52 protein-coding genes and 1 tRNA gene (2 of these 53 only partly in view) are annotated in these 57,428 nt (G+C 74.6%); 23 read left to right on the forward strand and 30 right to left on the reverse strand.

The window, feature by feature from the left end:
- On the reverse strand, window positions 1–495 hold the beginning of the coding sequence (locus tag HC251_RS14790; protein ID WP_219941370.1) for a hypothetical protein. 777 nt of this gene lie to the left of the window's left edge; 495 of the gene's 1,272 nt are visible here — the first part of the coding sequence; it begins with the start codon at window positions 493–495; its stop codon lies off the left edge, out of view.
- An 88-nt stretch (window positions 496–583) separates the two neighbouring features.
- Between HC251_RS14790 and HC251_RS14795 the strand changes: the two genes are divergently transcribed.
- Complete coding sequence (locus HC251_RS14795; protein ID WP_255566425.1) at window positions 584–1,495, forward strand: phytanoyl-CoA dioxygenase family protein; 912 nt, start codon at window positions 584–586, stop codon at window positions 1,493–1,495.
- A gap of 371 nt (window positions 1,496–1,866) precedes the next feature.
- Entirely contained in the window at window positions 1,867–2,772 is a 906-nt protein-coding gene (locus tag HC251_RS14800) for an SMP-30/gluconolactonase/LRE family protein (protein WP_219941372.1), read from the forward strand.
- Between the two features lie 21 nt (window positions 2,773–2,793).
- Here HC251_RS14800 and HC251_RS14805 read toward each other — a convergent pair whose 3' ends face one another.
- Genes HC251_RS14805 through HC251_RS14815 form a run of 3 tightly spaced genes read right to left on the reverse strand, consistent with a single transcriptional unit; the run spans window position 2,794 to window position 6,131 of the window.
- Complete coding sequence (locus HC251_RS14805; protein ID WP_219941373.1) at window positions 2,794–3,291, reverse strand: hypothetical protein; 498 nt, start codon at window positions 3,289–3,291, stop codon at window positions 2,794–2,796.
- 1 nt (window position 3,292) lies between these two features.
- The gene (locus HC251_RS14810; protein WP_219941374.1) at window positions 3,293–4,009 is read right to left on the reverse strand and encodes a zinc ribbon domain-containing protein; all 717 of its coding nucleotides are present in this window, start codon (window positions 4,007–4,009) and stop codon (window positions 3,293–3,295) included.
- A 28-nt stretch (window positions 4,010–4,037) separates the two neighbouring features.
- Window positions 4,038–6,131 carry a transglycosylase domain-containing protein gene (locus HC251_RS14815; protein ID WP_219941375.1) on the reverse strand — a complete coding sequence of 698 codons (2,094 nt, stop codon included), beginning with the start codon at window positions 6,129–6,131 and terminating at the stop codon, window positions 4,038–4,040.
- Window positions 6,132–6,217: 86 nt separating this feature from the next.
- Between HC251_RS14815 and HC251_RS14820 the strand changes: the two genes are divergently transcribed.
- The 3 genes from HC251_RS14820 (at window position 6,218) to HC251_RS14830 (ending at window position 8,817) form a co-directional block, all read left to right on the forward strand.
- Window positions 6,218–7,156: a TIGR03621 family F420-dependent LLM class oxidoreductase gene (locus tag HC251_RS14820; RefSeq protein WP_219941376.1), complete on the forward strand. Its 939-nt coding sequence runs from the start codon at window positions 6,218–6,220 to the stop codon at window positions 7,154–7,156.
- A gap of 96 nt (window positions 7,157–7,252) precedes the next feature.
- Window positions 7,253–8,389 (forward strand): serine hydrolase, encoded by a 1,137-nt coding sequence (locus tag HC251_RS14825; protein ID WP_219941377.1) that lies wholly within the window; start codon window positions 7,253–7,255, stop codon window positions 8,387–8,389.
- Window positions 8,386–8,817 carry a cyclopropane-fatty-acyl-phospholipid synthase family protein gene (locus tag HC251_RS14830; protein WP_219941378.1) on the forward strand — a complete coding sequence of 144 codons (432 nt, stop codon included), beginning with the start codon at window positions 8,386–8,388 and terminating at the stop codon, window positions 8,815–8,817. The genes HC251_RS14825 and HC251_RS14830 overlap by 4 nt, the downstream gene beginning before the upstream one ends.
- A 60-nt stretch (window positions 8,818–8,877) precedes the next feature.
- Here HC251_RS14830 and HC251_RS14835 read toward each other — a convergent pair whose 3' ends face one another.
- Window positions 8,878–10,347, reverse strand: coding sequence for a carotenoid oxygenase family protein (locus HC251_RS14835; protein ID WP_219941379.1), 1,470 nt, complete (start codon window positions 10,345–10,347; stop codon window positions 8,878–8,880).
- Between the two features lie 130 nt (window positions 10,348–10,477).
- Between HC251_RS14835 and HC251_RS14840 the strand changes: the two genes are divergently transcribed.
- Window positions 10,478–11,407 carry a DNA-3-methyladenine glycosylase gene (locus tag HC251_RS14840; RefSeq protein ID WP_219941380.1) on the forward strand — a complete coding sequence of 310 codons (930 nt, stop codon included), beginning with the start codon at window positions 10,478–10,480 and terminating at the stop codon, window positions 11,405–11,407.
- Between the two features lie 65 nt (window positions 11,408–11,472).
- Here the strand turns inward: HC251_RS14840 and HC251_RS14845 are convergent, their stop codons facing one another.
- The 8 genes from HC251_RS14845 to HC251_RS14880 all read right to left on the reverse strand — a co-directional run bounded on the left by HC251_RS14845 (window position 11,473) and on the right by HC251_RS14880 (window position 20,679).
- Window positions 11,473–11,625: a hypothetical protein gene (locus HC251_RS14845; protein WP_219941381.1), complete on the reverse strand. Its 153-nt coding sequence runs from the start codon at window positions 11,623–11,625 to the stop codon at window positions 11,473–11,475.
- Window positions 11,626–11,651: 26 nt separating this feature from the next.
- The gene (locus HC251_RS14850; RefSeq protein ID WP_219941382.1) at window positions 11,652–13,427 is read right to left on the reverse strand and encodes a class I adenylate-forming enzyme family protein; all 1,776 of its coding nucleotides are present in this window, start codon (window positions 13,425–13,427) and stop codon (window positions 11,652–11,654) included.
- A 53-nt stretch (window positions 13,428–13,480) separates the two neighbouring features.
- A complete protein-coding gene (locus tag HC251_RS14855; RefSeq protein ID WP_255566426.1) occupies window positions 13,481–15,094 on the reverse strand; it encodes an FAD-binding oxidoreductase in 1,614 nt (537 codons plus the stop codon).
- Between the two features lie 10 nt (window positions 15,095–15,104).
- Window positions 15,105–16,694, reverse strand: coding sequence for a PH domain-containing protein (locus tag HC251_RS14860; protein ID WP_219941383.1), 1,590 nt, complete (start codon window positions 16,692–16,694; stop codon window positions 15,105–15,107).
- The gene (locus tag HC251_RS14865; protein ID WP_219941384.1) at window positions 16,687–17,226 is read right to left on the reverse strand and encodes a PH domain-containing protein; all 540 of its coding nucleotides are present in this window, start codon (window positions 17,224–17,226) and stop codon (window positions 16,687–16,689) included. Before HC251_RS14865 ends, HC251_RS14860 begins: the two co-directional genes overlap by 8 nt.
- A gap of 2 nt (window positions 17,227–17,228) precedes the next feature.
- A complete protein-coding gene (locus tag HC251_RS14870; protein WP_219941385.1) occupies window positions 17,229–18,311 on the reverse strand; it encodes a low specificity L-threonine aldolase in 1,083 nt (360 codons plus the stop codon).
- A gap of 85 nt (window positions 18,312–18,396) precedes the next feature.
- Window positions 18,397–19,872: a diguanylate cyclase domain-containing protein gene (locus HC251_RS14875; RefSeq protein ID WP_219941386.1), complete on the reverse strand. Its 1,476-nt coding sequence runs from the start codon at window positions 19,870–19,872 to the stop codon at window positions 18,397–18,399.
- 192 nt (window positions 19,873–20,064) lie between these two features.
- Window positions 20,065–20,679, reverse strand: coding sequence for a TetR/AcrR family transcriptional regulator (locus HC251_RS14880; RefSeq protein ID WP_219941387.1), 615 nt, complete (start codon window positions 20,677–20,679; stop codon window positions 20,065–20,067).
- A gap of 110 nt (window positions 20,680–20,789) precedes the next feature.
- Between HC251_RS14880 and HC251_RS14885 the strand changes: the two genes are divergently transcribed.
- Both HC251_RS14885 and HC251_RS14890 read left to right on the forward strand, forming a co-directional pair.
- Window positions 20,790–21,188, forward strand: coding sequence for an SgcJ/EcaC family oxidoreductase (locus HC251_RS14885; protein WP_219941388.1), 399 nt, complete (start codon window positions 20,790–20,792; stop codon window positions 21,186–21,188).
- Window positions 21,189–21,196: 8 nt separating this feature from the next.
- Window positions 21,197–21,880 carry a hypothetical protein gene (locus tag HC251_RS14890; protein WP_219941389.1) on the forward strand — a complete coding sequence of 228 codons (684 nt, stop codon included), beginning with the start codon at window positions 21,197–21,199 and terminating at the stop codon, window positions 21,878–21,880.
- Window positions 21,881–21,945: 65 nt separating this feature from the next.
- On the opposite strand, the gene HC251_RS14895 is transcribed toward HC251_RS14890, so the two are convergent.
- Window positions 21,946–22,320 (reverse strand): ATP-binding protein, encoded by a 375-nt coding sequence (locus HC251_RS14895; RefSeq protein ID WP_219941390.1) that lies wholly within the window; start codon window positions 22,318–22,320, stop codon window positions 21,946–21,948.
- Window positions 22,321–22,957: 637 nt separating this feature from the next.
- Here HC251_RS14895 and HC251_RS14900 point away from each other — a divergent pair.
- The gene (locus HC251_RS14900; RefSeq protein WP_219941391.1) at window positions 22,958–23,119 is read left to right on the forward strand and encodes a hypothetical protein; all 162 of its coding nucleotides are present in this window, start codon (window positions 22,958–22,960) and stop codon (window positions 23,117–23,119) included.
- 246 nt (window positions 23,120–23,365) lie between these two features.
- Here the strand turns inward: HC251_RS14900 and HC251_RS14905 are convergent.
- The 6 genes from HC251_RS14905 to HC251_RS14930 all read right to left on the reverse strand — a co-directional run bounded on the left by HC251_RS14905 (window position 23,366) and on the right by HC251_RS14930 (window position 27,814).
- Window positions 23,366–23,442 (reverse strand) — tRNA-Val (locus HC251_RS14905).
- 47 nt (window positions 23,443–23,489) lie between these two features.
- Window positions 23,490–24,332: a thioesterase family protein gene (locus tag HC251_RS14910; protein ID WP_219941392.1), complete on the reverse strand. Its 843-nt coding sequence runs from the start codon at window positions 24,330–24,332 to the stop codon at window positions 23,490–23,492.
- Between the two features lie 66 nt (window positions 24,333–24,398).
- Window positions 24,399–25,067 carry a hypothetical protein gene (locus HC251_RS14915; RefSeq protein WP_219941393.1) on the reverse strand — a complete coding sequence of 223 codons (669 nt, stop codon included), beginning with the start codon at window positions 25,065–25,067 and terminating at the stop codon, window positions 24,399–24,401.
- A 31-nt stretch (window positions 25,068–25,098) separates the two neighbouring features.
- Entirely contained in the window at window positions 25,099–26,502 is a 1,404-nt protein-coding gene (locus tag HC251_RS14920) for an amidase (protein ID WP_219941394.1), read from the reverse strand.
- A gap of 216 nt (window positions 26,503–26,718) precedes the next feature.
- On the reverse strand, window positions 26,719–27,642 hold the full coding sequence (locus HC251_RS14925) for an NAD(P)-dependent oxidoreductase (protein ID WP_219941395.1): 924 nt from the start codon (window positions 27,640–27,642) through the stop codon (window positions 26,719–26,721).
- 4 nt (window positions 27,643–27,646) lie between these two features.
- Window positions 27,647–27,814, reverse strand: coding sequence for a hypothetical protein (locus HC251_RS14930; RefSeq protein ID WP_219941396.1), 168 nt, complete (start codon window positions 27,812–27,814; stop codon window positions 27,647–27,649).
- A gap of 87 nt (window positions 27,815–27,901) precedes the next feature.
- Here HC251_RS14930 and HC251_RS14935 point away from each other — a divergent pair, with 87 nt between their 5' ends.
- Complete coding sequence (locus HC251_RS14935) at window positions 27,902–29,224, forward strand: MFS transporter (protein WP_219941397.1); 1,323 nt, start codon at window positions 27,902–27,904, stop codon at window positions 29,222–29,224.
- 6 nt (window positions 29,225–29,230) lie between these two features.
- Here HC251_RS14935 and murF read toward each other — a convergent pair whose 3' ends face one another.
- On the reverse strand, window positions 29,231–30,565 hold the full coding sequence (gene murF / locus HC251_RS14940) for a UDP-N-acetylmuramoyl-tripeptide--D-alanyl-D-alanine ligase (RefSeq protein WP_219941398.1): 1,335 nt from the start codon (window positions 30,563–30,565) through the stop codon (window positions 29,231–29,233).
- A gap of 78 nt (window positions 30,566–30,643) precedes the next feature.
- Between murF and HC251_RS14945 the strand changes: the two genes are divergently transcribed.
- The 3 genes from HC251_RS14945 (at window position 30,644) to HC251_RS14955 (ending at window position 37,391) form a co-directional block, all read left to right on the forward strand.
- On the forward strand, window positions 30,644–31,726 hold the full coding sequence (locus tag HC251_RS14945) for a D-alanine--D-alanine ligase family protein (protein ID WP_219941399.1): 1,083 nt from the start codon (window positions 30,644–30,646) through the stop codon (window positions 31,724–31,726).
- 209 nt (window positions 31,727–31,935) lie between these two features.
- Window positions 31,936–35,823, forward strand: coding sequence for an amino acid adenylation domain-containing protein (locus tag HC251_RS14950; protein ID WP_219941400.1), 3,888 nt, complete (start codon window positions 31,936–31,938; stop codon window positions 35,821–35,823).
- The gene (locus HC251_RS14955) at window positions 35,814–37,391 is read left to right on the forward strand and encodes an oligosaccharide flippase family protein (RefSeq protein WP_255566427.1); all 1,578 of its coding nucleotides are present in this window, start codon (window positions 35,814–35,816) and stop codon (window positions 37,389–37,391) included. The genes HC251_RS14950 and HC251_RS14955 overlap by 10 nt, the downstream gene beginning before the upstream one ends.
- 67 nt (window positions 37,392–37,458) lie before the next feature.
- Here the strand turns inward: HC251_RS14955 and HC251_RS14960 are convergent, their stop codons facing one another.
- Complete coding sequence (locus tag HC251_RS14960) at window positions 37,459–37,917, reverse strand: VOC family protein (RefSeq protein WP_219941402.1); 459 nt, start codon at window positions 37,915–37,917, stop codon at window positions 37,459–37,461.
- A 61-nt stretch (window positions 37,918–37,978) separates the two neighbouring features.
- On the opposite strand from HC251_RS14960, the gene HC251_RS14965 reads away from it, so the two are divergent.
- Together HC251_RS14965 and HC251_RS14970 are read left to right on the forward strand one after the other, a co-directional pair.
- On the forward strand, window positions 37,979–38,635 hold the full coding sequence (locus HC251_RS14965; RefSeq protein WP_219941403.1) for a VOC family protein: 657 nt from the start codon (window positions 37,979–37,981) through the stop codon (window positions 38,633–38,635).
- Window positions 38,635–39,267 carry a carboxymuconolactone decarboxylase family protein gene (locus HC251_RS14970; protein ID WP_219941404.1) on the forward strand — a complete coding sequence of 211 codons (633 nt, stop codon included), beginning with the start codon at window positions 38,635–38,637 and terminating at the stop codon, window positions 39,265–39,267. Before HC251_RS14965 ends, HC251_RS14970 begins: the two co-directional genes overlap by 1 nt.
- 56 nt (window positions 39,268–39,323) lie before the next feature.
- On the opposite strand, the gene HC251_RS14975 is transcribed toward HC251_RS14970, so the two are convergent.
- A complete protein-coding gene (locus tag HC251_RS14975; protein ID WP_219941405.1) occupies window positions 39,324–39,887 on the reverse strand; it encodes a TetR/AcrR family transcriptional regulator in 564 nt (187 codons plus the stop codon).
- A 65-nt stretch (window positions 39,888–39,952) separates the two neighbouring features.
- Here HC251_RS14975 and HC251_RS14980 point away from each other — a divergent pair, with 65 nt between their 5' ends.
- The 4 genes from HC251_RS14980 (at window position 39,953) to HC251_RS14995 (ending at window position 46,179) form a co-directional block, all read left to right on the forward strand.
- Complete coding sequence (locus HC251_RS14980; protein WP_219941406.1) at window positions 39,953–42,352, forward strand: HAD-IB family hydrolase; 2,400 nt, start codon at window positions 39,953–39,955, stop codon at window positions 42,350–42,352.
- A complete protein-coding gene (locus HC251_RS14985) occupies window positions 42,349–43,545 on the forward strand; it encodes a zinc-binding dehydrogenase (RefSeq protein WP_219941407.1) in 1,197 nt (398 codons plus the stop codon). Before HC251_RS14980 ends, HC251_RS14985 begins: the two co-directional genes overlap by 4 nt.
- Entirely contained in the window at window positions 43,545–45,137 is a 1,593-nt protein-coding gene (locus tag HC251_RS14990) for a lactate racemase domain-containing protein (RefSeq protein ID WP_219941408.1), read from the forward strand. Before HC251_RS14985 ends, HC251_RS14990 begins: the two co-directional genes overlap by 1 nt.
- A 61-nt stretch (window positions 45,138–45,198) precedes the next feature.
- Window positions 45,199–46,179 (forward strand): lysophospholipid acyltransferase family protein, encoded by a 981-nt coding sequence (locus tag HC251_RS14995; RefSeq protein WP_219941409.1) that lies wholly within the window; start codon window positions 45,199–45,201, stop codon window positions 46,177–46,179.
- 4 nt (window positions 46,180–46,183) lie between these two features.
- On the opposite strand, the gene HC251_RS15000 is transcribed toward HC251_RS14995, so the two are convergent.
- From HC251_RS15000 to HC251_RS15015, 4 genes are all read right to left on the reverse strand, one after another.
- Window positions 46,184–46,906 (reverse strand): hypothetical protein, encoded by a 723-nt coding sequence (locus HC251_RS15000; RefSeq protein WP_219941410.1) that lies wholly within the window; start codon window positions 46,904–46,906, stop codon window positions 46,184–46,186.
- A complete protein-coding gene (locus tag HC251_RS15005; RefSeq protein WP_219941411.1) occupies window positions 46,903–47,205 on the reverse strand; it encodes a hypothetical protein in 303 nt (100 codons plus the stop codon). Before HC251_RS15005 ends, HC251_RS15000 begins: the two co-directional genes overlap by 4 nt.
- The gene (locus HC251_RS15010; protein ID WP_219941412.1) at window positions 47,187–47,516 is read right to left on the reverse strand and encodes a hypothetical protein; all 330 of its coding nucleotides are present in this window, start codon (window positions 47,514–47,516) and stop codon (window positions 47,187–47,189) included. Before HC251_RS15010 ends, HC251_RS15005 begins: the two co-directional genes overlap by 19 nt.
- Window positions 47,517–47,580: 64 nt before the next feature.
- Window positions 47,581–48,345: a GntR family transcriptional regulator gene (locus HC251_RS15015; protein ID WP_219941413.1), complete on the reverse strand. Its 765-nt coding sequence runs from the start codon at window positions 48,343–48,345 to the stop codon at window positions 47,581–47,583.
- Between the two features lie 132 nt (window positions 48,346–48,477).
- Here HC251_RS15015 and sigK point away from each other — a divergent pair, with 132 nt between their 5' ends.
- Together sigK and HC251_RS15025 are read left to right on the forward strand one after the other, a co-directional pair.
- The gene (sigK, locus tag HC251_RS15020; protein ID WP_219941414.1) at window positions 48,478–49,068 is read left to right on the forward strand and encodes an ECF RNA polymerase sigma factor SigK; all 591 of its coding nucleotides are present in this window, start codon (window positions 48,478–48,480) and stop codon (window positions 49,066–49,068) included.
- Window positions 49,065–49,766: an anti-sigma factor gene (locus tag HC251_RS15025; RefSeq protein ID WP_219941415.1), complete on the forward strand. Its 702-nt coding sequence runs from the start codon at window positions 49,065–49,067 to the stop codon at window positions 49,764–49,766. Before sigK ends, HC251_RS15025 begins: the two co-directional genes overlap by 4 nt.
- Window positions 49,767–49,846: 80 nt before the next feature.
- Here HC251_RS15025 and HC251_RS15030 read toward each other — a convergent pair whose 3' ends face one another.
- The 3 genes from HC251_RS15030 to HC251_RS15040 form a co-directional block, all read right to left on the reverse strand.
- A complete protein-coding gene (locus HC251_RS15030; protein ID WP_219941416.1) occupies window positions 49,847–51,850 on the reverse strand; it encodes an acetoacetate--CoA ligase in 2,004 nt (667 codons plus the stop codon).
- A 23-nt stretch (window positions 51,851–51,873) separates the two neighbouring features.
- Window positions 51,874–53,499 carry a hypothetical protein gene (locus HC251_RS15035; protein WP_219941417.1) on the reverse strand — a complete coding sequence of 542 codons (1,626 nt, stop codon included), beginning with the start codon at window positions 53,497–53,499 and terminating at the stop codon, window positions 51,874–51,876.
- A 164-nt stretch (window positions 53,500–53,663) separates the two neighbouring features.
- The gene (locus HC251_RS15040) at window positions 53,664–55,091 is read right to left on the reverse strand and encodes an HAD-IB family hydrolase (protein ID WP_219941418.1); all 1,428 of its coding nucleotides are present in this window, start codon (window positions 55,089–55,091) and stop codon (window positions 53,664–53,666) included.
- Window positions 55,092–55,188: 97 nt separating this feature from the next.
- On the opposite strand from HC251_RS15040, the gene HC251_RS15045 reads away from it, so the two are divergent.
- Window positions 55,189–56,127 (forward strand): LysR family transcriptional regulator, encoded by a 939-nt coding sequence (locus HC251_RS15045; RefSeq protein ID WP_219941419.1) that lies wholly within the window; start codon window positions 55,189–55,191, stop codon window positions 56,125–56,127.
- A 15-nt stretch (window positions 56,128–56,142) separates the two neighbouring features.
- On the forward strand, window positions 56,143–57,428 hold the 5' portion of the coding sequence (locus HC251_RS15050) for a citrate synthase (RefSeq protein WP_255566428.1). 40 nt of this gene lie beyond the right edge of the window; the window shows 1,286 of its 1,326 coding nt (coding positions 1–1,286); its start codon is at window positions 56,143–56,145; the stop codon falls past the right edge of the window.

Genomic DNA, 57,428 nt, shown 5'->3' on the forward strand with positions numbered 1-57,428 from the left:
CGGGGGCAGGTCGTCGGTCGCCACCGCGACCAACGCCGACGTCACGGTGGCCGCGACGCACTGGACGCCGTCCTCCAGGTCGGACAGGTCCTCGGACCGGAGGTGCACGACGTCGTCCTGCACCACGACGAAGACGGCGCTGGCCCGCGCGCACCCGACGTGGACGATCCCCCCGAGCAACGTGCGGCCGTCGAGGTCGGCCCCGGCCACGGCGGTGGCGACGTCGTCCCGCTCGTCCTCGGCGAACAGCGCGGCCGCCGCCTCGGGGTCACCCGGATCGAGCACGACGACCTCGCGCCGGTTGCGGGTGGACGGTTCACCGGGGGCCAGGGCGACCACCTCGGCGTCGAGCGGCTCCTCGGCCTCCGGCGGCCCGACGTCGGTGGCGCCGGGCCCGCCCGGGCCGGTGGTCGTCGGGTCGTCGGACCCGTCGCCGCAGGCGGCGAGGGCGAGGAGGAGGGCGACGGCGAGCGGGGCGGTGGTCCAGCGGCGCATGCGCTTTGGGACGGTAGACGGCGGCGCCCGGTTCCGGCCCGGGTCCACGAGGGGTGCCCCCACCCGGGCGGGGCCTAGCCTCGGACAGGTGGACGCCTCGCCCCCCGCCGCCCATCCCCGCACCGTCGCCGCCACCGGCCCGGCCCTCACCGACGACGACCGCGCCGCCTGGGAGCGCGACGGCTTCCTCGTGATCCACGACGCCGTGTCCGAGGCGGCCTGCCGCGAGCTCATGGCCCGGGCCGAGGAGATCGTCGCCGAGGCCGCCGAGGACCCGGTGTCGGTGTTCTCGACCCACGAGCAGACCCGGACCTCCGACGAGTGGTTCCTGTCGTCGGGGTCGGCGGTGCGGTGCTTCTTCGAGGAGGAGGCCTTCGACGCCGACGGCGAGCTGGCCGTCCCCCTGGAGCGGGCCATCAACAAGATCGGCCACGCCCAGCACGACCTCGACGACACCTACGACCGCTTCGCCCGGGCCGAGGTCTTCGCCCGCACCGTCGAGGCCCTGGGGCCGGAGCAGCCGCTGCTGCTCCAGTCGATGCACATCTTCAAGCAGCCCCGCATCGGCGGCGAGGTCACCTGCCACCAGGACGCCACCTTCCTGCCCACCGACCCGCACTCGGTCATGGGCCTGTGGGTGGCCCTGGAGGACGCGACCATCGGCAACGGCTGCCTGTGGGCCGAGCCCGGGGGTCACCGGGGTCCGCTGCGCCGGGTGTTCAGCCGGGCCGGGGCGACCGACGCCGACGGCACCCGCTTCACCGACCTCGACCCGACGCCGCTCCCCCCGCCCGGCCCCGACGGGCCGCTGGTCCCGCTGGAGGTGCCGGCCGGGACGCTCGTCGTGCTCCACGGCCTGCTCCCGCACTGGTCCGGCCCCAACCGCTCCGACCGGTCCCGCCAGGCCTACTCCCTCCACCTCATCGACGCCACCGCCCACTACCCCGAGGACGCCTGGCTCCAGCGCCCGCCGGAGCTCCCCCTCCGAGGGTTCACCTGACGCTCCACCGCGACCAGGCGTCCTCACAGCTGTCCAGGGAGCGAACCCGTCGGCACGTCCGCCGACATCGCCCTGGGGTGGCGGGGCGGGGTCGGCGGACGTGCCTGGCTCCAGCGCCCCCCGGAGCTCCCCCTCCGCGGCTTCACCTGACCGTCCGGCACGACCAGGCGTCCTCCCAGCAATCCGCCACCCACACGCCGGCACGTCCGCCGACATCGCCCTGGGGTGGCGGGGCGGGGTCGGCGGACGTGCCTGGCTCCAGCGCCCGCCGGAGCTCCCCCTCCGCCGCTTCACCTGACGACACGGATGGTGCCTGGCACCATCCGTGCGCACTCCGGCGCGGGTCCGGATGCGGGCCTATCGTCCGGCCCATGAGCGACCGGACCCTCACGACCCTCTCCGACGGCGGCTGCTTCTTCGAGGGGCCCCGCTGGCACGACGGACGCTGGTGGGTGTCCGACTTCTACCGCCACGCCATCTTCACCGTGACCACCGACGGCGTCGAGGAGCAGGTGGCCGAGGTGCCGAGCCAGCCGTCGGGCCTGGGCTGGCTCCCCGACGGGACCCTCATCGCCGTGGCCATGAAGGACCACCAGATCCTGCGCGTCGCCGCCGACGGCACCACGTCGGTCCACGCCGACCTCACCGACATCGGCGTCCAGGGGCCGCTCAACGACATGGTCGTGTCGGCCACCGGGCACGCCTACGTCGGCAGCTTCGGGTTCGACCTCATGAGCGGCCAGGACCCGCAGCCGTCGCCGATCTACCACGTGACCCCGGACGGGTCCGTCTCGGTCGGGGCCGAGGGCCTCCACTTCCCCAACGGGTCGGTGATCACCGACGACGGCACGACGCTGATCGTCGGCGAGACCATGGGCTGCCGCTACAGCGCCTTCACCATCGCCGGCGACGGCTCCCTCTCCGATCGGCGGGTCCACGCCCAGATCGCCCCCACCCCACCGATGGGCTCCTTCGCCGAGACGCTCGGTGCGGTCACGGTCGGCCCCGACGGCTGCGGCCTCGACGCCGAGGGCCACATCTGGGCCGCCGACGCCATCGGGGCCCGCGTGGTGCGGGTCGCCCCCGGCGGCGAGATCGTCGACGAGATCCCCGCCCCCGAGGGCCAGGGCGCCTTCGCCTGCATGCTCGGCGGCGACGACGGGCGCACCCTTCTCGTCTGCCTGGCCCCCGACTTCTTCGAGCACGCCCGCAGCGCCGCTCGCGAGGCCGTCCTCGCCACCACCACCGTCGACGTCCCGAGAGCTGGCCTCCCCTGAACGACGGAAGGCGTCAGACCCCTAGCGCCCGTCCGGGGGGAGGAGCTCGCGGTCGATCTGGCCGGTCCGCAGGAACGTGTCCCGGCGGGTGCGGTCCTGGAGGTCGAAGGCCTGGTAACACCACCAGCACGCCGCCGCGCCCAGCAGCTCGAGGACGACGATCACGCCCAGCGGGCGGTCGAGCTCGGGCAGGCCGCCGGTGCCGAGGTCGAACCCGAGGAACGGCCACCAGAACAGCTCGGCCCGGGTGAAGCTGGCGTCGAGGACGAGGTGCAGGAACAGCCCGATGGGGATGCCCAGCCAGCGGCGCCGGACGAGGCGCCGGCCCCGGGTGAGCCCCATCACCACGCCCAGGGCGACCACCGCTCCGAGCAGGGTGTGGAGAACACGGGGTCCGCCGGTCAACGCCTCGACCAGGGGGAGCAGGGCCCCGACGGCGACCATGCGGTGGTCGGCCATGGGGCTGCGGAAGACGAGCCAGACGATGGCGATCGACGGACCGACGAACCAGAGGACCACGTCAGCGGACGAGCAGGCGGCCGCAGTCCTCGCAGGTGATGCGGGCGTCGGGCGGCAGGGCCTTGATGCGATCCAGCTCGACGGCCGACAGCTTCATGTGGCAGCCCTGGCAGGTGCCGTGCTCGAGCCGGGCCACGCCGATCCCGGCCCGCTGGGAGCGGAGGGCCTCGTAGTCCGCCAGCAGGTCGTCGGGGACGGCGGCGGCCGCCTCGGTCCGGGCCGCGGCCTCGGACTCCAGCTCGGCGTCGATCTCGGCCTCGGCCACGGTGATCCTCTGGGCCAGCTCCTCGGCGCGCCGGTCCAGCTCGGCCGCCTCGGCGGCGAGGGCGGCGGCCTGGGCGTCGAGCGGGTCGCGCTCGACCATCAGCTCCAGCTCGGCGTCCTCCAGGTCGCTGATCCGGCGGGCCAGCGAGGCGATCTCCTCCTGGAGCGACTGGAGCTCGCGGGCGCCGGTGACGGCCCCGCCGTAGAGCGCCTTGTCGGCGTGGGCCGACTTGTCCCGCAGGCTGGCCACCTCGTCGTCGAGCTTGGCCTGCTCCCGCTCGAGGCGGTGGCGCTCGGCGTCGACCGCGGCCCGCCTCTCGGCCAGCGCCGCCTGGGCGGCGGCCACCTCGTCGGCTTCGGCCCGCTCGGGGAGGCCCTGGCGACGGGTGCGGAGCTGGGTGTCGCGCAGATCGTGGCCCTGGACGACAAGCAGCTGCTGCATGGGGTCGGTCATCGGAGGGGCAACCTAGGCGCGCTGGTCGTCACCGGCCGCCGTCGAAGTCGAAGTCGTCGTCGCCGCGGAACCCGCCGCCCACCCGTTCGCCGTCGCGGCCGACGATGCTCCCGTTCGGGCACCGCCGCTCCTCGGACAGGAGGCAGAGGAGGTCGCCGCCGGGCACCGGCTCGGGCGGGACGAACTGCTCCACGGGCACGTCCCGCATGGCCTCGCGCATGAAGTCGCCCCACGTCTGGGCCGGGATGCGCCCGCCGGTCACCGAGGTGCCGACCCCTTGGATGGGCAGGTTGTCGGACGTGCTCCCCATCCACACCGAGGTGGACAGCTGCGGGGTGTAGCCCACGAACCAGACGTCGCTGGGGCCGTTGGTCGTGCCCGTCTTGCCCGCCGCCGGCTGGGCCCCGAGGTCGGCCCGGGTGCCGGTGCCGCTCTCGACGTTCTGGCGCAGGACGTCGGTGACGAGACGGGCCACGTTGACCGGCAGGACCTCCTCGGGGGTCGGCTGGTGGGCGAACAGGACGGTGTCGTCGGCCTCGACGACCCGTTCGATGAAGTACGGGGGGTTCCGCACGCCGTCGTTGGCCAGGGTCGCGTAGGCGGCCGCCATGTCGAGGGGCGAGATCCCGTCGGGCCCGAGCGCCATGGAGGAGTTCTCCGGGCCGAGCGGGCTGGTCACACCCATCCGGGTCGCCAGCTCGGCCACCCGGTCGGGTCCGACGATCTGGTTGAGCCGGAGGTAGGCGCAGTTGGAGGACTTCAGGGTCTGGGAGGTGAGGGTGCCCACGCCGCCCTGGCCGTTGCCGAAGTTCTCGGGCGGGTCGTCCTCGGGGTAGCCGGGGATGTCCCGGCACGGCCCCGAGCCGTCGATCAGGTCGGCGGGCGAGAACCCGGCGAGGATGGCCTGGGCCAGCACGAACGTCTTGAACGTCGAGCCCACCGACCGCTGGTCCGACTGGGACAGGTCGAACTGGTAGCGGTCGAACCCCGGCCCCCCGACCAGGAAGCGCACCGCACCGGTGCGCGGTTCGACCCCGGCCATCGCCGCGGTCCCGATCCGGCGCGCCCCGGTGATCGGGTTCGGGGCCAGCGACCAGGTGCCGTCGTCGTTGCCGTTGGGCAGGTTCGCCATGGTGGTGTTGCGGGCCGCCTGGGCCAGCAGGTACAGCCGCTGGTCGAAGGTCGTGTAGATCTTCAGGCCGCCGCCGTAGAGCCGGTTGTAGCGGGCCGTCGGCGTGTCGCCGAGCCGGGGATCGTCGAGCAGCGCCTGCTTGACCGTCTCGAGGAAGTAGTCGTCGGGCTGCTGGGGCAGGTTGGGCTCGGTCGGCAGGGCGGTGAACTTGGCCACGTCCCGGTCGAGCTTGGTGATCCGGTCGGTGCTGTAGAGCGAGTCGAGCACGGTGGCCCGGCGCGCCGTCGCCTTCGAGGGCCGCTTGAACGGGTCGCACGAGACCGGGCAGCGGATGATGCCGGCCAGCATCGCCCCCTCGGCCCAGGTCAGGTCGGCCACGTCCTTGCTGAAGTAGACCTCGGCCGCGGCCTGCACCCCGTAGGCGCCCGACCCCAGGTAGATGGTGTTGAGGTAGCGCTCGAGGATCTCGTCCTTGGTGTAGCGGTCCTCGAGCTCGACGGCGAGGACCGCCTCGCGGATCTTGCGGGCGAAGTCCTGCTTGCCGCCGGTGATGGCGTTCTTGACCACCTGCTGGGTGATCGTCGACCCGCCCTGGGCCACGTCGCCGCTCTCGATGTTGGCCGTCAGGGCCCGGGCGATGGAGCGGGCGTTCACGCCGTCGTGGCTGTAGAACGACGAGTCCTCGGCGGCGAGGACGGAGTCGACCACGGTGCGGGGGACGTCCTCGATGTCGACCCGGACCCGGTTCTCGGCCGAGACGAAGGTGGCCATCTCGTTGCCGTCGCGGTCGTAGACGTAGGACCGCTCCGACAGCGGGTCGAGCGTGACCTCGGGGATGTCGAAGCTGTGGGCGGCGGTGATGTCGGCCACGCGGGGCGCGGCGGCGAAGATCGAGGCCGTCAGCGTCACCACGCCCAGCACGACGATGCCGCCGAGCCGGATGACCCGGCCCACGTTGGTCAGGACCGCGTCCCTCAGGTTCCTCAACACGCCCGGACGAGGCTACAGGCCGCACCCCGGCAGACCCTCGCGGACGAGGCCGACGAGGGCCGCGACACCGGCGGTAGGTTCCCGCCATGGCCCACCCCCGCCCGTTCCGCTTCGGCGTCCAGCTCAGCACCGCCCCCGACGCCGCCACCTGGGCCCGGATGGCCATCCAGGCCGAGGACCTGGGCTTCTCGACCCTGTTCATGCCGGACCACTTCGGCGACCAGCTCTCGCCCACCGTCGCCCTCCAGGCTGCGGCCGACGCCACCACCACCCTCCGGGTCGGGACGCTGGTGTTCGACAACGACTACCGCCACCCCGTCGTGCTGGCCAAGGACTGCGCCACCCTCGACGTGCTGAGCGGTGGGCGTCTCGAGCTGGGCCTCGGCGCCGGGTGGATGACCTCGGACTACACCCAGTCCGGCATCCCCATGGACCCGCCCAAGGTCCGGGTCGACCGCATGGTCGAGTCCGTCGCCGTGCTCAAGGGCGTCTTCGGGCCGGACGCCTTCTCCTACGAGGGCGAGCACTACACCCTCGCCGGCTACGACGGCTTCCCCAAGCCGGTGCAGCAGCCGCACCCTCCGCTGCTGATCGGTGGCGGGCTCAAGCGGGTCCTGTCGTTCGCCGCCCGCGAGGCCCAGATCGTCGGGGTCAACCCGACCATCCCCAACGGCCGGGTCGACGCCGAGGCGGCCCTCAACGGGACGGCCGAGGAGACCGACCAGAAGCTGGAGTGGATCCGGGCCGCCGCCGGTGACCGCTTCGACGACATCGAGCTCAACGCCCTCCACTTCGCGACGATCGTGACCGACGACCGGGCCGGGACGATCGAGATGATGGCGCCGCTGTTCGGCATCGAGCCCGCCGCGGTGGCCGAGTACCCCCACGCCCTCATCGGCACCGTCGACGAGATCTGCGCCGACCTGGAGGCCCGCCGGGAGCGCTGGGGCTTCTCCTACGTGGTCGTCCAGGGCGACAGCATGGAGCCCTTCGCCCCGGTCGTGGCCCGGCTCGCCGGCCAGTAGGCTTACGGAGCCGTGGGTGGGGCGACCGGCCTGGCCCGGAGGGTCAGGGCTCGTGACGACCGATGAGCGGCGGGGCCCGGTGACGTCGGCCCTCGCATGACCACGCTGCAGGACATCGTCGACGAGCAGGTCGCCACGGGCGCCGTGCCCGGCGCCGTGGCCCTCGTGGCCGACGCCGACGAGATCACCGTGGCCGCAGGCGGCGTCCGCGCCGTCGGCGGCGACCCCATGACCCGCGACTCGCTGTTCCGCATCGCGTCGATCACCAAGCCGATCACCGCGGCGGCGACCATGGCCCTGGTCGAGCGGGGCCGGTTCGGCCTCGACGACCCCGTGTCCCGGTGGCTGCCGGAGCTGGCCGAGCCCGTCGTGCTCCGCACGGTCTCGTCCGCGCTCGACGACGTCGTGCCCGCCGTGCGACCCATCACCGTCCGCCACCTGCTGACCTCCCAGGGGGGCCACGGGTTCCCGTCGGACTTCGCCGTCCCGGTCGTCGGCCGGCTCCTCGACGACCTGGCGCAGGGCCCGCCACGCCCCCAGGAGCGCCCGCCGACCGACGAGTGGATGGCCCGGCTGGCCCGGATCCCGCTCCTCCACCAGCCGGGCGAGGGCTGGACCTACAACACCAGCAGCGACATCCTCGGCGTCCTGCTGGCCCGGGCCGAGGGGACCTCGCTCGACGACGTCTTCGCCGACACCGTGTTGGAGCCACTGACCATGGCCGACACGGGCTTCTCCGTCGCCCCCGAGGACCTCGACCGGATGACGGCGTGCTACCGCCGCGACGATCACGGCGACCTGGAGCAGGTCGACCCGCCCGACGGGCACTGGGCCGCGCCGCCGCCCTTCGCCTCCGGCGCCGGCGGCCTGGTGTCCACCGTCGACGACTGGGCCGCCTTCGGTCGGATGCTCCTGGCCCGCGGCGAGCACCGGGGCCGACGGGTCCTCGCGCCCGAGTCGGTCGACCTGATGCTGACCAGCCACGTCGAGGCCGAGCCCGACAGTCCCTTCCTCGAGGGGCAGGGCTGGGGGTTCGGCGGCAGCGTGGACCTGACCCCGACCGACCCCTGGAACGTCCCGGGCCGCTACGGCTGGGTCGGCGGCACCGGCACCGCCGGCTACGTGATCCCCTCGCGGGGCGTGGTCACGGTCTGGCTGGGCCAGGTCGAGATGGAGGGCCCCGACGACTTCCGGGCCATCGCCGCCTTCCTCACCTGGGCGGCGCAGCGGTGAGCGCCCGCATCTCGCCCCGGCTGGCCGCCGTCGTCGACGCCCTGCCGCTGGAGCCGGGGCTCCGGGTGCTCGAGATCGGCTGCGGTCCTGGCGTGGCGGCGCGCGCCGTGGCCGCTCGCGTCGGACCCGGCGGCTTCGTGCTGGCCACCGACCGCTCGGCGCGGGCCGTCGCCCAGGCCGAGGCCGGGTCGGCGGCCGAGATCGCCGCCGGCGTCATGCGGGTGCGACAGGTGGCGGCCGAGGACCTGGCCCTCGAGCCGGGCGAGGCGCGCTACGACCTGGCCTTCGCCGTCCGCGTCGGCGCCCTCGACGGCCGCCACCCCGAGGCCGGCCGGCTCGCCCGCGCCCGGCTGGCCGACGTCCTCGTCCCCGGCGGCGTCCTCTGGGTCGACACGGGCGACCCCCTCCAGGCCGTGCCGGTCGGCTGACCCCCCGCTTCTGTCAACCCTCGTGGCGCGTGGGGGCCCCTGGGGATCGACAGGACGAGCTCACCAGCCGGGGACGGCCGACCCGGGGGCCCAGGTGGCGTGGGTCCCGCTGGAGATCCGCTGCGGCAGGCGGAGGCGGGCGACCGGACCGGCGGCGACGTCGGCGGCGTCGATCACCCAGCACTCGGAGGTGTCGTGCTCGACGTCGGTCGTGAGGGTGACGAGGTAGGCGTCGTCCTCGGCCGTGCCGCCGACCTTGGGGGCCACGCCGACCTCGGAGCAGTACACGCCCTCGGGCAGGCGGAGGCGCTCGTCGGCCCCGGTGTGCACGTCGTGGCGGACGAGGCCGTCGAAGAGGAACCAGCCCGGCTTGCCGGTGGCGGCGTGGACGTAGCGGTGCGGCTGGCCGGCGAGGAGCGGGTTGACGATCCCGAACTCGGTGTTCTCGTCGCGGAGGTGCTCCTCGTGGGTGGCACCCGTGCGCAGGTCGAAGCGCCAGCGGTGGAGGCGGGGCTTCATCCAGTCCAGCGCCAGGTAGCGGAACATCCACATCTCGTCGCTGACGTCGGGCCGGGGCATGGGCTCGTCCTGGTAGAAGCCCTCGAGGACGACCTCGTCCCCCTCCTCCCACGCGTTGGTGAAGTGCAGGACGTAGGTCGGGTCGGCGTCGAACCAGCGGATGTCGTCGACGCCGCCCCGGCGGGGCAGCACGGCGAAGCGGCTCGGCTCGTCGTGCATGGCCAGGGCGAAGTGGCCCTTGGCCAGCAGGCGCTGGTCCCAGTACATCGGGAAGGCGTTGAGGATCACGTGCCGGGCCGTGAAGGCCATGTCGTGCGGGAGGCGGGGACCCGGCAGGGGCACCGGCGTGTGGTGGACCAGCCGGTCCTCGGCGTCGACCACGCCGTAGTGGAGGTACGGCGCCTCCAGCCCGTAGGAGAAGAACATCATCTCGCCGGTGGCCTCGTCGACCTTGGTGTGGGCCGACACCCCCGCCGCCGGGAACCACCCGTCCCAGCTGGTGGCCCCGACGGTGTCGAGCGTGAGGGGGTCGAGGCGGTACAGGTCCCCGCACTGCCAGAAGCTGGTGATCGCCTGACCGGCGTGGACGACCACGTCGGTGCTCGACGCGTCCTTCATCCGGGTCCGGGCCCCCCACCCGCCGGGCGCCTCGGCCACCTTGGGGCTCTCGGAGATCCCGGCCCAGAGGCTGCGGCCCGCCTCCTGCTCGGCGTCGAACCCGGCGGTGCGGACGAACCGGTTGCGGTACCAGGCCCGGCCGTCCTGGAAGCCCACGGCGTGGACCATGCCGTCGCCGTCGAAGGGGTGGTAGCGCTCGATCGGGAGGTGGACGGGGTTCTCGGTGTTGCGCAGGTAGAGGCCGTCGAGGTCGTCGGGCAGCGTTCCCGCGACCAGGTCGAGGGCGTCGACGTGCCACTCCTCGTGCTGCGGGCGCCAGGGCCCCGAGCGGTAGGGGTGGTCGTCGTCGTCCGGCAACGTGCGCAGGGCCCGACCCACCAGCTCGACGTCCATGCCGTGGAGGCTGGCACGTCGGCCCCGCGCGCGCCACGGATGGTGCCTGGCACCATCCGTGCGCTGGCGCGGTGGACGCGGCGTGCCTGGCACGTCGCGCCCACCGCAGCTCTCACGTAGGGTCCGGGCGGTGGTGGCCGGCGAGGTGCAGCGGGAGTGGCGGCCGGGGTGGGCCGTCGACGTGCGGCGCACGCTGGGACCGCTCAGCCGGGGCCGGTACGACCCGACGTTCCGGGTCACCCCGGACGGCGCCGTCTGGCGCACGATGCGCACCCCCGTCGGGCCGGCCACGCAGCGGATCTCGGTGCGGCCGGTCGAGCGGGTCGTCGTGGGCGACTCGTGGGGGCCCGGCGCGACCTGGGCCGCCGAGCAGCTGCCGGCGACGCTCGGCGCCCTTGACGACGTCGACGGGTTCGACCCGGCGCTGCACCCGATGGTGCTCGACCAGTGGCGCCGCCACGGCGCGTCGCTGCGGACGCCCGCCGTCGGGCTCGTGTTCGAGATGCTGGTGCCCGCCGTCATCGAGCAGCGGGTGACGGGCGGCGAGGCCCGGCGGGCGTGGTCGTACCTGCTCCGCCGGCACGGTGCCCCGGCGCCCGGACCCGCGCCCGAGGGCATGCGGGTGACCCCGTCGGCCCGGGCCTGGGGGCGGGTGCCGTCGTGGGACTGGCACCGGGCCGGGGTCGAGGCAAGCCGGTGGACGACGGTCGCCCGGGCCGCGACCGTCGCCCCGGCCCTGGAGCGGTGCGTCGGGATGGAGGGCGAGGCCGCCCGGGCCCACCTGCGTCGGGTGCCGGGCGTCGGCGTGTGGACCGCCGCCGAGGTCGCCCAGCGGGCCCTCGGCGACCCCGACGCCGTGTCCTACGGCGACTTCCACGTGGCCAAGGACGTCGTCTACGCCCTCACCGGCGAGTGGGGCGGCACCGACGAGCGCCTGGCCGAGCTGCTCGAGCCGTGGGCCGGCCACCGGGGCCGGGTCGTCCGCCTGGTGGGCCTGACCGGCGTCCGCCGCCCCAGGCGCGGCCCCCGCTACGCCCCCCACGACTTCCGCGCCATGTAGCGGTCGACACGGATGGTGCCTGGCACCTTCCGTGGACCCGACCGGTGCCTGGCACCGGTCGGCGGTCAGTCCTCGGGGGAGGTGACCACGAGGCTGCAAGCCACGGCGGCGTCCTCGAGGGTGGCCTTCGCGACCTCGCCCACCAGGCCGTGGGGCCCGATCCCGTCCTTGGTGACGGTGCGGGCGAAGTCGCTCTGGTGCCCGCCCAGGACCCACACGCCGTCGGATGCGCTCTGGCGCGACGCTAGGCCCCGAGGAGCTCGTCGCGCAGCGCCCGCTTGAGGAACTTGCCGCTGGCGTTGCGGGGCAGCGCCTCGGTGCGGAACCAGGTCGTGGTCGGGATCTTGTGGGCGGCGATGCGGCCGTCGAGGAACGCCCGCAGCCCGGCCTCGTCGAGCGTGGCCCCGTCGCGCACCACGATGGCGGCGGCGACCGCCTCGCCCAGCCTCTCGTCGGGGACGCCGAACACGGCCGCCTCGGCCACGTCCGGGTGCTCGTAGATCGCGGCTTCGACCTCCGAGCAGTACACGTTCTCGCCGCCCCGCAGCACCATGTCCTTGGCCCGGTCGACGATGAAGACGAAGCCGTCCTCGTCGATGCGGGCGATGTCGCCGGTGTCGAACCAGCCGTCGACGATGGCCTCGGCGGTGGCGTCGGGCCGGTTCAGGTACCCCTTGATGACGATCGGGCCCTTCACCCACAGCTGGCCGACGGCGTCAGGCCCCTCGACCGTGTCGCCGACCTCGTCGACCAGCTTGGCGTCGAGGGTCGGCACCACCGGCCCGCACGACAGCGGCTTGGCCAGGTAGTAGGTGGCGGCGTTGGCGGTGATGATCCCGCTGGTCTCGGTCAGGCCGTAGCCGGTGGTGGGCGCCCCCTTGGGCAGGGCGTGGTCGATCTTGCCGACGAGGTCCGGCGGCACGGGTGCGCCGCCGCCGGCGATCGAGGCCAGGGTGGAGGTGTCGCGGGTGGCGAAGTCGGGGTGGGAGATCAGCTCGCGGCCCATGGTGGGGACGCCGGAGAAGTTGGTGACGCCCTCCCGCTCGATCAGCTCGAGGGCCCGACCGGCGTCCCACTTGTGCATGAGCACGACCCGGCCGCCGGCGATGGTCGCCGGGTGGACCAGGCAGTTGCAGGCCGTGACGTGGAACAGCGGCGTGGCCCCCATGAACACCGGCTGGGCGGGGGCGGCCGGGGCGTCGTCCGGGGAGGTGTCGGCGTCGGTGTCGCCGGGCGCGTCGGGGCCGACCGCGGCCGCCGCCTTCGCCGCCGCCGTGGCGGTCAGGATGCTCCAGTACACGAGGTGCAGGACGTTGTGGACCGATCCCCGGTGGGTGATCTGGGCGCCCTTCGGGAACCCGGTGGTGCCCGAGGTGTAGAAGATGAGGGCGTCGTCGTCGGGGTGGATGTCGGCCGGCGGCAGCTGCGGGGGCGCGGTGGCGGGGTCGACCACGGCGTCCCAGGCGACGGTGCCGGGGGGCAGCTCCCGGTCGGTGCGCACGGCGATCACCGGCAGCGGGCGGTCGGCGCGCAGCTCGTCGAGGATGGGCTCGAGCCGGGCGAGCCGCTCGTCGTCGACCAGGAGCACCTTGGGTGCCGAGTCGGTGATGCCGTGGCGCATCTCGGGCGTCGTCCACCAGGCGTTGAGGCCCACGGCCGCGGCGCCGATGCAGAGCGCGGCCCAGTGGCTGATGACCCACTCCGGGTAGTTCCGCATGGCGATCCCGACCCGGTCGCCCGAGCCGACGCCGTGCTCGTCGACCAGGTGGTGGGCGAGGGAGCGGACGGCGGCGGCGGTCTCGGCGTAGGTGAGCTGCTCGTCCTCGAAGACGATGTAGGGCTTGTCCCCGTGGAGCTCGGCCATCTCCCAGAAGGTGCGCATCGACGGCGGGGCCGAGGCGAAGACCCGCACCTCCCGGCCCAGCACCTCCTCGGTGCGCATCTCGAACCCACCGCCGGGGCCGGTCAGCTCGTCTCGGGCGGCGGTGAGATGGGCGACGGCGTCGGCAGGGGTGGGCATGGGGCCATCGTGCCAGAGATTGGAAACGCCCGTGTCCAGACCCCTCGCGGCCTTCAGGGGTCGATCAGGACGCCGGGGTTGAGGATGCCGGCGGGGTCGAGGGCGGCCTTGGCCGCCCGCAGGGCGAGGGCGTGGGGCTCGGGGCGCTGGCGGTCGTACCACGGCCGGTGGTCGCGCCCGACGGCGTGGTGGTGCGTGATGGTGCCGCCCGCGGCGGCGAGGGCCTCGGACACGGCGACCTTCACCGCGTCCCACTGGGCGACCTGGTCGCCCCAGCGGCCCTGGGCGTAGACGGAGAAGTACGGCGCCGGGCCGTCGGGGTAGACGTGGGTGAACCGGCACGTCACCACGCCGAGCCCGCACACCCGCGCCACGGCGTCGGTCGCGGCGGTCGTGACGGCGGCGTGGAGCTCGTCGAACCGGTCCCACGGGCACGCCGTCTCGAACGTCTCGACGATCAGCCCCATCGTGGCCAGGGCGTCGCGGGTGTAGGGGGCCCGGAGGAACGTCGAGCGCCACTCCCCCGCCGCCCCCTCCCGGGACGCGGCCCCGCCGCCGTCGTGGCTGTCGGAGGTCCGCACGCCCTCCGGGAGCTCGCCCCCGTGGTCCTGGCAGAGCTCCACCGCCTGGGCGACCCACGGGCCGACGGGGTGGTCGGCCGACTCGAACCCGAGGACGAGCAGGGCGCCGACGCCCGAGACGCCCGAGGTGAGCGCGGCCTCGGTCCCGTCGAGCAGGCGGCAGTTGGCCGGCAGGAGCCCCGACTGGCTGATGGCCCGCACCGCGCCCACCCCGTCGGACCAGCGGGCGAAGCGGATCGACGCCCCCGCCCGCCAGCGGGGCCGGGCCCGGAGCCGCACCCACGCCTCGGTGACGATGCCCAGGGTCCCCTCGCTCCCCAGCAGCAGCCGGTCGGGCGACGGACCGGCCCCCGAGCCGGGGAGGCGGCGCGACTCGGACACGCCGGCCGGCGTCACCGCCCGGACCGACGCCACCAGGTCGTCGATGTGGGTCGGCCCGGTGGCGAAGTGACCGCCGGCGCGGGTGGCGATCCAGCCCCCCAGGGTCGAGAACTCGAACGACTGCGGGAAGTGGCGCAGCGTCAGCCCGTGCGGGCGGAGCTGGTCCTCGAGGACCGGGCCGAGGGTGCCGCCCTGGATGCGGGCCGTGCGGCTGGTCGGCTCGACCTCCAGCACCCGGTCGAGCCCGCCGAGGTCGATCGAGACGGCACCGGGGTAGGCGTCGCCCAGCCGGGCCTCGACCCCGCCGACGACCGAGGACCCGCCACCGAAGGCGATGGCGGCCACGCCGGCGCCGGTGCACCAGTCGAGCAGGGCGACCACGTCGTCCTCGGTCCGGGGCCGGGCGACCACGTCGGGCGGCTCGGCGAGCCGGCCCAGCAGGTTGCGGGCCACGTCGCGGTACGCCTGGCCGTGGGTGTGGGCGGCGCGCTCGCGCCGGTCGGTCGAGCAGATCGCCGCCAGGGCGTCGGGCGGGGCGATCCGGGGCGCCCGGAGGTCGAGGTCGGCGACGGCGGGCGGGGCGTGGTCCTCGGGCGTGAAGCCGAACCCGGCCATGGTGCGGGCGACGGCGTCGCGCTCGGCCCCGGCCACGGCGGCGTCCTCCCAGCCCCAGCCCCACCACGAGCGACGGCGTGCGGCCTCCACGACCCCGACCCTATGCTTCCCGCTCCCCGCTCGGCCGACTCCGTCGGCGGGGCGTGGCGTCGACGGGGATCTCGGGTCGATCGCCGACCACCGCCTGGGTCCGTCGTCGCACGGCGACCTCGTCGTGGCGCGCCGCCACCGTGTCGAGGGCGGCGTGGCGGAGGTGGGCGAGGTCCTCGCCGTCCCCGTCGACGACGGCGGGGGTGCGGCCCCGGCCGGCCACGTCGACGAGCAGGGTCGCCAGCCCGGCCCGCCGCTGGAAGGGGCTCGAGCGCAGGCGGCTGCTCTGGGCCTTGGCCACCGGCACGACCGCCACCTCCCGACCGATCGCCCCCCGGCGGGCGATGAGGGAGCCGTCGACGGTCGCCCAGCCCAGGGCCCGGTAGGACGCCTCCCCCAGCCCGACGGCCAGGACGGGCAGGACGAGGGCGAGCCGGCCGATCGGCGCCAGGAGGACGGCGATCGGGACGGCGACGAGGAGGGCCACGCCGATGCTGCGCACCCACGCCCGGCGGCGCGCCGCCGGTGGGGCCGGGGCCAGCTCCGGGAGGGCGGGGGCGTGGGGCAGGACCTCGGCCAGCAGGGCGTCCACCTCGGACCGCCGCAGCAGCGGCACGGTGACCCTGGTGCTCGACCCCTCGACCGACCCGGACCCCCCGGCGCTCTGGAGCGACACCGACACCAGGCCGAGGGCCCGCCGCAGAGGGTTGTCGGCGACCCGGACGACCTGGATCCGATGGATGGCCAGGCTGGCCTCCCGCTGGTCGAGCACGCCCCGGCTCACCCTCAGCTGGTCCCCCCGCCGCGCCAGCCGGAACCCGCCGTCGGCCAGGATCGACGCCCCGGCGGCGACGGCCAGCCACAGGGGGACGGCCACGACGGTCCCGACGAGGAGCGCCAGCGTTCCCGGGCGGGGCCCGTCGCGCACCCACCGCGCCGCCGTCTCGTAGGAGTCGTCGCCGGCCACCTCGCCGATCGTCCCGGTCACGGCGCCGAGGGCCGCGAACACCACCAGCAGCTTGGCGCCGGTCAGACCCGCGATCGCCACGTCGCGCAGGCCGAGGGCGACGACCACGTGCTCGGGCTCGTCGGCGCCGGCGTCGGTCGGTGCCCCCGTCACGCCGCCGGCCGCACCGGCGGCGCCGCCCCGCAGGGCCCTCCGCAGCCGCTCGGCCTCGTCGCGGGTCACGGCGTCGAGGACGACCTCGGCCTCGTCGCCGCCCCCGGCCCGGTCGATCCGCACCACGGCCAGACCGGTGACCTGGTGGCGCAGCTTGCGCTGGACGTCGACCTGCTGGACCCGGTCGAGCGGGAGCACGGTCCGGGTGCGCTCGAGGAGGCCCCGCTCGACCACGAGCGACCCGTCCTCGATCCGGTACGACGTGCGGGACCAGGCGAGGTAGCGGATCCCGGCCACGACGAGGGCGCCGACGACGAGGAAGGGCACGGTGAGGAAGCCCCCGGCGCCGCCGAGCACGACGATGCCGACCAGCTGGGGCAGGAGCCGGACCCCGTCGAGGACCGGCGACAGCGGGTGGAGGCGTCGGGCGGCGACCGGGTCGGGCACCGCCGGCGGCGGGGCCCCGACGGGGTCAGACACCGTCGTCGGCCGCGACGCGGGCCAGGATCCGGCGTCGGACCTCCTCGGCCCCGTCGGCGTCGACGCCCGGCAGGGTGCCGTCGCTGCCGGCGGACGCCGTCGTGATCTGCAAGGTGACGAGGCCGAAGGCCCGCTCGAGCGGGCCCTGGCGCACGTCGACCTGCTGGACCCGGAACACCGGGATCGACGACTCGGTGCGCAGCAGGACCCCGTGGGCCAGCTCCAGCCCCTCGTCGGTCAGGGCCCACGACCACCGCCGGTGGCGGACGATCGGGCCGACGACGGCCAGGGCCACCACGACGGGCACGGCCGCGCCGGCGGCGACGGCGACGCCGGTGGCCTCGGCGCCCAGGGCGACCCCCGCGACGCCCAGGAGGACGAGCACCACCGGCGCGGCCCACAGCAGGGCCACCACCTGCCAGAGCGTGCGCGCCCGGGGGTCGAGGGGGTGGCGAGGGTCCGACGGGTCGGCCACCGGGGGCGTCGGCGACACCACGGCGGCGCCGGCGGCGGGACCCGGCGTCGGCTCCACGATCAGGCGCGGACCGCGGCGATGACGGCGGCGACACCGGCGGCGAAGCGGTCGACGTCGGCCTCGGTCGTGGCGAACCCCGTCATCCACCGCACCAGCGAGGTGGCCGGGTCCCACGGCCAGAAGAACGACCACTCCTGGAGGGGCGTCACGGCCGCGGCCGGGATGCGGGCGAACACGGCGTTGGCCTCGGGCGGGCGGCGGACCGTCACCCCCTCGATGGCGGAGACGGCGGTGGCCAGCCGGGCGGCCATGGCGTTGGCGTGGCGGGCGTGGACGAGCCAGCGGTCCTCGGCGAGGAGGGCGGAGATCTGGGCGGCCACGAACCGGGCCTTCGACGGCAGCTGCCCGGCCTGCTTGCGGACGAGGTGGGCGTGGGCCGCCAGGGCGGGCTGCACGTAGACGACGGCGTCGCCGTACATGGCCCCGTCCTTGGTGAGCCCGAAGGTCATGAGGTCCACGCCGACGTCACGGATCGAGCGGCGCAGGTCGGAGCCCGACGCCGCCAGGGCGTTGGCGATGCGGGCGCCGTCGAGGTGGAGGACCATGTCGTGGGCGTGCGCCAGGTCGGCCAGCTCGGCCACCTCGTCGTCGGTGTAGACGGTGCCCAGCTCGGTGACCTGGCTGATCGACAGGACCCGGGGCTGGGGGTGGTGGACCTCGCCCCGCCAGTGCATGTAGGGGGCCACCGCCGCCGGGCGGAGCTTCCCGTCGTCGTGGGGCACGGGGACGAGCGTGGCGCCGGTGAAGCGGGCCGGGGCCCCGGCCTCGTCGGTGACGATGTGGGCCGAGTCGGTGCAGATCACCGCCTCCCACGGCTGGAGGACCGACGCCAGCCCCACCACGTTGGCGCCGGTGCCGCCCCAGCAGGGGACGACCTCGACCGGCGCACCGAACGCCTCCCGCAGGTCGGCGACGGCGGCGGCCGTCCACCGGTCCTCGCCGTAGGCCAGCGCCGGCCCGGCGTTGGCGGCCACCAGGGCGTCCATCACCTCCGGGGCCACACCGGCGGCGTTGTCGCTGGCGAAGCTGGCGGCGGGCGGCGGTGGCAGGTCCGGGGCGATGGGTCGATCGGCGGCGGGCACCGACCCATCCTGCCCACCGCCGAACTCGGTGGGAAGCGTCGGACGTCCGTCCCCCATCTGCCACCGAGATCGGCGGCAGGGGTCCTCAGCGGAAGGGGCGAGGTCCCGAGCCCGACCAGCGGACGGCCTCGACGTCGGCCCGGGACCCGGCGGGGCCGACCGCGACCGCCCGGCGCCAGGTCGAGCGGCCGGCCCGCTTGGCCTCGTAGAGGGCGCCGTCGGCCGCGGCGACCACGGCGTCGGGCGGATCGCCGACCTCGGTGCGGGCCACGCCCACGCTGGCCCCGACGTCGACCAGGTCGTCGCCGATGCGGAAGGGCTGGCCCAGGGTGTCGACGATCCGGGCGGCGCGGGCCTCGAGCACGTCCTGGCCAACGTCGGGGCAGGCGATGGCGAACTCGTCGCCCCCCAGGCGGGCCACCAGGTCGCCCGGCCCCACGGCCCGCTCGAGGCGGCGGGCGCAGACGACGAGGGTGTGGTCGCCGACGACGTGGCCCAGCCGGTCGTTCACCGGCTTGAAGCGGTCGAGGTCGACGTAGAGCACGCCGTAGGCCCGGCCCGCCGAGGCCAGCTCGGTGAGACGGGCGAAGAAGCGGGCCCGGTTCAGGAGCCCGGTGAGGGCGTCGTGGTGGGCCAGGTGCTCGAGCCGACGCTGGGCGTCGCGCCGGTCGAGGGCCAAGATGACGGCCTGACGGGGACGGCGGGCCAGCGACTCGACCAGGATGTCGGCCATGGCCCGGCGAGCCGGCCACTGGACGATGAGCGCCGGGCGGGCACCCGAGGGGTCGGGCACGGGCACGGCCACGCACGCCTCGGCCCCGATCTCGGCGGCCCGCTCGGCCCACGGCGCCGGCAGGTCGTCCGCCGCCACGGCGACGGGTTGGCCGGTGCTCAGGGCGGTGGCCCACGGGGTGCCGACGGTGCGGTCGACCTCCCCCTCGGCCACCCCGACCAGGTCGGGCGGGAGGGGGCCGGCGGTGAGGCGGACGCCGCCGGGACCGTCGTAGGCGATGGCCAGCGGGCCGTCCGTCGGCGTGCTCAGCCCGCCGGCCAGGACGGTGAAGCACTGCCGGACGTCGGCCCCGCTGGACAAGACGGTGAGGAAGCGCCACTGGGCGTCCTGCTGGGCGGTGTCGCGGATCGTGACCGCGGTGAGCGGCCCGGGACGGGGCTCGGCGCGGTCGGGTTCGGGATCGATCACCGACGGGGTGAGCTCGTAGACCACCCACTCGCCGTCGCCCCGTCGGAGGCGGATCAGGCCGGGCAGCGGACGGGCCCCCTGCGCCATGCCGCCGATGTTGGCCAGCGCCCGTTCGAGGTCGTCGGGGTGGACGAGGTCGAAGGCGTTGGTGCCGACCACCTCGTCGGGCCGCAGTCGCAGCAGGTCGATCGCCGCCGGGTTGGCGTACACCAGGATCCCGTCGGGCCCGAAGGCGGCGACGGCGTCACGCCCCTGCTCGACGATCGACGCCAGCCACGTCGGGGTGCGGTCCGCGCCCATCACCGCGGTGGGGCTGGGCGATGCTCTCCCCGTCGGACCATCGCCCTCCATCGGCTCCATGGTGGCCCCCGTGAGCCCTGCGCCGCACTTGGCAGGCACCGTCCCGTCCCGCCGGCGCGGCCGGGTGGGGCGCCCCCGCACCCCACCCGGTCCCCCCCGCCGCTCCCCCGTCACCGGCTCCCGCCGACGTGATCATCCTCCCGTCGCCTGCCCACCCGAATCGGGGGAACCCCGTGCCGTCCCTCGGCGGTGTCAGAGACCGGTCAGGACGAGCTCGGTGGTGGTCGCGACGACCCAGGCCTCGATCCGCTCGTGCGACCACCCGTAGGAGTCGCGCAGGAGGACGGCGAGGCTGATGTCGGACAGGACCGCGAGGGTCTCGCCGGCGGCCTCGACGTCGGTGCCGGGGCGCAGGGCCCCCAGGTCGTCGAGCGCCACGGCCACCCGCCGGGCGCCGCCGAGGTGGCGCCGGTGGCCCTCGGCCTGCACCGCGGCCAGGTCGGGCTCGGCTGCGGCGCCGGACCAGACGGCGTGGACGATGTCGCCGCAGGTCTCGAGGATGGCGCGGGTGACCCGCGCCGGGAGGGCGGCGAGGACGGCGGGGTCGCCCGATGCCATGGCCTCACCGGCCACGGCCAGGACCTCGGCCTCCTCGTCGATCAGGTCGTTGAGCTGCTCGACCAGCGCCTGCTTCGACCCGACGCTGTCGTAGACCGTCTGGGTCGACACGCCGGCGGCGGCGGCGATCTGGCGGACGGTGGTGCGGGCGTAGCCCGTCTCGGCGAAGAGACGGCGGGCGGCCTGGAGGATCTCGTCGTGGGTCTGCTGCGCCTGCCGGGCGCGGCGGCCCAGGGGTCGGTCGGCCACGGGCGGGGGTCCCTTCACTTGAGGTTTGTTCCAGTCAACCACTTGACAGATGTTCCAATGACCTTACACTGCGCCAAGTCACTTGAACATCGTACAGACGAAGGGACACCATGACCACCATCACCGCCACCACCACCGCGTGCCGGGTGCTCGCCCGCCTCGAGCACGCCTGGAACAGCGCCGACGGCGACGCCTACGGCCGCCAGTACACCGAGGACGCGACGTTCGTGAACGTCGACGGTCTCCTCGCCACCGGGCCCGCCGCCATCGCCGCCGGCCACGACCACATCTTCTCGACGATCTACGCCGGCAGCACCAACCGCATGCACCTCGTCGAGGCCGTCCCCGTCGCCGACGGGGTCATCGCCGCCGTCTCCCGCAACACCCTCGACGTCCCGGCCGGGCCCCTCGCCGGCGTGCGCCAGGCGCTGGTCACCTCGGTGCTCGTCGGCGGGGCCGACGGCTGGCGCATCAGCGCCTCCCAGACCACCCTGGTCGGTGCCCGATGAGCGGGGCCGTGGCGCTCGCCCTGGGTCTCGGCGGCGTCGTCATGTTCGTCGGGGGCGAGCTCCACCCCCGTGACCTCCAGGACAGCGTCGACGAGACGCTCGCCAACTACTTCGCGTCCTCGACGTGGACGGTCTCCCACCTGCTCATCCTCGTGGGGCTGCTGACCGCGGTCGGCGGCCTGCTCCTCGCCCGCCGCGTCGGTCTCGTCCCCGCCGAGGTGCGGCCGTGGCTGACCGGCACTGCGGTGGCGTGGGGCCTGGCGTCGATCGAGCTGGTGCCGCACGTCCTCGCCGACCGCGACCTCGAGCACCTCGAGCACGGAGGGGCGACCCCGATCCTCGACACCCACCTGCTGCTGGGCGCCTTCGCCTCGCCGCTGGTCGGGCTGGGGGCGGCCACGCTGGCCGTCGCCATCGCCCGCTCCGCCCGCACCTGGCCGGCCCGCCTGCTCGCCGTGCCGGCGGTCGTCGGCGGCGTCGCCTACGCCATGGCCGGGCCCGCCATCCTCCTCACCGACGACGTGGCCTTCGCCCCGCTGTTCGCCGGGCAGAACCTCGTCGCCGTCTGGCTCGTCGGGACGGCCCTGCGCCTCGGCCTGGCTCGCCCGGCGACCGCCGCCGGGGGCGTGCGCCCCGACGAGAGCGATCCCGCCGAGGTCGCGGCGCCCGCCGAGCCGATGGCCCTCGTCTGAGGGCCGTCGGGCCGGGACAACGCCGGGCGTCGCCGTCTCGGGGGACGATCCGGCGGTGGTGGGTCCTACACCTCGAACCAGACGACCTTGCCGCCTGCGGGATCGATGTCGAGCCCCACGCGGGTCGCCAGGGCGTGCACGATCCCGAGACCCCGTCCGCCGAGGGCCGTGGGCTCGGCCGTCGGCGGGGCGTGCTCGAGGAACCGGCGGAACGTCGAGGAGGCGGTGGCGCCGTCGGCGACCTCGACCCGCACCGGAGGCCCGAGGCGCACGGTCAGGGTCACCGGTGTGCGGGCGTGGACGAACACGTTGGTGACGAGCTCGCTGGCCATGACCCCCACGGCATCGGGGTCCCCGACGCCGGGCCGGGCCGCGTCCATCACGAACTGGCGAGCGACGGCGATGTTGTCGAGCCGGGGAGCGAGCGTGAGACTAGGCACAACGGGTCCCCTTCGTCGACAGGTGACTAGTCACTGGTCCGGGCGCAGAAGAGGCAAACACACCCGCCTGGCGCATGCTCCGCTGCTGGGGCTGGAGCGGCCCCCTGTCGCCAACCCGACAGGAGACCGCTCCAGGAGCGATGGCCTCGGCCGCTGCCCGTCGACCATCTCCCTGGTGCCTTTCGCACTGCGTCCCACGCGAACCACGCGCCCCCCTCTCGGGGGAGCCTCCGGCGCCGTCGGAGCCCGGGCGCCCGCCCCTACGGGACTCGGACGGGGGCTCCACCGCCGGTGGCGTACTGGCACTCCCAACCGGCCGGGAACCAGGTCCACCGGACACTGCGCAGCTCAGCCTTGCGTTCCGGCGCTTCCTCGGCGCACCTCGCCTTCGGATCATCGCGCCAGGTGTGGACGAGCGCCGGGGCGCGGATGACGGACGCCGCGCCCCAGAGGCCGACCACGGCGACGACGACCGCCAGCGCCGCGGCCCTCTTCCGCGGCTGCTGGTCACCGGTCGATGTGGTGCGCACGTGCCTGGGCCTCTCCTGGGGATGAGGGTACCTCCCCCGTTCGGGGGGCCGACGCACCCATGGACAGGCGGAGGATGGGACTCGACTCGGTCAAGGGGGATCGACGCGTGGACGACCAGGACTGGCTGGCCCACTTGCTCTACCTGCTGCGGCGTGCGGAAGCGGGAGAGAGCCCGGACGACATCGTGCAATCGGTCGCCTTCCGACACCAGTGCCCGCTGTGTGCCGGGGCCGTGGGTCGGGGTCAGCTTCGCACGGCGACCGGCTGATCACGGCCGGGGTGTTCCCCGCCTGACGCCGTGCGCACCTCAACCGGGTCCGCGCGCACGACCTTCCCGGTGGGCGCGGACCCGATCCGCCGGCCCGGCCGGCGAACCCCGACGGCGTGTGGCCGGCGGGCCCCTACGTCCTTCTGGGCCTGCCGGATGCTGCGAGCGTTCGGCGCACGCCAGGAGTGACCCTCGCGGTCGCCGCCCCTTGGGCGAGCCGCTCACGGGCTCTGACCAGGTCTGTAGTGGTGGGCGCAAAGGGACTCGAACCCCTGACCTCTGCCGTGTGAAGGCAGCGCTCTAGCCAGCTGAGCTATGCGCCCCGGAGCGGCGACGTTAGCGCGCGCCCCCGGTACGACCCCACCTGGGATCAGAGGCGGATGGCGGCCAGCTGGGTGGACTGGGCGACGAGGCGGCCGGTGGCGTCCCACACGTCGGCGGTCTCGTCGACGAAGCCGCCGGCGATCACGTTGGCCCGGAAGCGGATCCGCAGCGGCCCGGGAGCGGGGAGGGCCCTGACGTAGGCCGTGAGGCTGAGGGTCGGGACCCACCCGGTCATCGCCACCTCGAAGGTCGCCGGCGGGAGGGCGTCGACGGCGAACAGCAGGGCCAGCGGGTCCCACGGGCGACCGTCGGCCAGCGACAGCCAGGCCCGCAGCTCGCCCCGGCCGCTGGGCTCGCCCGACAGGAACGACAGGACCTCGGGGTCGAACGACACCCGCATCACCTTGGCCAGCGGCGGCTCGGGCAGGCCCACGATGGCCGAGCGGCCGGTGCGGCTGTCGGCCCGGCAGGTCGCCTCGTCGGGCATCTCGACCGGGGCGATCTCGCCCCACGCCGGGGGGTCGGCGGAGAGGGCGGCGACGGTCATGACGACGTCGACGGTGACCTTGTCGTCCTGCACGAGGGCGGCCCGGACCTGCGAGGCGGTGCGCCCCCGGCGGAGGACCTCGGTCCGCACGACGGCGGGACCGGTGGTCGGCGGGCTGACGTAGGTCGCCGTCGCCCCGACGACATGGCGGTCCTCCTGGCCGACGGCGGCGACGGCGGCCCGACCGAGGAGGGCGAGGAGGTAGCCACCGTTCGGGTGACCGTTGACGATGGTGAACTCGTCCCGCAGGTCGACGTCCCAGTCGCCCTCGACCGCGCCGGGGCGGACGGTGGTGGCGTCGTCGAACAGCCAGGGGACGTCGTCGGTGGTGTCGTCGGGCATGCGGCGGGGCCTCCAGTCGGTTGCACGACTGAACCTACCTGCACCCCCGGGCCGGGGACGAGACGGCTACGACGACGGGACGGGCGGGTCGCGCCGGAGCATCGTCTCGGCGCCGGCCGGGGCCCGCAGCGGGGCCAGGAGGCCGACCGGTGTCCGGGCCGGGGCGATGGTGCGGTGCACCCCGTCGACGGTGGCGCCGAGGTGCTTGCCCCGCAGGCAGTCGAGGGCGTCGCGGGGGCTGGCCTCGATGGTCACCCGCGCCGGGCGGAACAGCCCCCAGTGGCGGTCGGGCACGACGACGGGGCCGTCGGCCCGGTTCTGGACCAGGCGGTGGGGCACGACCATGGGGACGCCGAAGCCCCGACCCCGGGCCTTGACCGACAGATCCCGGTCCTCCCACAGCAGCTGGCGCACGCCGTCGCGGGCGAACCACCGCAGCTCGCCGTGCGCGGCCGGGATGCCCCAGCTCAGGTTGAACCCGACCACGGCGTCGGGCTTGTCGACGACGGCCAGCACGACGCTCCACCCCATGTGGGCCCCGAGCCGGGCCGGGACGAGGACCATCAGCTGGAGGAAGGGCCCGACGGGCGAGTCGGTGTAGCGGACGGCGGCCACCGCGGTCGGGCCGGGGGCGCGGACGATGCCGTCGGGCAGCTCGAGCGCGGGGCGCTTGGCGCTCAGCGCCACCAGTGCCTCGCCCCGCAGGGCCCAGGGTGCATGCGGCGGTGCCGTCACGACGCCAGGGTACCCCCCGGCGGGCGGGGGCTCAGCCGACGGGCGCGACGTCGTCGACGCCGATGGCTCCCTCCAGGTACGCCAGCACCCGGAGCACGGCGGCATCGGCGTGCTGCGGCCCGATCACCTGGAGCCCGACCGGCACCCCGTCGGCCGTCCGCCCGATGGGCACGGTGCCGGCGGGCGACCGGGTCAGGTTGAACGGGTAGGTGAAGCGGACCCAGTTGGGGTCGTGGACGCCGTCGATGGTGCCCATGCCGTCGGGCTCGGGGACGAGCGCGGCGACCGTCGGGGTGAGCAGGAACGACACGTCGTGGAGGAGGGTGGTCAGCGTCTGGTTCAGCTGGTGGCAGGTGTCCTGGGCGACCACCACGTCGAGCGCGGTGGTGCGGTCGGCGGCCAGCTCGATGCCGTACCGGACCGACCGGTCGAGCAGCTCCCACTCCGGGGTGCCCCGCAGGTCGCCGAAGGTGCGGAGGTGCGAGACCGACGTCAGCACCAGCCAGTCGCCGACCGGGTCCTCGGGGAAGACCGACGGCACCTCGACGACCTCGCAGCCGGTGCCCGACAGCCGCTCGACGGCCGCGGCGCACACCGCGGCCACCTCGGCGTCGACCGGGGCGTAGCCCAGCGTCGGCGACCAGGCGACCCTCAGCGGCGGGTGGGGCTCGTCGAGCTGCGGGCGCCACGCGGCGCGGGGGCGGGGCAGGCTGCGCAGGTCGCTGGGGTCCGGCCCGACGACGGCGTCGAGCACGGCGGCGGCGTCGCTCGCCCGCCGCGTCATGGGCCCCTTGGCCGACAGGTCCGCCCACGACGGCGGCGACGGCCCGCCGACGGGGACCCGCCCCAGCGACGGCTTGAAGCCGGTCAGCCCGCAGATGGCGGCGGGGATGCGGATCGAGCCCCCACCGTCGCTGCCGGTGGCGAGGGGGACCATGCCCGAGGCGACCGCCGCCGCGCTCCCGCCGGACGACCCTCCCGCCGACCGACCGCGGTGCCAGGGGTTCACCGTCGGCGGGCCGAGGCCGTTGGTCGTGTCGCCCTTGCAGCCCATCTCGGGGGTGTTGGTCTTGCCCACGATCACGCACCCCGCGGCGCGGAGGCGGGCCACGAAGATCGAGTCACCCATGGCGGGGGCGTCGTCACGGCTGAGGACCGAGCCGTGGGTCGTCACGAAGCCGAGGGCGTCCTCGAGGTCCTTCACCCCGATGGGGATCCCGGCGAGGGGCCCGACGTCTTCGCCGTCGGCGATCCGGGAGTCGATGAGCTCGGCGTCGGCGAGGGCCGGGTCGGGGTCGACGGACCGGAAGGCGTGGATCGCCCCGTCGAGGGCGGCGATGCGGTCGAGGGCTGCGCCGGTGAGCTCGCGGGCGCTGACCTCGCGGGCCCGGACCCGGGCGGCCAGCTCCTCGACGGTGTGCTCGCGGAAGTCCATGGGGTCGACCCTACGACCGCCGTCGGGTCCTGTTCAGGCGAGCCCGCCGCGCACGGTGACGCCGCGACTGCGTCGACACCGTGGCCGAGATGGTCGCACCGTGATGGTCCCGGCCAGGGCGCCGCCGCCGACGACCACCGTGACCTGCGCCGATGCGTCGGACGGCGATTCGCTGGCGATTCGACGTCCGACGGGTCGACGCCGATGGGCCGCTGCTCAGTAGCCCCGGGCGACGTCGACGGGGCCGAGCAGCTCCTCCCCCGCGATCCACCGGGCCACGTTGGCGCGCACCCGGGCCGACAGCAGCGGGACCGCCATCTCCGGCGTGTTCCCCACGTGGGGCGTGATGGTGCACCGGGGCTCGGCCCACAGCGGGTGGCCGTCGGGGAGGGGCTCGGGGTCGGTGACGTCGAGCCCGGCGCTGCCCAGGGTCCCGGCGGCGAGCGCGGCCACCAGGTCGTCGGTGACGACGTGGCCGCCGCGGGCGACGTTCACCAGGCAGGCGTGGTCGGGCAGGCGGGCGAGGGCGGCGGCGTCGATGATCCGGCGCGTCTCGGACGTGAGGGCCAGGGCCAGCACCACGCCGTCGGCGCCGTCGAGGGCGGCGGCGAGGGCGTCGGGGCCCACGGTGCGGTGGGCGCCGGGGAGCGGCTCGGGGTCGCGGCGCACGACCGTCGCCTCGACCTCGAACGGGCCGAGGAGGCGCAGCAGCTCCCGGGTGATGCCACCCCCGCCGAGGATCGTCACCCGGGCACCGACGAGGTTGCGGCCCGCCGGCCTCGTCCAGGTCGCCGCCTGGGCGTAGGCCCCCACGTGGCGGAGTCCGCCGAGCAGCAGGGCGAGGGCCATCTCGGCCACGGGCGTGGCGTAGACCCCCTTGCCGCACGTCCAGACCCGGTCGTCGTCGAGGACGTCCAGGTAGGTCTCGATCCCGGCGAAGGGCAGCTGGACCCACCGCAGGTGGGGCTGGTCGGCGAGCAGGCGGCCCAGCGCCTCGGGGTGGCGGGGCGAGGCCCACACCACGGCGTCGGCCTCGTCGGGGTCGACGAGGCGGCCGCCGCCGGACTCGACCGCCTCGGCCAGCCAGCCCGGCGCCCCGGAGGGTCCGAGGTGGATGGCGGCCCGATCCGGCGCCGTCACCGGCTCAGTAGGGGCCGTCGCAGCAGGAGTCGCGCTGGAAGCAGACCGTGCAGCGGTAGTGGGCGTGCTCGGGCGCCATGGGCCCGCCGCAGTGGCCGCACTGCGTCGACAGGTCGCACGTGGCCGGGGCCGGAGGGGCCGAGGGGGCGGTGCTGCTCGCGGAGGACGACATCCGTCCCACGCTACGGGCCGGGCCTACGCCCGACGGGGACTTGACCCGTTGGTCAGTCGCGCCGATCCGGCCGTAGCCTCGACCTCGATGTCGATCCGCCCCCCCGAGCCCGCCGACCCCCACGGCGGCTTCGGGGACATGGAGGAGGTCGAGGACGTCCTCCTCGAGGGCGACCGGGCCTTCGCCCCGGGCACGGCGCGGTCGGCGTGGTCGCACGCCCCCTTCCGGACGATCTACCTGGGCGCCTTCGCCTCCAACATCGGCACCTGGATGCAGAACGTGGTCCTGGGCGCCCTGGCCTACGACCTCACCGGGTCCGGCGTGTTCGTCGGCATCGTCACCGCCGCCCAGCTGGGCCCGCTGCTGCTGCTGTCGCTGGTCGGCGGGGCCCTGGCCGACGCCGTCGACCGCAAGCGGCTCCTGGTGACGCTGTCCGTCACCCAGGGGCTCCTCTCCCTGGCGCTGGCCGCCGTCGCCCTCGACGTCTCCCCCAACCGGGTCCTGCTCGTCGCCGTGGTGCTGGCCATCGGCTGCGCCAACGCGCTCTACGCCCCCACCTTCAGCGCCGTCATCCCGATCCTCGTCCCCCGCCGCGACCTGGCCGGGGCCATCTCGCTCAACTCGGTCCAGATGAACGCGTCCCGCGTCGTCGGTCCCGCCATCGGCAGCCTCATCTTCGCCAACGCCGGCGCCTCGTTCGTGTTCCTGCTCAACGGGATCAGCTACGCCGCGGTGATCGTGGCCCTGACGCGGGTCCCGCTCCCGGAGCCCCCGTCGACCGGGACCCAGGGCCTGCACCGGCTGCTCGAGGGCATCCGTTACGCCCGGGCCCACCGCGAGGTCGGCCAGGTGATCCTGGTGATCTTCATCTTCTCGCTGCTGGCCCTGCCGTTCATCACCCAGATGCCGACCCTCGCCGACGAGAACCTGGGCCTGGCGGCCAAGTCCGAGGCCTACGGGCTGCTCTACGCCGCCTTCGGCCTCGGCGCGGTGAGCGGCGCCCTGTCGGTCGGGACCCTCTTCGCCGGGCGCGACAAGGCCCGCCTCACCCGCATCGGGCTGGTCGTCTTCGCCGTGCTGCTCGCCGGGTTCTCACTGCTGCGGGCCGCGCCGCCCGCCTACCCGGTCATCTTCGCCGTGGGCGCCGCCTACTTCACCGTCATCACGTCGCTGTCGACGGTGCTCCAGGAGCACCTCGACGACGGGGTGCGGGGCAAGGTCATGGCCCTGTGGATCATGGGCTTCGGCGGCACCGTGCCCTTCGGCGGCCTGGCCGGCGGGTGGATCGCCGAGCGCACGTCGATCACCACCATGGTGCTCGTCGGCGCCGCCGTCGCCGCCACCCTGGCCGCGGTGTTCGACCTCCGCCGCTCGCCGGCGGACGTGGCGGCCACGGCCGAGGCCGCCTGACGCGCCTCAGGCCTCGGCGGCGAGGAGGGACTCGGCCACCGCCTCCAGGCCGGCGACCCGGCTCCCCTTGATCAGCACGGCATCTCCGGCGGCCAGCCCCCGGAGGCACCCCACCGCGTCGGCCGGGTCGTCGACCGCGGTCGCCGCCCCGTAGGCGGGCGCGGCCACGCTCACCACCTCGATGCCCCGGTCGGCGGCGGCGGCGGCGACGCCCCGGTGGAGCTCGTCGGCGTCGGGCCCCAGCTCGGCCATCAGCCCCAGCACCGCCACCTTGCGCCCGGTGACCGGCAGGGCGGCCAGGGCGTCGAGGGCGGCCCGGGTCGAGGTCGGGTTGGCGTTGTAGGCGTCGTTCACCACGACCAGGCCCGACGGCGCCCGATCGACCTGCATGCGCATCCCGGAGATGGCGGCGGCCCCGAGGGCCTCGACCACGTCGTCGAGGTCGACGCCGAGGGCCAGGGCGCAGGCTGCGGCGGCGACGGCGTTGGCCGCCTGGTGGGCGCCGTGGACCCGGAGCCGGACGGGGATCACGCCCCACGGCGAGCGCAGCACCAGCCGGGGACGGAGCAGGTCGTCGAGCTCCACGTCGGTGGCGACCACGTCGGCCGTCGACCCCTTCCCCACCCCGTAGGTCAGGACCGACGCCGAGGTCCGCCCGGCCATCGCCGCGACGCGAGGGTCGTCGGCGTTCAAGACGGCGACGCCGTCGGACGGCAGGGCCTCGACCAGCTCGCCCTTGGCCCGGGCCACCTCGTCGATCGACCCGAACATCTCGAGGTGGGCGTCGGCGACGGCGGTGACGATCGCCGCTGTCGGGCGGGCGATCGTGCACAGCAGAGCGATGTGGCCCGGGCCCCGGGCGCCCATCTCGATGACGGCGGCACCGGTGTCGGCCGGCGCGGCCACGAGCGTCAGGGGCACGCCGATCTCGTTGTTGAACGAGCGGGCGCTGGCCGCCGTCGTCCACCGGGCGGCCAGCAGGCTGGCGAGCATGTCCTTGGTCGAGGTCTTGCCGACCGACCCGGTGATGCCCACGACCCGATCGGGCAGGCGGCTGCGGGCCAGGCGGCCGATGGCGAGGAGGGCAGCGGCGGTGTCGGGCACCAGCAGGACGGGGACGCCCACATCGCCCACCGGTCGGGAGGCGACCACCGCCACCGCTCCCGCGGCGACCGCCCCGGCGACGAAGTCGTGCCCGTCGCGCTCGGCGACCAGGGCGACGAAGCCGGCGCCGGGCGGAAGGGCCCGGGAGTCGATGCCGAGACCGTCCACCACGGTCGCGGCGTCGCCCGCCACGGAGCCGCCGGTGGCGGTGGCCAGGTCGGTGAGGGTGAGCCGCACGGGCGGCGACCGTATCGGGTGGGCCTCACCGGGCGGGGCAACCCTGGCGCCCGGTGCGCGCCCCTAGGCTCGCCAGCCATGCCGGACGCCCGCCCCCGCCTCGTCATCCTCTTCGGCGGGGTGTCGGCCGAGCGGGACGTCTCGTGCACGTCGGCGGCCAGCGTGCTGGGCGCCGTCGACCTGGAGCGCTACGACGTCGTGCCCATCGGCATCGACGGCGACGGCCGCTGGCTGCTGGCCGATGACGCCAAGGCCCTCCTCGACGGGGGCCGGGCGGGCGAGATCGGCGCCACCGTGCCCGTCGCCGGGAGCGAGCTCGAGCCGCTGCCCGCGGTCGCCCCGGCCACGCCCGGCCAGCAGGTCGTCGTCCTCCCGCTGATCCACGGCCCGCTGGGCGAGGACGGCACGGTGCAGGGGCTGCTCGAGCTGGCAGGGGTGCCCTACGTCGGCACCGGGGTGCTGGGGTCGGCGGTGTGCATGGACAAGGTCGCGGCCAAGGCCCTGGCCGGCGCGGCCGGGCTCCCGCAGGCCCGCCACCTGGCCTGCCGGGACGTCCACGCCGGCGAGGCCTTCCTCGACCAGGTCGTCGAGGAGCTGGGCCTGCCCGTGTTCGTGAAGCCGGCGAACATGGGGTCCTCGGTGGGCGTCGCCCGGGCCGCCGACCGGGAGGCCCTGGCGGCCGCCGTCGCCGACGCCCTCCGCTACGACGAGTGGGTCGTCGTCGAGGAGGCGGTCGTCGGCCGGGAGATCGAGCTCGGCGTCCTGGGCAACGCCGAGCCGCGGGTGTCGGTCCCGGGCGAGATCGTCCCCAACCACGAGTTCTACGACTACGAGGACAAGTACTCCGACGGCGGGGCCCGGCTCGACGTGCCCGCCGACCTGCCCGCCGACGTGGTCGAGGCGGCCCAGGCCCTCGCCCTCGACGCCTACCGGGTCCTGCGCTGCGACGGCTACGCCCGCGTCGACCTCTTCTACGAGGCGGGCGGTCGGGGCCTCCTCCTCAACGAGGTCAACACCATCCCCGGGTTCACCCCGAAGTCGATGTTCCCGATGCTGTGGGCCGCCAGCGGCGTCCCCTACGCCGAGCTCATCGACGAGATGGTCCGCCTCGGCGTCGAGCGGGCCGCCCACCGCTCGACCCTCGGTCGCCCCCAGGACTGACGACCGCCCGGGGCCGCGGCAGGTGAGGTGCCCTCACCCCGGCAGCGGTGTCGGAGCACGGCGTCGCGTGGGACCGTGCCCGACGTCGAACCCGGGAGGGCGGTCCGATGGTGCGAGGACACCCGACGGCGAGCGTGGCACCGGAGGGCGCCGGCCCACCCGACGGTGCCCCGAACGAGGTGAGGGACCGCGGGCACGGTGCGGCGGACATGCTCGCCGAGCTCCCTCCGGCCGTGCGCCGCATGTGGCTGCTCGAACGTCTCGATCCGGGCCCCGGGCTGCACGTCCAGTGCTCGCTGCGGATCAGGGGCCCGCTCGACCCGAGCGTCGTGCGACAGGCCCTCGACGAGATCGTGCGCCGCCACGACGCGCTGCGATCGCGGTTCCCCACGCGGGACGGACGTGTTCGGTTCGTCACCGACCCCGCCGTGGTCATCCCGCTCGCGGTGATGCCGCTCGTCAGAGGCGCAGGACATCGCGAGGAACGGCTGCGCCGGATGGCCGTGGCCGAGGCCCGCCGTCGCTTCGACCTCGAGGTGGGCCCGTTGGCGCGATGCCTCCTCGTGCGGGTCAGCGACGTCGAGCACCACCTTCTGCTGCTCTGCCACCACACCATCGCCGACCGACGGGCCTCCGACCGACTCGCCCGCGAGCTGATCGACATCCTCTGCCCGCAGGTGCGCAGCGAGCGGGAGGCGCCTCCGGCGGACCCGCCGACCGGGGCGACGATGCCCATCGGACACCGTTCCGTGCGCCCTCCTCCCGATCTCGTCGACGGGTGGGCCGCTCGGCTCGCCGGGGCCCCGATCTCCCTGGACCTCCCCACCGATCGATGGCGTCCGGCCCGCTCGCCCCACATCGGCAGGTCGGCGCGAGCGACCGTGGATCGTCAGACCTTCGATGCCCTCGGGGCGCTCGCCCGGACGGCCGGGACGACGCGGTTCGTGGCGGTGCTCGCAGCCTGGGCCGTCGCGGTGCACCGCTTCTCGGGCGACGAGGACATCATCGTCGGCACCCACGTCGCCGCATCCGACAGTGACGATCGGGCGTCCCCCGTCGGGTGCTCGATGAACACGGTGCCGGTCCGACTCCACCTGGCGGGTGACCCGTCCTTCCGCGACCTGCTGGACCGGTGTCGCCGCGCCGTGGGGAGCGCGCTGGACGGAGCCGCACTGCCCTTCGACGTCCTGGTCGACCGGCTCGGCATCGAACGCGATGGCAGCCGGAACCCGTGCTTCCAGGTGGACTACTCGTACTGGGGCACCTCCCCACCGCACGGTTCCGCCGGTCCGCTCATGGTGACCGGGATGCCCCTGGACCTCGACGTCGCGCTCCTGGAGCTCGGTCTGGGGGCCGATGCCACCCCGACCGGTGGGCTCCTCCTGCGGGTCGACGCCGACAGCGCGATCTTCCACCCCACGACCGGGCGCATGCTCGTCCACCAGGTTCGGGACGTCCTCGTCGATGCCATCAGCGATCCGGGTCGTCCCACGAGACGTCTGGCTGCGGTCGGGGACGACGAGCGCGCCGAGCTGCTGAGGCTCGGGCGCGGACCGTCCCTCGCCGACACGGTGCGACCCGTGGTGGCCGTGATCGGGGATCGTGCCGACGACGCACCGGACGCTCCCGCCATCAGCGTCGGTGGAGCGATCATCTCCTACTCCGAGCTCGCAGTCCGTGCGGGTGCCGTCGCCACCACCCTCACCGAGCGGGGGATCGGGCCCGGGTGCGTCGTGGGCGTGTCGGCCGCCCGACCCGTGGACTGGGTGGTTGCCGACCTGGCCATCATGGCCACAGGGGCAGCGTTCGCACCCCTCGACCCATCGATGCCCGACCGACGCCGTCGCGCCGCTGTCCAGGTCGCCGGCATCGACCTCGTCGTGACCTCAGGTCTCGACCCGTCCCCATGGGGACGCAGCACCACGGTCGATCTGGCCGAGCTCGAAGGCGGATGCGCGGCGGCGACGAGGCTGCCCACCCCGGCGCCGCCCGCCGATGGCCGTCCCGCCTACGTGGTGTTCACCTCCGGCTCGACCGGAGCACCCAAGCCCGTCCTCGTCACCGTGGGCAACCTGGCGGCGAGCAACGCCGCCCACCTGGCTCGCTACACCGAGCCCATCGGTGGCGTGGTCTGCATCCACGAGCCCGTCTTCGACGCATGGATCGGGATGGTGCTGTGGACGCTGTCGGCCGGGGGCACGCTCGTGATGCCGGACGAAGCCGAACGCCGAGATCCCCGGCGCATCGGATCGGTCGTCCACCGTTCGTCGGCCACGCACATGGTGTGCCTCCCGACCTACTGGCGGCTGGTCCTCGACCACTGCCCGGCCGAGCGGTTGGCCTCGTTGACGACCGTCATCGTCGGTGCCGAGGCGAGCGCGAGGGATCTCGTCCGACGCCACGACGAGGTGCTCGGCGGGCGCGTCGCCCTCCACGACGAGTACGGGCCGACGGAGACCACCGTCTGGTGCACCGCCCACGAGCAACGACCCGACGATGACCGTGCCCCCGCGTCGATCGGGCGACCCATCGTCGGTGCCCGTGCGTACGTCGTCGACGACGCCCTCCGTCTCGTCCCGCGCGGCATGCCCGGGGAGCTCCTCATCGGCGGCGCGGGTGTCGCAGCCGGGTACCTCGGCCAGCCCGACCTGACGGCAGAGCGGTTCGTCCCTGACCCGTTCGTCGCGGCCGGGCGGGCGTTCCGGACCGGCGACCGGGTGCGCTGGCTCCACGACGGGACGTTGCAGCTCCTGGGCCGGCGCGACCAGCAGGTGAAGCTCCGAGGCCGACGGGTCGAGCTCGGGGAGGTCGAAGCAGCCCTGACCGCTCACCGCCGGGTCCACGAAGCGGTCGCCGCGATCGTCCCCGGGCCGGGAGACGGCGTCCTGGTGGCCTGGGTCACCGGAGCGTCACCGACCGACGTCGACCAGATCCTCGAGCAGGCTCGCTCGTGCGTGCCGTGGTGGATGGTCCCTGCCCACCTCACGATCGTGGAGCGTCTCCCCCGGACCACGACCGGCAAGGTCGACCGGTCGTCCCTGGCGAGGGGATGGTCCCGACCGAAGGGAGATCGGGGCGCCGGCCCCCGACGGGACCCGACCCCGACCGAGGAGGCGCTGCGCGCCCTCTGGCAGCGGACGCTCGGCCTCGAGCACGTCCGACTGTCCGACGACTTCTTCGCCCTGGGCGGCCACTCGCTGCTCGCGGTCGAGCTCTTCGCGCTGATCGACCAGCACCTCGGCCAGGACCTTCCTCTCTCCACGTTGCTCGAGCACCCCACCGTCTCGCGCCTCGCCGCGGCGATCGACGACCGACGGACGCCGACGTGGACGACCGTGGTCCCCCTCCAGCGCGATGGCGCCGTCGGGCGCGACGACGGCTCCACCGCTGGCCGACCGTTCTTCTGCGTGCACGGCGCCGGCGGCAACGTCCTCCGCCTCCGAGCGGTGAGCCGGCACTTCGAACGCGACCACCCGTTCCACGCCCTCCAGTCGCCCGCGCTCGACGGGCGAGCGTTCCCCTTCGACAGCTTGGAGGAGATGGCGTCCGCGTACCTGGACGCAGTGCGGGACGTGCAGCCCACTGGTCCCTACCTCCTGGGAGGGTTCTCCCTGGGGGGCGTCGTCGCGCTCGAGATGGCGATCCAAGCGGCCGCGGTGGTGCCGCGCCCCTCTGCTGTCGTGCTCATCGACTCGGCACCACCGGGCCCGCCCACCCGCCGCGCCACGCCGCGGCAGCCGGAACACCGATCGCTGCGAACGGTGCCGCGCCTTCGTCACCGCGCCGCGGCTGGCCTCGACGAGGCGCGCCTTCGCGTCGGCCGGCGCATCCCTGTCGCTCGTCGCCCTGCTGCCATGCTGCGCACGAGCAGACGCCTCGTCCGTGCCTACCGCCCGGCCACCGTCTTCGAGGGTCCGGCGCTGCTCGTGCTGTCGAACGACGACCCCGAGATCGTCGCCGAGTGGACGGCTCGCGTGCCGCGCCTCGAGGCGGCGACCGTGCTGGCGTCGCATCACGAGGGTCTCCTCGACGAACCGCACGCCACGAGGCTGGCGGACGTGATCCAGGGGTTCCTCGATCGAGTCGCGTGGACCTGACCGCCACGCCCGCCGGCCCACCCGAGGCCGCGCGCAACGACCCGGTTCGAGACCATGTCCGGGGGTCTGGCCTGCTCCTCCTCGGACGCATCCTCGCCGTGGCGACCAACCTCCTGGTCCAGGTCCTGATCGTGCGCCACCTCAGCCGGGCGGACTACGGCTCCTTCGCCTACGCCATCTCGCTCGTCCAGGCGGTCGAGCTCGTCGTCGCCCTCGGTCTCGACCGTGCTCTGACGCGCTTCATCGCCATCTTCGACGAGGAACGACGCGACGACGAGCTGCTGGGGACGTTGCTCGTCCAGGTCGCGACCATCGTCGCCATGGGGGTCGCCGCCACCGCAGCGGTGATCGGCCTGCACGGCTGGATGAGCGGTCGGCTGATCGATGACTCCCAGGCCACCGGTCTGCTCGTGGTGCTGATCGTCCTGGCCCCCCTCGGGGCGCTCGACAGCGTGCTGCTCGGCATCTTCGCCGTGTACGCCCGTCCCCGGGTGATCTTCGTGAGGCGCTACGTCTTGACCCCCGCGCTCCGGCTCACGGTCGTGCTGCTCGTCATCGGCGGGTCACACGGAGCGCGGTCCCTCGCCGCCGGCTACGTCGTCGCCGGCCTCGTCGGTCTGGCGTTCTACCTCCAGGCCTTCGTCCGTCTCCTTCGGGTCTCGGGTCTCGGAGCTCGCCTGCGGCGGGCCCGGCCGTCGGTTCCCCTCCGCGAGCTGCTCGCGTTCACCGTCCCGCTGCTGACCACCGACCTGGTCTACGTGTCGATGCAGTCCACGACGTCGCTGCTCCTCGGACGCTACGGGGGGGCAGGCGACGTGGCGACCTTCCAAGCCGTGCTCAGCCCGGCGCGAACGATCCAGATGGTGATGACGAGCGCGGGCCTCCTCTTCACCCCCGTCGCCGCGCGCGCCTTCGCCCGGCGCGACAGAGCGGCGAACGCCGACCTGTACTGGACCACGGCGGCGTGGATCGCCGTGGTCTCGTTCCCGCTCTTCGCGCTCACCGGCGTCTTCGCGGAACCGTTCACCGTCGCCATGTTCGGGGGCAGGTACCGCGGGTCGGCGGACGTTCTGGCGGTCCTCGCCGTCGGCTACTACCTCAACGTCTCCCTCGGCTTCAACGGTCTGATGCTGAAGGTGACGGGACGGCTGCGCTACCTGATGGCCATCAACGTCGCCACCGCCGTCCTCAACGTGACCCTCTGCGCAGCACTGATCCCCGCCCACGGCGCCATCGGGGCCGCAGTGGCGACCACGGGCACCCTGGTGGGCCACAACGCGCTCAAGCAGGCCGGCCTGCGCCGCGCTGCAGGCATCGCCCTCCTCGAGAGGAGGCACGTCGGCACCTACGCCGGGATCGTCGCCATGACGGTCATCCTCTCGCTCTACGCCACGGCCACGTCGGCCGGCGTCCTCGTCGATCTGAGCGCCATCGTCGTCGCCAGCGTCGTCCTGCTCGTGGCGAACGGTCGTCGGCTCGACATCCAGCGCCACTTCCCCGAGGTCGGTCGGCTCCCGCTCGTCGGCCGCCTCCTGCTGGGAGGCGGAGCCGTCCGCCCGCCGCGATGACCGCCGGCGTCCGGTTGCGATCGGACGCGGGCACCGGGGCGATGCGCCCGCGCCCCCTCTGCCGGCGTCAGCGGTCCCGGTCGTCGGCGGTGCCGAAGCCCGGCCGCCGGGCCCGCTCCTCCAGGGACTCGAGCTCCTGGAAGAGGGTCAGCTGCAGGCCGGCCGGGGCGTCGAGGCGGCTGTTGAGCGATCGCCAGGGCGTCTCGACCGGCTCGGCCAGGACGGTCGCACCCGCCTCCGACAGCCGGGTCGTCGTCCCGGCCGCGTCGGTCACCTCGAAGGCGACCCGGACGGGCGGGGCGATCCGCCGCCCGACCTCGACCTCGTCGATCATCCGGGCCTGGGCCGGGTTCGCCAGCTCGAGCGTCGCCCGGCCGGCGTCGAGGATCACGACCCGGGCGTCGCCCTCGCCGGTGAAGGCGGCCTGCTCGGTCAGGCCGAGAACGTCCCGGTAGAAGGCCAGGGCCTCGTCGAGGTCGTCGGTCTCGACCACGAGGCGCATCTGGAGCACGGGGGGCTGGTCCATCGCCGCAGGCTACGGAGCGATCCCTCCCCTCTGACGGTCCGTCAGGCGTAACGTCGGCCCCATGAGCGACGATGACCGCATCGAGTGGGGCGGGGTCAACCACCTCGCCCTCGTCTGCCGGGACATGGCCCGCACCGTCGACTTCTACCAGGGCACCCTCGGCATGCCGCTGGTGAAGACGGTCGAGCTGCCCCAGGGCATGGGCCAGCACTTCTTCTTCGACTGCGGGGGCGGCGACCTCCTCGCCTTCTTCTGGTTCGCCGACGCCCCCGAGCCCGTCCCCGGGATCTCGGCCCCCGCCGGCCGGCCCGACGTGGCCGACCTCACCAGCGCCATCGGGTCGATGAACCACGTGGCCTTCAAGGTGCCGGTCGACCGCATCGACGAGTACCGCGACCGGCTCGTCGCCGCCGGGATCGACTGCAGCGAGACGTGGAACCACGACGACAGCGAGTGGGGCCTGGCCCCCACCGTCACCGACGACGTCTTCGTCCGCTCCGTCTACTTCCAGGACCCCGACGGCATCCTCCTCGAGCTGGCCGCCTCGACCCGGGCGTGGCGCCCCTCGGACGTGGCCCACGCCCCCAAGTCGGCGCTCGAGGCCCAGGCGTCGGCCGCCGGCGGGGCCGATGCCCAGGCCGCAGCGGGCGACCTCGCCGCCGTCGAGGCGGCCGATGCCGACGCCCCGGCCGACGCTCCCGCCGACGCGACCGTCTGATGCCGCGGCTCGACCAGGTCCCCCGCTCGGAGGACAACGCCCCCGTCGTCCGCTTCATGTACGACCTGCTCTTCGGCAAGGACCGCGACCCGGTCGCCGAGCCGGGCACGAACACCGGCACCCCGGGCGACTGGTGGACCGTGTTCGCCGGCTGCCCGCCGGTGCTCCAGCACTGCGTCGACGGCTTCGCCCTCTACCAGTCGCCCGACCGCAAGCTCGACCCCCAGCTCCGCGAGCTGGGCCAGACGCGCGTCGGCTGGGACCGGGCCTCGCTGTTCGTCTACTCCCAGCACGTCAAGAGCTGCCGGGCCGTCGGGATCCCCGAGGACAAGATCGAGGCCATCGCCCACTGGCAGGTCGCCGACTGCTTCAGCCCCCTGGAGCGGGCCGTCCTCGCCTACACCGACGCCCTCGCCCTCGACGGTGGTCGCGTCGCCGACGGCGTGTTCGCCGTGCTGCGCGACCACCTGTCCGACGAGGAGATCCTCGAGCTCACCTACATCACGTGCCTCTACGACATGCACGCCAAGATGAGCATCGCCCTGCGCACCGAGATGGACGACGTCCCCGAGCGCATGGTCGAGACCGGCGACAAGGAGCGCAACGCCCTCGAGGTCCTCGACCGCGACTGACCCCCCGAACCTTGTCCGGAACCCTGCCGAGGAGGGGGACTTCCGGACAAAGCTCGTCAGGGGGTGAGGACGGCGAGGAGGTCGGCGCGGCGGGTGCGGAGCCAGGCCCGGGTCGGGGGGACGCCCATCTGGTCGCGCAGCTCGGCCTCGACGGCGGTGGCGACGACCCGGGCGCCGGCCTCCAGCAGCCGGGCCCGGGCCCGGTCGACGTCGCCGTCGGGGCCGGCGAGGGCGGCGGCGGCGCCGTCGAGGCGGGGGCCGATGGCCTCGCCGAGGGTGGCGACCGCCGACGGGCCCAGCCGGGTGACCTCGCGCAGGAGCACCAGCAGGTCGGGACGGCGGGCGCCGAGGCGCAGGACCTCGTCGACCACGGCGACGACCACGTCCCGGCCCGGGCGGCGCCCGGCGACGGCGCCGTCGAGGGCCCGCCCGAGCTCCTCGACCGCGGCCTCGACGACCCCGTCGACCAGGGCGTCCTTCGACCGGAACCAGTAGAGCACCGTCTGCTTGCGCACCCCCACGGCGAGGGCCACGTCGTCGAGCGAGGTCGCCTCCACCCCGCGGCGGGCGAAGCCGGCCAGGGCGGCGGCGACGATCCGATCCCGCGTGGGGGGCTCCACGGAGAGGCCTTCCACCACGACTGTCTACCATTTGGTAGAGAGGGTGGGCTACGGTCCCGGATCGCATGACGACACCGATCGCCACCGCGCTCGCCGGCAAGCGCCTCTTCGTCACCGGCGCCACCGGGTTCCTGGGCACGGCCCTGGTCGAGCGGCTCCTGCGGGGCGTCCCCGACTGCGAGATCGTGCTCCTGGTCCGCCCCGGCCGGAAGCGCACCGTCGAGCAGCGGGCCCAGCGGGAGATCTTCCGCAACGACTGCTTCGACCGCCTGCGCGACGAGCTCGGGGGCAAGGCCGCCTTCGACGAGGTCGTCGCCCGCCGCGTCACCGTCGTCGCCGGCGACGTCAGCACCGACGGCCTCGGCCTCGACGACCACGGGCGGGACGTGCTGGCGAGCTGCGACACGGTCATCCACTCGGCCGCCACCGTCAGCTTCGACTCGCCCCTCGACCTCGCCGTCGAGGTGAACCTGCTCGGCCCCACCCGCATCGCCCGCACCCTCCACACCCTCGGCGTCGCCCCCCACCTGGTGGCCGTCAGCACCTGCTACGTCGCCGGGAACCGCCGGGGCGCGGCGCCCGAGATCCGGGTCGACGAGAGCCCGTTCTGGATCGACGTCGACTGGAAGCGCGAGGTCGACGCCTCCCGCCGGATGCGCGGCGACTTCGAGGCCGCCAGCCGCACCGCCGAGAACCTGGAGCGCTTCCGGGCCGAGGCCCGCGACGAGCTCGGTGCCGCCGGCGGCCCGCTGCTGGCCGAGAAGACCGAGGCCCTCCGCCAGGCGTGGGTCAAGGACCAGCTGGTCGAGGCCGGGCGGGCCCGGGCCGCCAGCCTGGGCTGGCCCGACGCCTACGCCATGACCAAGGCCCTCGGCGAGCGGGCCCTGGGCGAGGAGCGGGGCGCCGTCCCGGTGTCGATCGTCCGCCCCGCCATCATCGAGTCGGCCTGGTCCGAGCCGGTCCCGGGGTGGATCCGGGGCTTCCGCATGGCCGAGCCGGTCATCATCTCCTACGCCCGAGGCCTGCTGAGCCAGTTCCCCGGCGTCCCCGAGGGCACCGTCGACGTCATCCCCGTCGACCTCGTCGTCGGCGCCCTCTGCGCCGTCGCCGCCCGGGGCCCGTCCAACGACGACGGCACGCCCGACGTCACCCAGGTCGCCTCGGGCTCGTCCAACCCGCTCAAGTTCCAGACGATGGTCGACCTGGTCTCGGCCTGGTTCACCGAGCACCCGCTGTACGACCGCGACGGCCAGCCCATCAGCGTCCCCGAGTTCGCCTTCCCCGGCCGGGGCCAGGTCGAGGGCGAGCTGCGCCGGGCCCACAAGGTCCTGACCACGGCCGAGAAGCTGCTCGCCAACCTCCCGCTCCGGGGCAAGCAGGCCCAGTGGGCCGCCGGGATCGAGGAGAAGCGGGAGCTGGTCGACCGGGCCACCGCCTACGTCACGCTCTACGGCTCCTACACCGAGTGCGAGGCCATCTACGGCGTCGAGCGGCTGCTCGCCCTGCACGAGGCGCTGGCGGCGCCCGACCGGCGCGACTTCGGGTGCGACCCCCGCATCGTCGACTGGGCCCACTACGTCCGTGAGATCCACCTGCCGTCGGTGGTCAAGCACGCCCGGGTGCGGACCGACGGATCGTCGGGCACCAGCGAGGCCCGCTCGACCCGGCTCCGCCGCCAGGTGCTCGACCCGCAGCGCACGCTGGCCGCCTTCGACCTCGAGAACACGCTGATCGCCTCGAACGTCGTCACCTCGTTCGCCTGGCTGGCCACCCGCCGCCTCGATGCCGCCGATCGGCGCACCCTCACCGCCCGCCTGGTGGCCGAGGCCCCGGCCCTGCTCAAGCTCGACCGCAAGGACCGCAGCGACTTCCTGCGGCACTTCTACCGCCGCTACGAGGGCGCCCCGAAGCTCGAGCTCCTCGAGGACTCCGAGGAGATGCTCTCGGACCTCATCCTCACCAAGTCGTTCCCCGCCGGCATCCGCCGGGTGCGCGAGCACCGGGCGCTCGGCCACCGCACCGTCCTCATCACCGGCGCCCTCGACTTCGTCGTCGAGCCGCTCAAGCCGCTGTTCGACGACATCGTGGCCCCGTCGCTCACCGAGAACGCCGACGGCACCCTCACCGGCCAGATGGCCCACGTCCCGCCGACGGGCGAGAGCCGGGCCCAGGCCCTCTACGACTACGCCGCCGAGCACGACCTCGACGTCAGCGAGGCCGTGGCCTACGCCGACTCGACCAGCGACCTCCCCCTGCTCGAGGCCGTCGGCTTCCCGGTGGCGGTCAACCCCGAGGCCCGGCTGGCGTCGCTCGCCCGCAAGCGGGGCTGGCTCGTCGAGCAGTGGGACAAGGCTCCCGGCTTCGTCCCGCCCCGCCTGCCGATCCCCGCCCGCTCCGGCCCCCGCCGGGAGGCCCTCCGGGTGCCCGGCTACCGCTCGCCCGACCGCGCGAAGGCCCGCCGGTGACGCGGGCACTGGTCTTCTCCCGGAAGCCGGCCCGCTTCGCCGCCGCCGCCGTCGCCGGTCGCGCCGTGCCCGGCGCCGGCGCCACCGTCGGCCCCCTGAAGCTGGCCGACGTCGACGAGCTCGACCATCCGACCGACGAGTGGGTGCGGTTCCGGCCCCGCCTGGCCGGCATCTGCGGCAGCGACCTGGCCACCATCGACGGCCGGTCGAGCCAGTACTTCGAGCCCATCGTGAGCTTCCCGTTCACCCCGGGCCACGAGGTGGTCGGCGAGCTCGACGACGGCTCCCGCGCCGTGCTCGTCCCGGTCCTGCACTGCGCCATCCGGGGCGTCGACCCGGTCTGCCCCAGCTGCGCCCTGGGCCGCACGCACCACTGCGAGCGCATCGCCTTCGGCCACCTCGACCCCGCCCTCCAGAGCGGCTTCTGCCGGGAGACGGGCGGGGGCTGGTCCACGGCGATGGTCGCCCACCCCGACCAGCTCGTCGCCGTCCCCGACGACATGACCGACGAGGCCGCGGTGCTCGTCGAGCCCACCGCCTGCGCGGTCCACGCCGCCCACGCCGTCCGGGCCAGCCGGGCCGGCGCCGACGGCGCCGTCGCCATCATCGGCGCCGGCACCCTCGGCCTCACCACCCTCGCCGCCCTCCGCCACCTCGACGGTCGGAGTGGGTCTGACCCACACCGACCGCCTCACCGCACGATCCTGGCCACGGCGAAGCACCCGGAGCAGAAGCGGCTGGCGCAGTCCCTCGGCGCCACGCGGGCCGTCGCCCCGGCCGAGCTGCCCCGGGCGATCCGGTCCCTCACCGCCTCGATGGTCCTCGGCGAGGGCCAGCTCACCGGCGGCGTGCCGACGGTCGTCGACTGCGTCGGCTCGTCGGAGTCGCTGGCCCAGGCCTTGCGGGTCGTGGCGCCCGGCGGTGACGTCATCGTCGTCGGCATGCCCGGCCACACCAGCGTCGACCTCACGCCGCTCTGGCACCGCGAGACCGGCCTGCGGGGCTGCTACGCCTACACCCGCGACGACTTCGCCACCGCCTTCGACGTGGTGCGGGACGCCGACCTGCACCGCCTGCTGAGCGCCACCTACCCCCTCGACCGCCACCGCGAGGCCATCAGCCACGCGGCCGCCGCCGGTTCGCGCAGCGCGGTCAAGATCGCCTTCGACCTCCGCCAGGAGAAGCACCGCTGATGCCCCGTCCCGGACTCGTCCTCGACGTCGATCGCTCGACGCCCCCCGTCCTGTTCCACCACGGCGAGTCGTTCCGCCTCGAGAAGCTGCCCGCCGGCCGCAGCCGGATCGTCTACCCCGGCGAGCCCATCGACCCGCTCAAGAGCGTCACCCAGGCCATCGAGGACGCCCTCGACAACCCGCTCGACAGCGACCCGCTCAGCGCCCGCCTGTTCGCGGGCATGAAGCTCGTCATCGCCTTCGACGACGTCTCGCTGCCGCTGCCCAAGATGAAGCGGCCCGACATCCGCCAGCGGATCATCGAGGCCGTCCTCGACCGGGCCGCGGCCGCCGGCGTCGACGACGTGCGCATCATCGCCGCCCTCGCCCTGCACCGGCGCATGACCGAGCACGAGCTGCGCCACGCCGTCGGCGACCGGGTCTACGACGCCTTCGCCCCCGACGGGAGGCTGTACAACCACGACGCCGAGGACCCCGACGACCTCGCCTTCCTGGGCACCACGCCCCACGGCGAGGAGGTCGAGATCAACAAGGCGGCCGCCGAGTCCGACCTGCTCGTCTACGTCAACATCAACATCGTCTCCATGGACGGCGGCCACAAGAGCACCGCCACCGGGCTGGCCAGCTACCGCAGCATCCGCCACCACCACAACCCGGCGACGATGGAGCACTCCCGGTCGTTCATGGACCGCCACAGCTCCGAGCTGCACCACGCCAACTGGCGCATGGGCAAGGTGATCCGCGACGCCGGCGTCCAGATCTTCCAGATCGAGACGACGCTGAACAACGACACCTTCGGAGACACCGGGCCGCTCTCGGTCCTCCAGAAGCGCGAGTGGGAGTGGTCGACGAAGGACCGCATCGCCTTCATGGGCATGAAGGCCGGGCTGGACCGCATGTCGATGGCGACGCGCCGCAAGATCTTCCAGTCCCACGAGGCGCCCTACGGCGTCACCTCGGTGACCGCCGGCGCCGTCGAGCCCGTCCACGAGGTCACCCTCCAGCACAACTTCGCCCAGCACCTGGTGCCGGTCGAGGGCCAGACCGACGTGCTGACCATGGGGCTGCCGTACATCTGCCCCTACAACGTCCACTCGATCATGAACCCGATCCTGGTCATGTGCCTGGGCCTCGGGTACTTCTTCAACATGTACCGGGGGCGGCCCCTGGTGCGCGAGGGCGGCGTGCTCATCATGAGCCACCCCACCCCGTGGGAGTTCCACCCCGTCCACCACCCCAGCTACATCGACTTCTTCGAGGAGGTGCTGGCCGAGACCACCGACCCCAAGGTCATGGCCGACACCTTCGAGAAGCGCTACGCCGAGGACGAGTGGTACCGCCACCTGTACCGGACGAGCCACGCCTACCACGGCGTCCACCCGTTCTACATGTGGTACTGGGGTGCCCACGCCCTCCAGCACCTGGGATCGGTGATCATCGTCGGCGGCGACGTCCGGGCCGTGCGGCGCCTCGGCTTCCGCCCCGCCAGCACCCTCCAGGACGCCCTCGAGATGGCCACCGACACCGTCGGCCCCCAGCCCACGGTCACCCACCTCCACAACCCGCCCCTCGTCATGGCGGACGTGACGTGACGCGTCGACGCAGCCGACCCGTCTCTCCGTGGCGGGCGGGGTCGGCGGAGGTGGTGACCTGATGGCCGAGCGGACCGGGCCGCGCCGGGTCGAGGTCGCCCTCCGACGGGCCCAGCAGATCCGGCGCCGGCTGCCCCAGCCCACCGCCGCCCTGCGGGCCGCCGAGTTCCCGTTCCGGGCGCCGACGCTGCCCGGCGGGGTCGAGCCCCTGCCGAAGGAGGCGACGCTCGGCGCCGCCTACGACACGGCGTGGGCCCGCTCCCCCGCGGCCCGGCTGGGCCGCCTGGCCCTCCTCGAGGGGGCCGTCCGACCGCTGGTGAAGGCGGTGGCCGACCCCGAGCGGCGCGGCTACGACCGCCTCGTCGGCCTCGACGGGCCGGCCATCTTCGCCGCCAACCACCTCAGCCACATCGACGCCGGCCTGCTGCTGACCTCGCTCCCGGAGCCGTGGCGCCACCGGGCCTTCGCCGCCGCCGCCGCCGACTACTTCTTCGACACCCGGGTGAAGGCCACCATGGCCGCCCTCGCCCTCAACGCCATCCCGATCGAGCGCAGCAAGGTCACCCGCCGGTCGGCGACCCTCGCCGCCGAGCTCATCGACGACGGCTGGAGCATGGTCATCTTCCCCGAGGGCGGGCGCAGCCCCGACGGCTGGGCCCAGCCCTTCCGGGCCGGGGCCGCCTTCCTGGCCGTGCGCTGCGGCGTGCCCGTCGTCCCCGTGCACCTCGAGGGCACCGGCCGCATCTTGCCCAAGGGCACCAACAAGCTCGTCCCCGGCCGCACCCGGGTCACCTTCGGCACCCCGATCCACCCCGGACCCGACGCCGACATGCGGGCCCTGGCCGCCGAGATCGAGGCCGCCGTCACCGCCCTGGCCGACGAGGTCGCCGATGACTGGTGGACGGCGCGCCAGCGGGCCCACGCCGGCCAGAGCCCGCCGCTGTCGGGCCCCGACGCCAGCTCCTGGCGCCGGGCCTGGGCCCTGGGCGACCGCCGCTCGCACCGCCGCAAGCGGATCGAGCCCTGGCCCCTCCGCGAGTGAGCGGTCAGGTCTCGCAGTCGTCGACGATGGCGAAGAAGGCGTCGAGCACGTCGGGGGGGACGTCGTCCTCGGAGTCGGAGTGGAACAGGGTGTTGATGTCCTCCTGGTCCAGCTCGGAGTAGACGGCGTCGACGATGCACCGGGCCTGGCCGTCGGGCACGCCGCCGGAGATGAGGGCGGCGAGGAACCGCGACCGGCTGACGTCGCCCTCGCTGTCGTCGCCGAAGCCGGGCATGCCCCCGATGCCGCTGTCGGGGGGGTCGTCCCCGTCGGGGTCGTCGCCCGGGTCCCCGGGCTCGTCGGCGTCGCCCCCACCGTCACCGTCGCCGTCACCGTCACCGTCACCGCTGTCGTCGGGGTCGCCCGGGTCGGCGCCGTCCTCGACGCAGGGCTGCAGGGCGTCGGCGAAGCCCCGGGCCGTGCCCGCCGAGATGTCCTCGATGGTGTCGGCGTCCACGATCGACTGGACCTCGTCCTCGTCGAGCGTCTCCCGCAGGTTCTCGGCCCCGCACTCGGCCTCGGCCAGGGTGTAGCCGTTGTCGATCAGGGCCTGCTCGAGGGGGTCGTCGCTGCGCGGGGTCTCGGTGGTGGTGGGGGCCTCGGTGGTGGTCGTCGTGTCCCGGATGTCGGCGGCGACGTCGTCGGGCACCTCGACCCCGCACGCACCGGCCAGGGCCAGCACGCCCACCAGGAGGGCGGCGCCGGCCCGGCGCCGGGTCCCGGTCACGAGCCCGCCGAGGCGCACGGCGCCACCGCCGCCTCCAGCTTGGCGCGCAGCTCCGGCGCCAGCTCCTCGTCGTCGTCACGCTCGCGCAGCAGCTCGATCTCGTCGTCGGTGAGGCGGTCGTAGGCCTGGGCGGCCACGCACTCGGCCTGCTCGGCGGGCATGTCGAAGTCCTCCCGGAGCGATGCGGCCAGGTCGGCCTCGGGATCACCGTCGCCCCCGCAGCCGACGAGGGCCAGGCCCAGGACGAGCCCGAGGACGACGCGGACGACCCCCCGCAGCATCACGACCGCCCCGCGCACGCGGCGACCGAGTCGGTGATGGTGGTGGACACGTCGGCCGGCAGGTCGGCGAGGGCGACGTCGCCGGCGTCGACCCGGCGGACCTGCTCAGCGACGGCGTCGAGGTCCTCGCCGTCGAGGTCCTCCTCGATGGTGCGGGCGGTGCACGCCACCTCGCCGTCGGTCAGCCCCAGGTCGGTGGCGAGGAAGCCGAGGGAGTCGACGAGCCTGGCCCGGCCCTCCTCGTCCGGCTCGCCGGCGTCGTCGCCGCACCCGGCCACGGCTGCCACCGCCAGGGCGACGACGCAGACGAGGGCGGTCCGGCGGAGCACCGGTGGAGTCTGGCACGGGAGGCCGGCCCCGAACCCTCCCTGCGAGGGGGTGGCCGCCCCCGGTTCAGCGGCGGCCGGCGCCGTCGACCAGGCGGAGCCCGCTGGGGGCCATCGAGGCCCGCGCCGGGTGCGGGAGGTCGACGGTGAAGGCGCTGCGGTGGCCGGGGAAGACGTGCTCGGCGACCAGGACGGGGTGCCCACCGACGTCGGAGGTGATGCGCTCGCAGACGAGCACCGGCGACCCCACGGGGATCTCCAGCAGGGCGGCGTCGGCGGCCGACGCCGCCTGGGCCTCGATCGTCTGCACGGCACCGCCGAGCGGCACCGGCAGCAGCTCGAGGAAGGTGTGCTCGGCCACCTGGGCCCGCGACAGCGAGGCGCCCAGCTCCTCGGGGCACCAGACCGTCACCCGGGCGAAGGGCTCGCCGTCGGCCAGGTTCACCCGGTCGACGCGCAGCACCTGGTCGACGCCAAGCACCTCGGCGACCCGGGCCGGGGCGGCCACGAAGGCGAAGTCGAGGATCCGCCGCTCGGAGGCCCGGCCGTCGGCCTCGAGCTGCTCCTCGATGGTCCCGAGCCGGCCGAGGTGCTGGCGGATGGGCTCGGTGGCCACGAACCAGCCGAACCCCTGGCGGGAGTCCACCAGCCCCTCGGCGCGCAACCCGTCGAGCGCCTTGCGGACGGTCACCCGGCTGGCCTCGTAGCGCGTCGACAGCTCGGACTCGCTGGGGAGCAGGCGCCGGCCCCGCAGGTCTCCCTCCTCGATGCGGGCCCGCAGGTCGTCGGCGATCTCGCGGTAGCGGATCCGCCGCGGCGGGGGCTCGGTCATCGCTCGTCACGGTACCCGTGCGCCACCAATCCGGCGGACCGCCCGGCCCGAACCGCTGGCGATGACCGCCGACCTGCTACGCACTGCTCCGTGGCCTCCGATCCCCCCGCGCGCCGACGGGGACGTCTGAGCATGGGTCTGACCCGCCGCCACCTGCAGTCGGTGCCCGCCAGCGGGCCCGGCGACGCCGACGCCCTCCTGGCCCGCACCGCCCGGGGCGACGCCGACGCCTTCGCCGAGCTCTACGACATCGTCGCCCCCACCGTCGTGGGCATCGCCCGCCGGGTCGTCCGCGACCCGCACCAGGCCGACGAGGTGGCCCAGGAGGTCATGCTCGAGGTCTGGCGCCGGGCGCCGAGCTACGACCGGACCAAGGGCTCGTGCAAGACCTGGGTCGCGACCATCGCCCACCGGCGCAGCGTCGACCGGGTGCGCAGCGAGCAGGCCGAGCGCGACCGCCGCGTCCGCGACGCCGAGCGCACCGGCGCCGCCGACCCCGACCCCGTGTCCGCCCCGATGACCCTCGAGGACGAGCGCCAGGAGGTCGTCACCGCCCTGGGCCAGCTGACCGAGCTCCAGCGGGAGACCATCGAGCTCGCCTACTACGGCGGCTACACCTACGCCCAGGTCGCTGACATCCTGGAGCTGCCCCTCGGAACGGTGAAGACCCGCATCCGGGACGGGATGATCCGCCTGCGAGACGCACTGGAGGTGACGTCGTGAGCCCCCCCGATCCGCACACCCTCGTCGGGCCCTACGTGCTCGACGCCCTCCCGGCGGACGAGCGCGACCTGTTCGAGGACCACCTGTCCCGCTGCCCGGAGTGCCAGACCGAGGCGGCCGAGCTGCTGGCCGCCGCCGCCCACCTGGGGCAGGCCGCCGCCGTCGTCCCCCCGGCCGCCCTGCGCGACCAGGTGCTCGCCCAGGTCGCCCAGACCCGTCAGGTCGCCCCCGGCGGCTCGTTCGGGGCCGGCGAGCGCCGCCGCCGCCCCTGGGTGACCCCCGTCCTCGCCGCCGCCGCCGTGGTCGTGCTGGCGGCGGTCGGCGCCATCGCCGTGCGGTCCGACCAGCGGGCCGACCAGGCCGAGGACCTCGTCGCCATCGTCGCCGACCCCGAGGCCGAGACCGTCGAGGTCTCGGGCGAGGGCGGCACCATGCGCCTCGTCGTCTCCGACGCCCACGACAGCTCGGTGGTCGTGGCCGAGGGCATGGCCGCCCCGCCGCCGGGCAAGACCTACGCCCTCTGGTTCGACGAGGCCGGCGTGATGGTGCTCCACGGCACCTTCGCCCCCGACGACGACGGGTCGGTCCGGGTCCGGGTCGACGGCGTCCCGAGCGACGTCGTCGGCGTGACCGTCGAGGACGCCGGCGAGACGCCCCGGGAGCCGACCTTCCCCACCGTCGCCACCGGCTCCCTGTAGACCCTGCGCCCAGACCCGAGCTCGGTGGCAGATGTGGGACATCCGTCCCACATCTGCCACCGAGTTCGGCGGGGGTCGGTTCAGGGGGTGGGCGGGGTCTCCGGGGCCAGGCGCTCGAAGGCGTCGAGGGCCGAGGGGTCGGCCAGAGAGCCCCGGGCCACGGCGTCGTCGACCGGGGTGCCGGTGAGGATGCGCTTCACCGGCACCTCCAGCTTCTTGCCCGAGAGGGTGCGGGGCACGGCCGGCACGACCTCGAGGCGGTCGGGGACGTGGCGAGGTGACAGCTCCGACCGGAGGGCCGCCCCGATCCGGCGCCCCAGCTCGTCCTCGTCGACCGCGACGCCGGGGGCCAGGGCGACGAAGAGGATCAGCTCGCCGGCGCCCCCGTCGTCGCCCTCGAGGTGCACGACGAGGCTGTCGGCCACCTCGGGGAGGCCCTCGACGACGGTGTAGAAGTCGCTCGTGCCGAGGCGCACCCCGCCCCGGTTGAGGGTGGCGTCGGACCGGCCGGTGATTGTGGCGGCGCCGTCGGCGGTGAAGGTCACCCAGTCGCCGTGGCGCCACACGCCGGGGATGTCCTCGAAGTAGGCCGCCCGGTACCGGGACCCGTCGTCGTCGCCCCAGAACCCGACCGGCATCGACGGCATGGGGACGGTGACCACCAGCTCGCCCAGCTCGCCCGGGGCGCAGGCCGTGCCGTCGGGGTGGACGGCCTCGACGGCGCAGCCCAGCAGCCGGCAGCTGAGCTCGCCGGCCCGCACCGGGAGCAGCGGCGAGGTGCCCAGGAAGGCGGTGCACACGTCGGTGCCGCCGCTGATCGACGAGACGGGGACGCCGACGGCGTCGCGCACCCAGCGGAACCCCTCGGCCGGGAGCGGCGCCCCCGTCGACCCCACCCAGCGCAGGCTCCCCCGGGCGGGGTCCAGGCCCTCCTTGCGGCAGGCCATGAGGAACGGGGCCGAGGCGCCGAAGACGGTGGTGCCGGTCTCGTCGGCCACGTCCCACAGCGTCGCCAGCGACGGGTGGGCGGGGTCGCCGTCGAACAAGACGATGGTCGACCCGGTCAGCAACCCCGACACCAGGTAGTTCCACATCATCCAGCCGGTCGTGGTGAACCAGAGGAACCGGTCGGCCGGGGTGAGGTCCTGGTGGAGCGTCAGGGTCTTGAGGTGCTCGACCGTGATGCCGCCGTGGCCGTGGACGATGGCCTTGGGCAGACCGGTCGTGCCCGAGCTGAACAAGATGTAGAGCGGGTGGTCGAACGGCACGGCCGCGAACGTGGGCGGCCCGGGGTGGGGCCCGGCGAGCAGGTCCGCCCACCCGTCCTCGGAACCGCCCGGCGAGGCGCCAGCCGAGTTGGCCGGTCGAGCCCGGTCGAGGTACGGGATCCGCACCGTGTGCCGGAGGCCGGGGAGGGCGTCCTCGATGACGGCCACCTCGGCGGTGCGGTCGATCGCCTTGGCGCCGTAGCGGTAGCCGTCGACGGCGAGCAGGACGCTGGGCTCGATCTGGCCGAGGCGGTCGATGACCGAGCGGGTGCCGAACTCGGGGGCGCAGCTCGACCACACCGCGCCGATCGACGCGGTGGCGAGGAAGGCGACCAGCGTCTCGGGGATGTTCGGCGCGTAGGCCGCGACCCGGTCGCCCGGCGCCACGCCCAGCCGGCGCAGCCCGGCGGCGCACCGGGCCACCTGCTCGGCGAGGGCCCCCCAGGTGATCTCCTGCGGGTCCCGGGTCTGGCTGCGTGCCACCACGGCGACGTCGTCGGGTCGGTCGGCGGCGGCGGCGAGGGCGTGCTCGGCGTAGCTGAGCGTGCCGCCGGGGAACCAGCGGGCCCCCGGCATCGAGGCCTCCGCCAGCGCATGCGTCGGGCGCTCGTGCCAGCGGACCCCGAGGTCGTCGCTCACCGCCGTCCAGAAGCCGTCGAGGTCCGTCACCGACCAGGCGTGCAGGCCGGGGTAGGACCGATGGCCGTGGGCGGCGGCGAAGCGTCCCGCCGCGGTGGTCGTCCAGGCGTCGGAGGGTGGTTCCCAGAGGACCTCGCCCCGGCCGTGGCCCTCGGTGCTCGCTGCGACGCCGTCCACGGCGGCGAGGGTAGGTCCTGGCGTCAGGCGCCGGGGTCGGCCGTCGTGGTCGTCGGCGGGGAGGTGGTCGTCGTCCCGTCGTCGCGCGGCCCCGGGGCGGCGGGGGCGCTGGGCGGGGGCGGGTCCGGGTCGGGGTCGGGGTCCGGGTCGCTCAGCGGGTCCTGGTCCGGCGCGGTGAAGCGGAACGCCGAGGCCGTCACCTGCCCCCCGTCCTCGGTGATGGCGACGGCGACGTGCGGGCCGGGGGCGAGGGCGTCGGTGGCGGCCCGCAGGCCGGTCGCGCCGTCGGGCGTCGATGCCCACACCACCCCGTCGAGCACCAGGGCCAGGGGCCGGACGGCGCCGACGGCCACGACGCCGGGCGCCTCGGCCGTGGGGCCGGTCCACGTCACCGAGCCGGCGGCGGTGCTGGCGAGGCGGGCGCCGTCGTCGATCCGGAAGGCCAGGGCGCCGACGGGGCCGGCGCCGTCGGTGGCGATCGCCGGCGCCACGACGGCGACGGGGCCGGCGGAGGTCGTGACCGTGGTGGTGGTGAGGTCGCGCATGCCGAACCCCGCCACCTGGTCGCGCAGCCGGGGCAGCCGGCCGGCGAGACCCCGCCAGTCGAGCACCGCCCGCCGGGCGGCCTCGTCGAGCAGCTCCCACGTCGCCCCGACGTCGCCGCGGCTGGTGACCTCGACCAGGGCCCGGGCGGCGGCGACCGGGTCGGCGGGGGCACCCGGGGCGACCACACCCGCGCCGGCGCGGAGGTGGACCCGGCGGACCGTGAACGAGGAGGGCTGGCGGGGGTCACCGGCGAAGGCGACGGCGATCGCCGGCCCGGAGACCCCGGGGTCGAGGCGGACGTCGAAGGGGGCCCCGGGGGTCGGGGCCACCCCGATGCCCCGCCAGCGGGTGCGGTCGTGGACGCCCACGACGCCGGGGGCGCCGGTCGAGCGGGCGCGCAGGGCGCCGTCCGCCACGGTCGGCGGCAGGTCGAGGCCGACCGACCCGGTGGCCTCGACCACGCTCCACGGCGTGCTGGCGGTCGTCTCCCCGGCGGTGGCGTGGGTCAGGGTCACGAGGGTCGAGCCGGACCCGCTCCGGACCTCGACCCAGCCGACCACGCCGTCCTCGGCGACGGTGCCCACGGTGGCGTCGGTGAGCCCGACCACCTCGGTGGCGAAGCGGAGGGCGGTGTCGGCCGGGGTGCGGTAGCGGGCGTCGCCCCGGCCGGCGTGGGCGGTGACCTCGTCCCAGCTGACGTAGGGCCACAGGCCCGGGTAGGGCTCGACCGGGGCCGGCCCCTCGGAGGGTCGGCTGGACGAGGACGACGACGACTCGGACCGGGTGGTCGATCCCGGCCCGGTGGTCGAGGACGCCGACCCCTCGACCCGGTCGGGGAGCGACCCGTCGTCGCCGCCGGTGGTGGTGGACGACGGTCGCTCGGCCTCGGGGGCGCCGATGGGGTCGTCGCCGGTGCCTCCGTCGGGGGGCGGGGCGATGCGGGCGCCCAGGGTGACCCCGGTGGTGTAGACGGCGGCGACCGCACCGCCCAGGGCGAGGATCGTGGCCACCACGACCAGGGCCGAGACCCGCCGGGACCGGACCCAGGGGCGGCGCGGTCCCTCACCGAGGGGGAGGACGTTGCGGCGGGGGGCAGGAGGCACGGAGGGACGACCCAGCAGGCAGGGGTGACCTGCGAGGATGCACGAACCGTAACCGATTCGTCACATGCATTCCCCGCACCCGCGGCCCGAGCGCCTGTGCCATCGGTCACCTCGTGCGGCCGAGGGCACGGGCCGGCCGATGCCGTCGGCCGGCCTTCTCGACGTCAGTCGGTGCCGGGCCGGCGGCGGTCCTCGGGGGTGCCGGGGTCGGTGGCGCCGGGTGGCAGGGCCCGGGCGATCTCCTCGGCGGTGGGCTCGCGGTGGCGGCGGGCGGCCGCCGGGAGGAGGTCGACGATGGCGGCCATCATCCGGCGGGTGTCGGCGTCGAGGCTCCGGTACTTGAGGTCGACCGGCGGCCCGACCCGGATCCGCACGGTGGGCGGGTCGGTGATGTTGGTGACGTTCGGGAACCGGGAGCTGCGGGGCCACACCCGCTCGGTCCCCCACAGGCCGACGGGGATGACCGGCGCCTTGGTCATCTTGGCCAGCTTGGCCGCACCCCACCGGCCGGTGAGCTCGGGGTCGTAGAAGGCCCGCCCCCGGGGGATCGTGCCCTGGGGCATGATCGCCACCGCCTCGCCGGCGTCGAGCGCCTCGGCCGCGGCCTTGAGGGGCTCGTCGGAGCCCGTCCCCCGGTCGACCCGGATGCCGCCCATGGCCGTGGCGATCTGGCCGACGATCGGGGCGTCGAAGACCTCCTTCTTCCCCAGGAAGCGCAGGGGCCGCCCGACCTTGGCGATGGTGAAGCCGATGGCGAGGGGGTCGAAGTAGCTCCGGTGGTTGCCCACCAGGATCAGCGGGCCGTCGTGGGGGATGCGCTCGGTGCCCTGGATGTCGAACCGGGCCCACGGGAACAGCGCCGGCTGGGCGAGGATCTGGAGGGCCCGCTGGGGCTCGACGCCGGCCACCTTGGGCACGCCGGCGGGGACGTCGAAGTGCATGCTCGGCCAGCGGCGGACGGCGGCGATGACGCGCAGCCGGGGATCGGGGTTGACCGCCGTGGGGTGGGCGACGGCCGAGAGGAGGGGCAGGTCGTAGATGCTGTCGGAGTAGGCCCAGCTCCGGGCCACGTCGACCCCGTTGTCGGCCGCCCAGTCCCGCGCCGCGGCCAGCTTGCCCGGCCCCCAGACGAAGTGGCCGTCGACGGTGCCGTCGTAGGCCCCCTCGCGCTCGCCGTAGCGGGTGGCGATGACGTGGTCGATGCCGATGGCCTTCGCCAGCGGGGCGACCAGGTCGTAGGGGGAGGTGGTGGCCATGACCACGAGGCGTCCGGCGGCGTGGTGCTCGTCGATCAGCAGCCGGGCGTAGGGCAAGACGTCGTCGGCCAGGCGCTCGGCCACGACCTCGCCCGCCTCCTGCACGACGGCGCGGTCCCAGCCCCCGGCCAGGCGGGCGGCCTGGCGGGTGAGCAGCATCGACGGCAACGTCTCCCCCACCACGTCGAAGAGCCGGTAGACGAGGTTCTCGCCCGGGATGGGCCGGTCGGGGATGACCCCCGCACCGCGGAGGGCCTCGGTGATGACGGGGCCGCTCGCCCCCCCGAGGAGGGTGCGGTCGAGGTCGAAGAAGGCAGCCTCACGCGTTCGGGTCATCGGGGCGACTGTAGGTCCGTCGCCCGCAGCGTGTGGGTCCGGCCGACGACACCTGGGGTCAGACCCCAACTGTCCGCGGAGGGGCCAGACTCCCGGCGTGGACCTGCGCCAGCTCGCCGCCCTCGCCGCCGTCGCCGACCACCGCTCGTTCTCGGCCGCGGCCCGCGCCCTCCACACCGTGCAGTCCAACGTGTCGAGCCACGTGGCCAAGCTGGAGCGGGAGCTCGGCGTCGAGCTGGTCGACCGGGCCACCGGCGACCTCACCGACGAGGGCCGGCTGGTCGTCGAGCGGGCCCGCCGGGTGCAGACCGAGGTCGACGCCGTGGTCTCGGACCTGGCCGCCCACGCCGGCACGATCACCGGGCGGGTGCGGCTGGGGATGATCGGCACGGTCGGGGCCTGGGTGCTCCCCCACCTGATCCCGGCCCTGGCGACCGGGCAGCCCGGCATCCACATCGTGATCGTCGACGCCACCACCACGTCCCTGCTCCCGCAGGTCGTGGCCGGCACGCTCGACGCCGCCGTCGTGAACCTCCCGATCACCGACCCCGACCTGCGGGCCGAGCCGCTGTTCGAGGAGGAGCGGGTCGTCCTGGCCCCGCCCGGCCACGCCCTCGCCCGGCGCAAGCGGGGCCGCATCGCCCTGGCCGAGCTCTCCCGCCACCAGCTGCTCCTCGAGCCGCCGGGCACCGCGTTCCGCGACGACCTCGACGCCGCCGCCGACCGGGCCGGCATCAGCCTGACCGCGCTGGCCGAGGTCGACGGGATGCGGGCCCTCGCCGCCCTGGCCCAGGAGGGGTTCGGCGCCGCCGTCCTCCCGGCCACGGCGGCGCCGATCCCCCCGCCGCTCGGCTGGCGCCGGCTCGAGATCACCGGGCTCGGCCCCCGGACGGTGGGTCTGGCCACCAGCCGCCGATCCCGCCCGTCGGCACCGGCCCGCGCCGTGATCGACGCCGTCCGCCACGTCCTCCACACCGAGGGCCCCGGCCGACCGGGGGTCCGCATCCTCGATCCGGGCGACCCGGAGAGAAGCTGACGCAGCGGGTCCCGGATGGCCCCTGGTCGCCACTACATTGGCGACGCAGACGACGACAGCGAGGACGACGGCGTGGCCGAGAGCGTGACGATCACCGACAACCGCACGGGCGAGTCGATCGAGATCCCGATCGTCGACGGGGGTGTCGACTCCGCGCAGTGGAAGAAGCTCCTCGGCAACACCTGGTTCTACGACCCGGCCTACACCCAGACGGCGGCCACCTCGTCGGCGATCACCGAGATCGACGGCGACGCCGGGATCCTCCGCTACCGGGGGTACCCCATCGAGCAGCTGGCCGAGAAGAGCAGCTACCTCGAGGTCGCCTACCTCCTGATCTTCGGCGAGCTGCCCACCCCCGAGCAGTTCGAGCCGTGGGTGCACGACATCACGTACCACACGTTCATCCACGAGAACGTCCGCAAGCGCTTCCTCGAGGGCTTCCACCACGACGCCCACCCGATGGGCATGCTGGTCTCGGCCATCGCCGCCCTGTCGACCTTCTACCCCGACGCCAAGAGCATCGAGGACGAGGACAACCGCTACCGCCAGACGGTGCGCCTCATCGCCAAGATGCCGACCCTGGCGGCGGCCTGCCACCGCTTCAGCGTCGGCCAGCCGTTCGTCTACCCCGACAACAGCCTCGGCTTCACGGCCAACTTCCTGTCGATGATGTGGAAGATCGCCGAGCCCCGCTACGAGGCCAACTACGCCCTGGCCCACGCCCTCGACACGCTGTTCATCCTCCACGCCGACCACGAGCTCAACTGCGGCACGGCCACGATGCGGATGATCGGGTCGTCGAACTCCGACCCCTACTCCGCCGCCGCCGGCGCCGCCGCCGCCCTCTACGGCCCCCGCCACGGCGGTGCCAACGAGGCCGTCATCCGCATGCTCACCCAGATCGGCTCGGTCGACGAGGTCCCCGCCTTCGTCGAGGCCGTCAAGGAGGGCAAGGGCAAGCTCCAGGGCTTCGGTCACCGGGTGTACAAGAACTACGACCCCCGGGCCCGGATCATCAAGCAGACCGCCGACGAGGTCTTCGAGATCACCGGCAAGAACCCGCTCCTCGACATCGCCCTCAAGCTCGAGGAGGTCGCCCTCAACGATGACTACTTCAAGAGCCGGAAGCTGTACCCGAACGTCGACTTCTACTCCGGGCTGATCTACCAGGCGATGGGCTTCCCCACCGAGATGTTCACGGTGCTCTTCGCCATCCCCCGCATGGCCGGCTGGCTGGCCCACTGGAAGGAGCTGCGGGAGCAGGACCAGAAGATCGCCCGCCCTCGCCAGCTCTACACCGG

The sequence above is a fragment of the Iamia sp. SCSIO 61187 genome, assembly GCF_019443745.1.
Taxonomy (GTDB): Bacteria; Actinomycetota; Acidimicrobiia; order Acidimicrobiales; family Iamiaceae; genus Iamia.

Coding starts and splice junctions, on each gene's coding strand:
- HC251_RS14885 (WP_219941388.1), top strand. CDS start 20,790: ATGACCACCATCACCGCCACCACCACCGCGTGCCGGGTGCTCGCCCGC.
- HC251_RS15015 (WP_219941413.1), bottom strand. CDS start 48,345: ATGACCGAGCCCCCGCCGCGGCGGATCCGCTACCGCGAGATCGCCGAC.
- HC251_RS14930 (WP_219941396.1), bottom strand. CDS start 27,814: ATGTCGTCCTCCGCGAGCAGCACCGCCCCCTCGGCCCCTCCGGCCCCG.
- HC251_RS14970 (WP_219941404.1), top strand. CDS start 38,635: ATGCCGCGGCTCGACCAGGTCCCCCGCTCGGAGGACAACGCCCCCGTC.
- HC251_RS14920 (WP_219941394.1), bottom strand. CDS start 26,502: ATGGACTTCCGCGAGCACACCGTCGAGGAGCTGGCCGCCCGGGTCCGG.
- HC251_RS14835 (WP_219941379.1), bottom strand. CDS start 10,347: ATGGACGTCGAGCTGGTGGGTCGGGCCCTGCGCACGTTGCCGGACGAC.
- HC251_RS14950 (WP_219941400.1), top strand. CDS start 31,936: ATGCTCGCCGAGCTCCCTCCGGCCGTGCGCCGCATGTGGCTGCTCGAA.
- HC251_RS14960 (WP_219941402.1), bottom strand. CDS start 37,917: ATGGACCAGCCCCCCGTGCTCCAGATGCGCCTCGTGGTCGAGACCGAC.
- HC251_RS14800 (WP_219941372.1), top strand. CDS start 1,867: ATGAGCGACCGGACCCTCACGACCCTCTCCGACGGCGGCTGCTTCTTC.
- HC251_RS14995 (WP_219941409.1), top strand. CDS start 45,199: ATGGCCGAGCGGACCGGGCCGCGCCGGGTCGAGGTCGCCCTCCGACGG.
- HC251_RS14935 (WP_219941397.1), top strand. CDS start 27,902: ATGTCGATCCGCCCCCCCGAGCCCGCCGACCCCCACGGCGGCTTCGGG.
- HC251_RS14965 (WP_219941403.1), top strand. CDS start 37,979: ATGAGCGACGATGACCGCATCGAGTGGGGCGGGGTCAACCACCTCGCC.
- sigK (WP_219941414.1), top strand. CDS start 48,478: ATGGGTCTGACCCGCCGCCACCTGCAGTCGGTGCCCGCCAGCGGGCCC.
- HC251_RS14825 (WP_219941377.1), top strand. CDS start 7,253: ATGACCACGCTGCAGGACATCGTCGACGAGCAGGTCGCCACGGGCGCC.
- HC251_RS14820 (WP_219941376.1), top strand. CDS start 6,218: ATGGCCCACCCCCGCCCGTTCCGCTTCGGCGTCCAGCTCAGCACCGCC.
- HC251_RS14875 (WP_219941386.1), bottom strand. CDS start 19,872: ATGGAGCCGATGGAGGGCGATGGTCCGACGGGGAGAGCATCGCCCAGC.
- HC251_RS14850 (WP_219941382.1), bottom strand. CDS start 13,427: ATGCCCACCCCTGCCGACGCCGTCGCCCATCTCACCGCCGCCCGAGAC.
- HC251_RS14910 (WP_219941392.1), bottom strand. CDS start 24,332: ATGCCCGACGACACCACCGACGACGTCCCCTGGCTGTTCGACGACGCC.
- HC251_RS15040 (WP_219941418.1), bottom strand. CDS start 55,091: ATGACCCGAACGCGTGAGGCTGCCTTCTTCGACCTCGACCGCACCCTC.
- HC251_RS14810 (WP_219941374.1), bottom strand. CDS start 4,009: ATGACCGACCCCATGCAGCAGCTGCTTGTCGTCCAGGGCCACGATCTG.
- HC251_RS14990 (WP_219941408.1), top strand. CDS start 43,545: ATGCCCCGTCCCGGACTCGTCCTCGACGTCGATCGCTCGACGCCCCCC.
- HC251_RS14980 (WP_219941406.1), top strand. CDS start 39,953: ATGACGACACCGATCGCCACCGCGCTCGCCGGCAAGCGCCTCTTCGTC.
- HC251_RS14945 (WP_219941399.1), top strand. CDS start 30,644: ATGCCGGACGCCCGCCCCCGCCTCGTCATCCTCTTCGGCGGGGTGTCG.